Below are 57,537 nucleotides of genomic sequence, written 5' to 3'. Positions count from 1 at the left end.
TGTATTGGTAACAGAGCTGCCCGTCTTATCATAATATTTCCGGGTATCTTTTATAGGATAGCCACTTGCATTGTAAACGTAAATGGAGCTGAATATGGTCCATTCGGTTCCTGTAGAAATAGAATACTGAATCACATTTTTGTAGTCTGTGACATTATGGGCTGATCCGTTTTCATCTTCCTGATCCATCAGTTTCAAATACCCTGTTACATTTTTGAAAGGAGCATTTTTTGTATCATAAACGATAGGTTGTAAGATGCCGTTTCCTGTATCAAATCCCCCTGATGGGAGTGGGCTTGTCACAGTTTCTGTCCAGTTTTTAATTGAACCATCTGCATTTAATATTGCATTTCTGGTATATGCCTTTGTCACACTGGATCCACCTGTAGATAAAGTAACCACCATTTTTACATTATTGGGTGATGGATAAGTATATATGATTTCTGTAGTGGATGAAAGGTTAGTAGCTGTATGTACCGTTGCTTTTTTACTTAATCTGCTGCTGCCATCATAAGTGTAAGTCGTAGTATAGGTAGAATTGGACCCAGAGGTAACAGACTTGGTAATCAGATCTCCTGTATAGAAAAAGGTTGTAACAGTTCCGTCCGTGAGGTTTTTAGATTCAGATAATTTGGTTCCGTTATAGGTATAGGTAGATACATCTCCATCTGCTACCATCTTGGTGACCAGAACAGGGGTATTATTATTGTTATTGTTATTATTGCCATTATTGAGCGCTGCTTCAATATCATCATCACTGCTGGAGCATGAAGCCAAAAAGAAAATTGGCAGAAGTAAATAAGTTTTTTTCATTATCTTTTATTTAATGAGTGTAAAAATATCAAAAAAAAGAATCTGATCGTAAAAATAAAACACCAATTTGTGTGTAAAATAAAAAATAGAGAATTAAATATAAACAGGCTGAGCAGAAGACTGATTTATAATATTTTATTACATTTGGATATGAAAAATTTAATAACAATAATAACTTTGTTTCTATTTGTTTCAGTTTTCAAGGCCCAGCAAACGGAAGTGAAAGTAATGAAATATGAAGAGCTTGAAAAACGCATTAATCAGGAGGATTCCCGGTTTCTTATTGTTAATTTTTGGGCAACTACCTGTGCTCCCTGTGTAAAAGAGCTGCCTCATTTTATGGAAGTGAATAATCAGTATGCCGGTAATCCGAAATTTAAAATGATTCTGGTTTCATTAGACAGGTTGGTAGATAAAGAAAGGGTTTTAAAATTTATTAAAACTAAAAACATCACAGCCGAGGTTGTTTTGCTTGATGATATTAAAAGAATGAATACCTGGATTCCGAAATTTGAAAAAAACTGGGATGGAAATATTCCGGTTACTATTTTTTATAAAAATGGAGAAAAAGTGTATTTCAATGATGGAGAAATGGGTAAAGAAGAACTTGAAAAAATAATTACAGAAAATCTACAATAAATAATTGAGTATGAAAAATTTAAAAATTTTATTAGCAACATTCGCCATTGGTTTGGGACTGCTGAGTTTCACCACAATGAATGATAAGAATCATTCCTCTCAGCATGAAAAAGTGAACTCAAAAGGGTATGAAGTAGGAGACGAAGCCGCGGATTTTAAGCTGAAAAATATTGATGGTAAAATGGTCTCGTTAAGTGATTTTAAAAGTGCTAAAGGCTTCATTGTAGTTTTTACCTGCAACCATTGCCCCTATGCAAAGAAGTATGAAGACCGAATTGTAGAACTGGATAAAAAGTTTAAAAATCAGGGGTATCCGGTAATTGCCATTAATCCCAATGATCCTAATGTGCAGCCTGAAGACGGTTATCAGCAGATGATTGAAAGAGCCAAACAGAAAGGGTTTACCTTTCCTTATTTAGTGGATGAAGGTCAGAAAATTTATCCTCAGTACGGAGCAACAAAAACACCTCATGTTTTTGTAATGCAGAGAGAAAATGGAAAAAATATTGTAAAATATATTGGTGCCATCGACAATAATTATGATAACCCGAATGATGTATCTGAATATTATGTTCAGGATGCTGTCAACGCTTTACTCAAAGGAGAGCCGGTGAAAATGTCAAAAACTGTTGCTATCGGATGCACGATCAAAGTAAAGAAATAATATATTTGCCTAAAATTATGATCGGTGTTCATTGAATGCCGATTTTTTATGGCCTATATTTTATAATAATAAAGGCTGCATCCAGTATACATGATCCATATGAAATTTAAATTGAACCTGAAATATCTGTTTCTTAGTATTTTTATTTTCCTGACAGAAGTAGTAATTGCTACCGAACTGAAGAATGTCTTTTTTATTAGGGCCTATCTCGGTGATGTTATTGTAGTAATACTTCTTTATACCCTCGTAAAGAGTTTTATAAAGGTAAGCAATGACCGGAAGCTTATTCTCGGCATCCTGGCGTTTTCCTTTGTGATAGAATTTGCCCAATATTTCAATATTGCAGAAAAACTGGGTTTCAAACCCGGAAGCCTGATGTATATTGTGATCGGAAATTCTTTCTCATGGATTGACATTTTGTGCTACGCCGTAGGCTGTCTGTTTCTATATGTCCTTGTACAAATAAAGCCCTCAAAAAACTGAAGGCTTTCTATTGAGATTGATGCATTTATTTTACAGTCTTAAAAATCAGGGGCTGTCTCATTCTGATCCTCACTTTTTCACCGTCTTTTTCACCGGCAATCCATTTTGTATTGATTTTTTTGAGCGCTTTTAGGAACTCATCCCTTATGATTTCATTTTTGTAAGCTTCTATTTTTATATCAGACATGCTGCCATCCTTTTCTACAACAAACATTGCGGTAGCGGAGGCTTCTTTAATCCCCGATGCAAGTAATGTCTGTGTTTGAAAGTTGCTTACAAATTCCTTTCGAAAAGCTTGTAATCCGCCTGGAAACTCAGGATTTTTATCTTTTGACTGAGCATGGGGAGAAGAAACAGAATTCGCCTTTGGACGTGTGCTAATAAGTAGGTCCTGTTGTGCCTTGGCAGAAAATAAATCTAAAAACACAAGTGATAAAAGCAGATATTTTTTCATGAGTTTACTTTTATCTTCCAAAACTGTCATATTTATCTTCAGCATACTTGGTAAAGCGGTTTAATAAGGCAACATTTTCTTTTTCCATGGGAGAAAGTTCGTTATCTACATTACTGGAAACAGGGATGTACCAGTCTGTTTGTTCAAAGAAGTTTCTATAGGTTTCCTTTTTGAAAGAATAACCGTGTCTGGCAAATACAGAATTTTTGATGATCTCAAGATCCAGTTTTCTTAAGTTTTTAAGATCCTTTTCTGTTAGTTTCTGCTTGGAAGCATTAAGCTTGAATATGGCTTCAGAGGCCACTCTGTTTTTAGAGGTTTTATAGCTTTCTGTTTTTCCGGTTTCCTCATCGGTGTACTTTTCTACAAAGTCTTTCGGATTAGACCAGTCTACCAGATTGGAATCTTTATCCAGCATGAAATTCGGGTTATAAACAAATTCTTTTTTTGCTAATTTCAGGGTTTTAACAGGTGCTTTTACGGCTGTTTTATTGAAAGCGTTCCATTTTCCGGTTAAGCTGTCACCATTGAGTTTAACTTCGAATCGTCCATCGGTCTTATCATTTCCCGGCTCATCCAGGACAAATAATTTTGAAGCTTCATTAAAGACCCCTCTGAAAGGACGTTGGTTTCCACTTACAATGCTTTGCCCATAGACACTATCCTTTGTTATCTTGTTGATTTTTAGAGAAATCCTCTTATAAGATCCTCCTTCGTACTCGGAACCATCCGACTCGTCAATCATTTTCTCCATGCCGGCAAATTCACCGGTATAAATTCCATAGTATTCTTTATAGATCTCCGGGATTACCACAGAATTTTTTTTTGCGGTTAGAGAATCTTTCCCTGATTCACTGGTTTTTCCGTCCTTTTTACAGTTCATTAAAGAAACTGCCAATAAAGCGGTAAGGGTGTAATTTAAAATTTTCATATCTGTTTTTTGGTAATTAAATATTCAATCAAAAGGATATTGGGAATCCAGCCCAGCCATGCAATGATTTGATAGACATCCATAGGATTGGGATGGAATAAATATACAATAATAACTTTCCACATTCGCAGGGTAATCGCAGATAAAGTAAGGGCAAAACTCCGCCACATCCATTGCTTATGTTCTTTAAACTTTTTCTGTTTTGCAAACTGATAGGCTTTATACGTAGAAACCGACCAAAGACTCCCTAAAATAACGAAAGATATTTTGGAAAGGTAGCCTCCGTTGGCAAAAAATCCCATGTAGATTCCAGAGGGTGCAGCCAGAATCAGGATTAAAAAAATATAGACTTTTCCAATATTCCTGTGAAAGTTTCTTATTCCGAAATCCTTTCTGAGAATAGCCAGAAATCCGGTAAACAGTAAAAAAATACTGGTATACACGTGGATGTAGAAAAAAACGAGATATTCCGGTCTGTCCTGAACTTCCGTCTGTTTGATCATCAGAAAGCTTACATTTGGATTGAAAGGAATATATTCAAGAGTGATTTTCAGCATCAGCCAAAAGAAATATCCGAATCCTAAAATCAAAAGGATCTTGAAGAGTTTTGAACTGTTTTTTTTGGCAGAAAGCATATTTTTTAATCAAGACTTACTGATACTTGTGTGGTATACCAATACTCAACCGGTTTATTCTTATAAGTGGCAGGTTTCCACTTTCTGCTGATAGTACTGATGGCCCGTACCACTTCTTTATTAAGACCTTCATGATCTCCAGTTGCGTTCACAGAGCTGATCTCTCCTTTGGAATCAATTAAAAATATAGCTTCTGACTTTACTGTTCCGGTTAGTGATGATAAAGCTTTAAAATTCAATTTATTCATAACAAGACTTCTGAACGAGGCGATCCCTCCGGGAAATTCAGGTTGCGTATCTGCTTTGTTGGTGTAAGTTTTTGTAGAATTCTGTTCGTGCTGTATTTGAGAAAAACATAAACCAAATGCCAGCAATACAACTAATATTGATAACTTTTTCATAATTCTAAGGTATTTAAGTCCTGTGCAATCAGCCACCCTTCACTCCAGCATGCCTGAAAATTAAAACCTCCGGTAACCGCATCTATATTGAGAACCTCTCCGGCAATATAAAAATTGGGAAGGATTTTTGAGGACATATTTTTAAAGTTAATTTCCTTTAAATCAACACCTCCTGCGGTCACGAACTCATCTTTAAACGTAGATTTTCCTGTAACCTTCAGCTTTTTTTTGCAAAGGTTTTCAAGGATTTTCTGCATTTCTTTTCCAGAAATATTAGAGACTTGTTTATTAAGATCAACTTTTGAAACATCCAGTACTTTTTGCCAGAATCTGTTGGTAACTTCAAAGATCTTTGCCTGCCCAATCGTCTTTTTCGGATTGGATTGTTTAAAATTCTGGAAACTTTCTTCCGCTTCATCCATAGATCTTGAAATAAAATTCACTTCGATCTCAAAATGATACTTTGATTTGGCCAGACTTATGGCTTCCCACGCAGAAATTTTTAAAACGGCAGGTCCCGAAAGGCCCCAATGTGTAATAAGGAGAGGTCCGCTTTCCTCTGTTTTTAATGCAGGAATCGAAATCTCTGCATTTTCAAAACTGGTCCCGGGAATATCCTGTAAAAGCTCATCTTTACTATTGAATGTAAAAAGGGATGGAACAAGATCCACAATTTTATGACCCAGATTTTCAATGATCTTCAATGATTTCGGAGAACTTCCGGTAGCATAAACAATATAATCTGCCTCAAAATCTCCTGAACTGGTTTTTACAATATACTTTTCCTCTGTCTTCTCCATCTCTTTTACCACACATTTTGTCTTCACAGAGACATTTTTCTTTTGGGTTTCGTTCAAAAAAGTATTGATAATGGTCTGCGAAGAATTGCTTTCAGGAAAAGTTCTGTTGTCGTTTTCAATTTTCAGGGGAACGTTACGCTGCTCGAACCATTCCATGGTATCACCCGGCTGAAATTTGGTAAAAACGCTTAATAATTCTTTATTTCCACGGGGATAAAACTGTACCAGCTCTCTCGGATCAAAACAGGCGTGAGTCACATTACAGCGTCCGCCTCCGGATATTTTCACTTTCTGAAGGACATCCGAGTTCTGTTCAAGAATGGTAATATTATATTTCTTTTCGTCAAGGTTCGATGCACAGAAAAAGCCTGCGGCACCGCCTCCGATAATAATGATCTGTTTCATGTATATGCAATCCTATGCTGAAGATTATTTTTCCAAAAGTACAATTTTTATAAACCATCTTATTTGAGTATTTTTGAAGAATATAATTTTATGATCTTAAAAACGATTTTCAAATGATATTTTACCATAAATTCGAAGTACGTTGGAGTGATCTTGATGCCAACAAGCATTTAGCCAACTCATCATACGTACAATACTGTGCTCAGGCCAGAATGGCCTTTATGACCAAAGAAAAAATGGGAGTTACCCAACTGAGCAGATGGGGAATAGGCCCGGTGATCCTGCACGAAAGATATTCTTTTTTTAAAGAAATCTATGCAGATCAGACGGTTATCGTAAGTCTGGAAATAGATGGATGTTCAGAGGATTCCTCTATTTACCGCTTTGTACATAAATTCTATACTCCCGATGGTGCCCATTGTGCAACCTCTGAAGCAACAGGGGTATGGATTGATATGATGCTGAGAAAAATGACCACTCCACCGGATGACGTGATGGAGGCCATGAATAAATATAAAACCCCGGAAACAGTAGTGCTGTCAAAAGAGGATTTCAAAAAATTCCCTTTTCACCCACATAATATTGATCCGGCGGAATTTAATCAATAATCAAAGTTCAGCGTTTAATGTCGTTAAAATATGACTTCATTGAACTTGGTACAAAAAAGAAATTTTATGTTTGAAGATAAATCACAGGAGCTGACTCCCATTTCAAAATTAGGCGAGTTTGGTCTTATTAAACATCTGACAGAGTATTTTCCACTATCCAATGAATCTTCGGAACTTGGGGTAGGAGATGATGCGGCAGTTATTAATCCTGAAAATAAAAAAGTAGTTCTTACAACAGACGTTCTGGCTGAAGGAGTGCATTTTAATTTGGGATATGTTCCATTAAAGCACTTAGGATATAAAGCCGTTGTGGTAAACCTGAGCGATATTGCAGCTATGAACGCTGTTCCTACTCAGATTCTTGTATCCCTTGCTGTTTCCAACCGTTTTCCGGTGGAGGCTCTGGAAGAAATTTATGCTGGAATTCAGGCAGCTTGTGCAAGATATAAAGTCGATTTGATTGGAGGCGATACCACGAGCTCCAACTCAGGGCTGGTCATGAGTATTACTGCTGTAGGGATCGAAAATGGAGAGAATATCGTAAAAAGAAGTGGTGCAAAACCGAATGACCTTCTTGTGGTGACAGGTGATTTAGGAGGTGCTTATATGGGATTACAGATTCTGGAAAGAGAACATGCTGTTTTTCTTGCTGATCCTAATATGCAGCCGGAGATGGAAGGCTATGATTATATCCTGGAAAGACAGCTTAAGCCTGAAGCAAGAACAGACGTGAAAGCTATTTTGGAACAGCTGGATATTAAACCGACTTCCATGATTGATATTTCAGACGGTCTGGCTTCTGAGATCCTGCATCTTTCAGATCAGTCAAAAGTAGGATTCAGACTCTATGAAGAAAAAGTACCTATGGATAATCTTACTATTACTACGGCTGATGAAATGAACTTAAACCCTGTAATGACGGCATTAAGCGGAGGTGAAGATTATGAATTGCTGTTTACAATTTCTCCTAATGACTTTGATAAAATCAAAAATCACCCGGATTTTACGATTATAGGACATGCTGTGGAAAAAGAAGACGGAAACTTTATGGTAGCAAGAGGATCCAACCAATTGGTGGCCCTTACAGCTCAGGGCTGGGATGCTTTTTTAGGCAGCCAGCAGAACGGATAAAATTTATTTAATTGTAAATATTGTAGGAGACCGCAGCTTTTTCGCTGTGGTTTCCGTTTATATACTCATTGTTTTTGCTATGAACTCATCAGAAAAAAATATCCCCGTTCATGATCTGACTTCTGAAGAATTTCAGCTGAGTACCTTGCAGACAGGACATCCGGAAAATTTTAATGATGTCCACCGGCATAATTTTTTTGAAATCATATGGTTTAAAAAGGTTCCGGAAAACAGCCGTCTGGAATTGGACTTTGAAAGCCACCTTCTTTGTAACGGACAGATCTGTATCATTGCTCCGGGGCAGGTGTTTAATATGAGATTGCAAGGTGAAAAAGGATGTGTTCTTGCGGTGACAAGAGAAATATTTAAAGAAGCCTGCGCTATAGAATCCATACTGACCGGGGGAACGGCTCCTTTTTCTTTAGATCCTCAGAGCGAAAAGGCCTGTAATGCCATTATATCACTTATGGAACAGGAGTATAAAAGAGCTTTACGAATTGAACTGCTTAAAACGTATTTGAAAGCATTCTGTATTATCATTGCAGACCAGATCAATTTACAGGATCCTTTAATGAAAGACAGACAGCGGATCCAAAAGCTTATCAATCTGATAGAAGAGCATTATACCGTTCACAGGGATACCGCTTTCTATGCAGATAAAATAAAAATCAGTTCCCATCACCTTAATGATATTGTACGGTTATCGAGAGCAACTACGGTCAAGAAAATGGTTGCCCAGCGGCTTCTTCTGGAAGCAAAAAGAGAATTGAGTTTCGGAGCTTTAACGGTTAAAGAAATTGCGTTTAAGCTGGGATTCAGTGATGCTTCCTATTTCTCGCGATTTTTTAAAAAGCATACGGGTGATAATCCTGATAGCTTCAGGTCCGGAAAAGTCTAATCTTCAGAATGTTACTTTTTACTTGCTTAAAAATAGCTCTAAAACACAGTGCATTAAAAATAACCCTCAGTTTGTGCTGGTCTTTCTTCAGTTCCTGTCTTGGGTGTTTCTACTTTTTAAAGCAACTTTGCAGCCAGAAAAAACGCCTGTGAAGGCTTATACTATTTATGAAGAATTTGAATATTGTAGTGTTTATCCTGGCGCTACTGAACACCCTGGAGTCACTGAGTATAGATCTTTATCTTCCTGCTTTCCCAAGTATGGCCCAAATTTTTAACACGGATATCGGGCATATACAGATCTCAATTTCTGTTTTCTTTGCCGGATTTGCCTTTGGCCAGTTATTATGGGGACCTTTGTCTGATAAAAAGGGACGTAAACCCATGCTGTATTGTGGCCTTTTACTTTTTATTGTAGGCGCAACAGCTATATTTTTCACATCAGATATTTATGTTTTATGGACAATGCGTTTTCTGCAGGCCTTTGGAGGAAGTGCGGGCATTGTTATTGGACGTGCAATAGTTATTGACCTTTATGATAAGCAGAAATCCGTTACTATTTTCTCCCAACAGTCCCAGATCAGTGGTATTGCTCCCATTGTAGCTCCATTACTGGGGAGTGTATTTCTTAAGTTCTGGGGATGGAACAGCTCATTTGCTTTTTTAGTTATTATGGGAATCATTACCCTCTTTATGGTGTATCAGTATGTTCCTGAAACCAATGCTAAAATCAACCTTCCGGATCAGATTGAGAATGAAAAAGGGTTGAAGGATCAACTGAAAATGATCATCACCAATAAAGATTTCATCAACAGTACCATGATTGGGAGTATAGCCTTTGCTTCGCTTATTATTTACATTTCTAACGCACCATTCCTGTTTATGGAGATCCATGGATTTTCCAGCGGTGTTTTCAGCTTCATATTTGCTTTTAATTCATTAGCGCTGATTACTGCCGCCTACATTACTCCAAAGTTGATTAAAAGAATAAGCAATGCAAAGCTTTTATTGATGGCTACACTTGTGTTGTTGTGTACCTGTGCGCTTCATATCCTGATTGCTGCCGGAAACCTTTCTGTTGGGTTGGAAATTGCGATGCTGTATGTTTCATTACTGGCTATAGGAATTTTATTTCCTCTTACTTCAGCATATGCTTTATCTCCATTTAAAGAGGGACGGGGTACAGCTGCGGCTTTACTTGGATTTATGCAGCTGATGGTTACCTTTTTAATGTCAGCATTGGTAGGTTTCTTAGAGGCAGATTCCATTATGCCGATGGTGGTTGCTCGTACAGGAATCGCGGTGATTGCTGTTTGGTTCGGCTATCGTATTTTTAAAACCCAGAAAAGTGCTGTTTAAAAAATACAGCGATTATTTTTTCTCTGCCATGATAGGGGTAAAGAAAGACATAAAATCTTTTTCCTTCTCTTTACCCAAAGAAATGGCACCATAAGTATTAAGGTGGGAGTCATTATAATACATCAGCGTATCCTTGTAAAAGGGCACGCTTTTAAATATCTCCCCTTTAGACAAGTCATAGAAATAGACATTCTTATACGTGGCAGCAAGCTTTTCCAATGCCAGCTTATTTTTTTCTTTACCGATGATTTTAAATGAGGCTGAAGTTCTTTTGATGTAATCCCGGTTTACTTTTACAGGATCCCGGTTAATAGACGGAAAAGTATTGAATACAACCAGCTTTTGATCCGGCCGTAATGATCCCGCAAGTTTTTCCAGAGATTCATAAGCGGACATGGGTTCTATAAAGGAAGAACTGTTAATCAGGATAATCCTGTTTTTTTGGATATTCTGCTGGGTAAAATCTACAAGCTGCTGGGCAGCATCATAAAACTTCACTTCATTGCTGGTGTAATCCTCTCTCTTTACTCCTTTTAAAGCAAGAACTCCATCAGTAGTCACCGTGGAAAAAGAAAAATTATTTCGCTTTCCTATATAGTCTAAAAAAGGTTTAATAGTAAGTGCATGGCTGTCGCCGATAAGTAAAATGTGATTGTTTTTTGAAGTTTTATTTCCAAAAATTTCAATATTTTTCTCATTATGGGAAAGCATGCCGAATGTGGGCGAAGTATATACTTCCGGAATTTGATAAACAGCAGTTGCTTTCGGAACTAAAAAAGCCATAAAAATCAAGAGGATCCCTCCTGAAATAGAGTACCGGATGAGGGTCGTATTATTCTTTTTTCTAAAGAAATTCTCAATAAACCGATAGGAAAACCATGCTGAGGCAAAGGTTAGAATACACGTAAAAATAACTTCACCGGGGCTTAAAAAATATTCATCATGGTAATATCTTATAAATGAGATGATAGGCCAGTGCCATAAATAAAGTGAATAAGAGAGCTCTCCCAAATAAACGGGGATTTTCTTTGCAAAAAAATCAGAAATAAAATTGTTGCCGGTCACCAATAAGTTTGCTGTGGCTATCGTCGGAATTAAAGCAATTACTCCCGGGAAAAAAGAATCTTTACTGATAAAAACAGCTGATAATATCAATACCAACAGGTTCAGCGAAGCGAAGATCGTATTGCCCAATCTGCTGAAATTAATTTTGTTTTTAAAAGTAAGGCTGTAAAAACTTCCGATCAGGAACTCCGGAATTCTGGATACTAATGAAAAATAAGTTGAGGTATTGCTGTTTTCCATATACATTGAAATGCTTGTATAGGCTGTAAGAACAATAATGAGTAATACTATGGCTGCAGATAAATATTTTCTTTTAACCCAAATAAGAAGCAAAGGAAGTAACAGATAAAACTGCATCTCAATAGCCAGAGACCAGGTATGAAGAAAAGGATTTTCATTCAATGCTGCCCCGAAATAAGAGTCTCCACGGGAAAATAACAGGTTGGAAAGAAAGACCACGGAAGCCCCAGCAGATTTTTGAAGTGTCCAGATATCCCTTGCCAGATAAATAAAAGACCCTGCAAATGTAGCTGCAATAATAAGAAAAAGATAAGCAGGAAAAATCCTTTTCAGACGCTTCCAGTAAAAATCATAAAAGCTGAAAGTATCTTTATCCTTTTGATCAATAATGATGGAGGTCATTAGGTATCCTGATATGACAAAAAAAACATCTACTCCAATAAAACCACCCTGCAGCCAGGTGTGGTTTATATGAAAAATAAAGACTAAAAAGAAGGCCAGGGCCCTTATACCCTGTATATCATTTCTAAACTGCATCAGATGTTTTTATAAAGACAAATATAACAGAATATAAAGACTTCATTTCAAAGGTTTGCTGTTTTCTTAATCCTGCTATTTGATCCTGTCGTCATACTATCCCGGCACTTAATCAAGTAATTTTTGTGAAGAACAGCCAAAGGGCTCTCTTTGCGTAAAATTTAAATTATGAAGAGAAACCTTTTGACGGTTTTCTGCTGTGTATTGCCATTAGGATACTGGATCAATGCCCAATCCGGAATATCCGGTGAGCTTAAAACAGAGTATATTGCTTCCTCCAGTTATATCCGTCCGGAAGACAGCTTAAAAACAAATTCTAAAAGTGATTTTAAAAGAGTAGACCTGAATCTAAGTATCCCATTATCTGTAAAAAAAGACAGCAATGGTAAAGTAAAAGCCTGGTCTATGCTCCTCGGTGGATCCTATGCAAAGATGACCCACAAAAATTATGAAAATCAGCTATTTCCCAATCAGATGCTGAATGCCCAGATTGGAATACAGCACTTGAGACCATTAGGAAGGAAGTGGAGCATGATGATGACCGCATCAGTAGGCGTATATACCGATATGGAAAACATCAGTTTTGATGATGTACTGGGGCAGGGTGGAATTCTTTTTATCAGACATTTTAATCCTAACCTGGCACTTGGTGGAGGTCCTGTGCTTACCACAGCATTTGGAGTTCCTATGATTATGCCATGGATTTACTTCGATTGGAAGACCAATGGGAAAATTAAGTTCAATATCAATTTCCCGGAAGGAATGGAAGCCGGCTATCAGTTTACCGATAAATTTGCATTAAAAGCAGTGGTAAACCTCAGCGGGATGTCTGTAGAAAGGAATAAGGATGGAAAATCTACCTTGCTCGGCTATCAGCAGATCACGGCAGGAATAAGGCCTGAAATAAAGCTTAATGATAAACTGAGCCTTCATCTTACAGGAGGAACAGCCTTATTGAGAAGTTTTAGCGAAAGTGACAGGAAAATCAAAAGCATCTTCAGGGAGAAAAAGATAGCTGATCCCAAATTTGCAAGTACTTTTTATGTGGCTCTTGCCTTACGCTGGAACTTACCTTAATAAAGCAATTGAAGAGGGGAAGTATCTCATCATTCCCTCTTTCAATTCCAATTTTTCTATTTGCTGATAAGCTTCTTATATACCACCTGATTGAGCAGTTCCTCTTTTCGGGTACGGGAAATAGGAAGCTCTATTTTATTCATAAACAGACGGCCTCCGGAAATCATGTCAATATGGGTAATATTAATCAGAAACGATTTATGGATTCTGAAAAAATGTTCGGAAGGTAAAGATTCTTCAATGGCTTTCATGGTCTGATGGATGATCAGAGACTTATCTTTAAAATGAAGCTTGGTGTAATTCTGCATACTTTCAACATATAGAATATCCACCCAGGAAACTTTGATAAAAGAATCAGACTGCCTTACATATAGAAAGGGATCATCCAAAGGCGTGTTTTTTTTCAGTTTCTCACTGATGATAAACTGTTGCTGGGCTTTATTGACGGCCTGATAAAAACGGTTAAAAGCAATAGGTTTTAAAAGATAATCGGCTACCTGCAGCCGGAATCCTTCCAGTGCATATTCGGAATAGGCTGTTGTAAGGATGCATAACGGTGGGTTTTCAAGCTGTTCCAAAAATTCAAGACCACTTAAATAGGGCATATTGATATCCAGAAAAAGAAGATCTATTTCACATTCCTTTACTTTGGAATCTGCCTCTAATGCAGTAGCACAAGTGCCTTCAACGGATAAAAAATCTATCTGGTCTGCCAGTGCTTTAAGATGGAATCTGGCTAACGGTTCATCATCTATGATCAGACATTTCATTTTAGGGATATTATTGCTCATTCAGATAATTGTAAGGTTAAAGTGACTTTATAAACATGGCCGTCAGATTCAATTTTTAAATCATGAGAATCCGGATATTGTAATTTTAAACGCTTTTTTACATTTTGAATACCAATTCCGCCGGTTCCTTCCTTCTTTTTATACATCACCCTGTCAGAATACGAGTTTTCTACATATAATAAAAGGCTGTTGTTTTCTTCTTGACATGAAATTCTGATATATCCAATTTGTCCGGGAAGCCGGCAAACATATTTAAAGGCGTTTTCAATAAAGGATACCAATAGCAGAGGAGCAATAGAAGCTTTTTTATGGTCAATTTTCCAATGGGCATCAACCTCCAGTTCATTTCCCCATCTTAATTTCTCCACTTCAACCAGGTTTTGCAAATATTCAATCTCTTTATCCAGAGGCACCAGGTTTTGATTACAGTGATAGAGCTGATACCTTAAAATATCTGAAAACTTCATCAGTAAGAAATCAGCAAGCTGGATATCTGTTTTCATCAGAATATGAATGTGGTTCAGGATATTGAATACCACATGCGGATTGATCTGATCCTGCAGCAGCTTGAGCTGATTTTCCAGGTGAGCCTGCTGAAGAAGAATATGATCCCGCTCTATTCTTCCGTGTTCCTTATAAAATTTAATGCCACAGGCTGATCCGTTAATCAGAAAAGAAGCGGGAAGCGCCATATAAAATCCTTGCCATAAAATAGGGAGATGTCCCTTAAAAGTGGGCGGAAGATCTGTTTTGGGAGCAACTTCCAGGTAAGTGAATATGACAGAATAAATGATACTTAAAAGAAGAATAACTATAGCCGCCTGTATCAGAAATCTCCTCATTTTTTTTAAATGTAAAGCCTTGGGAAGGAGTTTGGCAGTCAAAAAATGAGTGAACATAAAAGAACAGATGGTAATGATTACCGATTGAATCACAGCCAGGTATGTTTCTGTAGCAATCTGGAAATTACACCATAATACAATCGCAAAAACAAGCCAGAAAATAAAAGTGAAAATATATTCTTTAACAATAAAAGGTTTTGTCATGAGAAGATGTAAAGTAAAGTTATAAAAAAATAGAAACTGCAGAGTAGCAGTTTCTAATGGTAAAGATAATTTAAGTTTTTTAAAATAAGAAATAGCCTATTCCTAAGCTGAAACTGTGGGGTTTGGATTTAAAATCTTTGCTGATGCTTGAAAGTCCTGTTTCATACCTAAGGTCTACGGTGAAATTCTTATAATCTACACCTACACCTCCCGTAAGCCCTATATTGGATTTGTCAAACTTTTTAAAACCCTCCTGAAGAGCTTGTGAAGTTGATATTTTATTATTAAAAGCATAACTGTACACTCCACCGGCAAATACCCTTAGGTTGATGTCGTCTGTTTTTATTACTTTATATCCCACTACTACAGGAATATCAATAGCATTCCAGCTCAGTTTTGCTGAACTTCCGTTTTTTGTTTCGTAAGATGTTTTTCTTTTGTTGAATAATGCTTCTCCTTGTACATAAAGACGGCCAATATCCATTCTTGTCATAATTCCCGCCTGATAACCAAATCCGTATTTTCCTTCCAAGGAAGATTCCGTTGAGGTTTTTGTAAAATTTGTGCCTCCCTTTACTCCAATGTGAAAAGCCGGGGTCTGCTGTGCCTGAGTTTCTATGGAGTAGGTGATGCATAATAACAGGGAGCTGATTGCTAAAAATTGATGTTTCATAAATTGATTGTTGTTAAAAACTTGATGCAAAACAACAAATCAGAAAGATGAGGTGAAACTTTATTTGATGAACGGTAGAAATGTTATGATAAGTCTCCTTTTTTGAGAGAAGTAGAAAAGGCAGGGATAAAAAAAATCGAAAGATCTTTCTTTCGATTTTAAATATTTAAAAAGGTTGCTCTTCACAAATGATTGGTGGAAAACATCCGCCTCCGCCGCCGCCTGGAGTTCCTCCTCCCACGGCAATACATTGTCCGGGGCTGCCATCCTCATACATTTCACAGGCTTTTCCATAAGCACATTGGCAGTCACTCTGGCAATTATAAGAATCTCCACCCATATGGCAGTTGTCTATTCCGTTACCAAGAATTGTTGAGAGGTCTTTTCTCAAAAGTTTTTTCATTTTTTTCATAATGCAATTTGATGTTAAAAGTTAATAGTCTTTTTTGTATGTGAAAGTAAATATAATGAAAAATCAAATGAGTTGTACTTTTAAGTGCCTGTTAATAAGTGTAATGTCTGAATTATGCTTACCCCCTAGAAGAAAAAAATAAACCCACTGTGTAGCGGGTTTATTCTGTTATTTTTTAAATGTTAGCGTCAAAGGAATAGAGACTGTAGAAGATACCGGTTTCCCGTTGTTTTCGGCAGGTTTCCATTTGTCTTTATCTTTGATACGGTAGAAGGCGGCTTCAATGAATGCATTTACATCTTCATTATTCCCCTTTACCTGTGCATCAAGAGCGTTTCCTTTAGAATCTACTACGAAGCTCATTGTTGCTTTGTAAGAATCTGAAGCAAAATTTAGAAAATCAAGATCAGCTGCCTCATGCAGAAGCTGATGAAAAGCTCTTTTTCCCTTTTCATATTCTGCTTCCTTGGTAACTTTACCTTTTGTAGGTGGGTCTAAAGCAATTATTTTCTTGTCTTCAGCGGAAAGCTGATCTAAAGCATTTTTGTATGATGTTATTTTATCCTCAGTAAGAAGCCACTCCTTCTTGGTTCTTAGATCATTAGGCTTAGGATATTTTTTATACAGAGCCGTTTTCTTTCTGTCATAGCGAGAGTCTGCTCTCTGAAATTCAGAAATTTGGGCACTGCTGAAAACAAAAACAAAAATGAATGCTAATGCTGAGAGTTTTTTCATCAGTAATTAAGCTTTTACAATATTAATGATTACTTCGGTTGCTTTTTCCATACTTTCCAAAGCTACATACTCATAAGGTCCATGGAAGTTGATTCCTCCGGCAAAGATATTGGGACATGGAAGGCCCATATAAGAAAGCTGAGCTCCATCTGTTCCTCCTCTGATCGCTTTGATCTTAGGTTCAATACCTGCTTCTGTCATTGCTTTCGCAGCAAGATCTACAATGTGCATTTTGCCTTCGAACTGCTGCTTCATATTTCTGTATTGCTCCTTGATCTCCACTTCAGCAGTTCCTTCACCATGTTTTTGGTTGAATTCAGCTACTTTTTCTTCCATGAATTTCTTTCTGGCTTCAAATTTATCAGCATTATGATCACGGATGATATACTGAAGTTTAGCCTCAGAAATGTCAGCGGTGATATCCATTAAGTGATAGAAACCGTCAAAACCTTTAGTGGTAGCAGGCGTTTCATTTGCCGGAAGGCTCTGTGCAAATTCGGCAGCTAAAAGCGCTGCATTGACCATTTTTCCGTAAGCATAACCAGGGTGTACACTTAATCCGTGGATTTTCACTACAGCTCCTGCAGCATTGAAGTTTTCATATTCAAGCTCTCCAACTTCTCCGCCATCCATTGTATAGGCCCATTCTGCCCCAAATTTTGCCACATCAAATTTGTGCGCCCCTCTTCCGATTTCTTCATCAGGGGTAAACCCTACAGCAATTCTTCCGTGTTTAATTTCAGGGTGGGCAATCAGATATTCTGCAGCCGTTACAATCTCTGCACATCCTGCTTTATCATCAGCACCCAGAAGCGTGTTTCCATCTGTTGTAATTAACGTTTGGCCGATATATTTTTTTAAACTTTCAAATTTTGAAGGAGATAAAGTGAATCCTGTGGTCTGGTTCAGCAGAAGATCATTTCCATCATAATTCTTCCAAACCTGAGGATTTACATTCTCTCCGCTGAAGTCCGGTGAAGTATCATAATGTGAAATGAATCCAATAGTAGGTCTGTCGTCATTTTCCAGGTTAGAAGGAATATATCCCATAATATAACCATTCCCATCAATGGAAACATTTTCCAAACCTATGGTCTTCAGTTCTTCAGTAATATAATTGGCAATATCCCACTGTCTTGGAGTGGAAGGTGTTGCTTCACTCTCGGCATCACTGGTTGAATATATTTTTACATAACTAAGAAAACGGTTCAGTAATTTCTCTTTCCACAAAGGGTTGAATTCTATTGTACTCATTAGATTAATCATAAATTTTAACAAAGTTAGCAAATTTGCTGCTCAGAATAGGTTATTTGCGATTGAATATCAGTTATTGAAATTTTAAATCGGATATAAATCTTTGAAAATCAAAATAATGTTAGATTTATATGTACCGTATACGAACTGGTTTAGTTTTATTATATTTGAGAAAATGAAAAGTACCAATGTTTCTAACTGAATGCCCAAGAGATGCCATGCAGGGATGGGGAGAGTTTATCCCCACTGATAAAAAAATAGATTATATCAACTCTTTAATGGATGTTGGTTTTGATGTATTGGATTGCCTGAGTTTTGTTTCACCAAAAGCAATTCCGCAGATGGCAGACTCTGATGTGGTTGCTGAAAATATTGATAAATCCCGTTCCAAAACCCAGGTTTCTGCTATTATCGGAAACTACAGAGGCGCTGAAAAAGCATTAAAACATGCTTCAGTAGATATTCTTGGATTCCCTTTCTCTATTTCTGAAACATTCCAGCATAGAAATACGAATAAAAGCCAGGAAGAAGCTTTTGAGGAAATTATCAGAATGCTTGAGCTGACCAAAAGTGAAGGAAAACAGCTGAACATTTATTTCTCTATGGCCTTTGGAAATCCATATGGAGAAATGTGGAAATGGGAAGATGTAGACCGTTGGGCACAAAGATTTTCAGAAATCGGAGTGAAAGATATTCTGCTTTCTGATACAACAGGAGTAGCCACTCCCGAAACAATTGCTCTTTTATTTGAAAAAATTCCTTCAAAATATCCTGAAATCAATTTCGGGGGACATTTCCATAACCGTTATGAAGATTCTTATTCGAAATTAAAAGCGGCTTATGATCAGGGTTGCAGAAGATTCGACAGTGCAATTAAAGGAATCGGAGGATGTCCTATGGCTAAAGACGATCTGGTGGGAAATATGCCTACTGAACAGGTTATCAATTTTATGAGTGTTGAAAAAGCAGATCACAAGCTGAACCTCCTAAACTTTGAAAGTTCTTACAATAAGGCTAAGGATATTTTTCATTTTTAGAATGAATTAATAGTCAAATATCCAGCAGATTTGAACAATTATACAGACTGTATAAACGGCGTTAGGTTTGTCATTCCGTAAGAATCTCAATTTTTACTAAATATAATGGCTTAGATTCCTGCGGAATGACAAAAATACCGTTTGAGGCTACTAAAAGCAATTTCTATTGATCTTATAAGATAGAGTTCAGACTAAAATGTATTGAAATTACCCTTACGGAATAAATGGATACCCCGCTTTACTATATTCAAATATCAATGGTTTTAACCAAAATGTAATTATAATTAACTCAAAAAATCAACAAAATGTCTCCAATAATTTCACCTTCCGAATTAAAAAGCTTCCCTACAGGCAACCTCATCATTCTTGATGCAAGAACCGGAAAAGATATTGCCGGGAATTACCTTGAGAAACATATCAAAGGAGCATTATTCATCGATTTGGATGAAGATTTGGCGGAGATAGGAGAGGATGCAGCTTTTGGGGGAAGACATCCACTTCCTTCCATAGAAAAATTTGCTGAAACGTTATCAAACCTTGGAATCTCTGAAGATTCCCACATCGTGGTATATGATGATAAAAACGCTTCCAATGCAGCAGCAAGAGCCTGGTGGATGCTCAAATCTTTTGGATTCGAAAATGTACAGGTTCTTAATGGCGGAATGCAGGCAGCGGAAAAAGAAGGCATAGAATTTTCTTCTGGAAAAGAGGAGGTTAAAAAGGTTCCATTGATGAAAAAAGATCACTGGTTTCTGCCTGTTTCAAAACTGGAAGAAGTTGAAAATGAATTGAAAAATACTTCTGCTACTGTTATTGACGTAAGGGATGCCTACCGATACAGGGGAGAATCGGAACCTATTGATCTGGTTGCCGGGCATATTCCGGGGGCAATCAATATTCCTTTTTCAGAAAATTTGGATGAAAACGGATTCTTCCTGAAACCTGAGATTTTAAAGGAAAAATATAATAAATGGTTAGAAAATAAGCCGGAGCATTTGATTATCCATTGTGGATCAGGCGTTACGGCATGTCACACGATTTTAGCGTTAGATTATGCCGGGTTTAAAATTCCCAATCTGTATGTAGGTTCATGGAGTGAGTGGAGCAGGAGAGAAGGAAAAGAAATTGCAAAAGACATTTAAAAAACATAAACCTCAGAAATTTCTGAGGTTTTATATTTTATAATGATTAAAGCATTCCCAGTTCAAACTTAGCTTCCTCGCTCATCATATCCTTGTTCCAGCTCGGTTCAAAGGTAAGCTCTAAATCAACACTTTTTACATGTTCTACTTCCCCAACTTTATCTTTTACTTCTTGTGGAAGGGTTTCAGCCACAGGGCAGTTGGGAGTAGTAAGTGTCATTACAATTTTTACGTCTACATCATCGGAGATTTGTACATCATAAATCAGCCCTAATTCGTAAATGTCCACCGGTATTTCAGGGTCATATACGGATTTCAGTACCTTGATGATTTCTTCACCAATGTCAGCAATTTGATCGTCTGTAAATTTCATTTTTTAATCTAGATTGATATTCCTTTTCAACAAATCTTCCTGACGCATGCGCCGGAAAATATTTGCCAAAGTTAAGACATCTTTTTCACAATAATCAACTATTCGCTGCAAGTCTTTTTCTATGTAGTAGATTGATGAAACCATTGACCCGTCTATATCGTCTTTTGGAGTAGGAATTCCAAAGACATGGGCAAGCAGTTCAAGGGAGACAAAACTTTTATAATCTCCAAATTTCCAAAGCTCCATGGTATCGATATGAGGAATCTCCCAGGGCTTTTTTCCGAACATTTGAAGCGGAGCCGGAGGCTGCATTCCGTTGATCAGGTATCGTCTGGCAATCCAGGGAAAATCGAATTCTTTTCCGTTGTGGGCACAGAGAATGACATCCCGGAGCCTTGGGCTGTTGAAAATCTCCCCAAACTCCTGAAGCATTTTTTTCTCATCATGTCCTGAGAAACTTTTGATTTTTAATGTTTCATTCTTTTCTACCATTCCGATGGTAATGCAGATGATTTTTCCGAACTCAGCCATAATACCGGCTCTTTCATAAAAGTCTTCTGCGGAAATATCTTCTTTTCTCTGAAACCTTGTTTTTTTGTCCCAAAGGTATTGGTCAGTTTCTGATAATTCATCCCAGGAACCAGCCTGTGGCACAGTTTCGATATCAAGAAACAATATTCTTTCTAATGGTATGTTCTGTATCATATGTGTTTTTTGTTTATTATCCTACCTGCATTCCGTTTTTGGTAGGTAAGGAAGGAGCCAGAAGAGTGACATCCTGCTTATCTTCACCATATAGCCCTAATACAAGGCATTCGCTGAAAAAGTTGGCAATTTGTTTTTTAGGGAAATTAACCACGGCGAGAATCTGTTTTCCTACCAGCTCTTCTTTCTGATAGAGAGAAGTGATCTGTGCTGAAGATTTTCTGATTCCTAAGTCGCCAAAGTCTATTTCCAGCTGATAAGAAGGGTTTCTTGCTTTTTCAAAATCATTGACGGAAAGAATGGTTCCGCATCGGATATCTATTTTTTCAAAATCTGCCCAAGTGATGTCTGGTTTTACGGTCATGGTAATACGTTAATTAAATGTTCTACTTCAGTTTTCTGTTCTTCATATTTTTGCTGTAATTCTGAACCTTCCCCCATTCTTCTGTAATATTCAAGAGCTTTTTCTCCAAAGAATTTTTTATGAAAGTCTGAAACTTCAGGTACCTGTGGAAAAGCTTTATGAAAAAGCATCTCGTAGTACGCCTGAAATTCCCGCTCATTTTTATCTTCTATTACCTGTCCCGGAGCTTTTTGTCTCACGTGAAGCATCTCGTGGGCAATCATATTCAAGACAAGGTTCAGATCAAAATCGAATAAATTTTTCGGGATCATGACCATCTGCGGACCTCCCAGTTCTCCTTCTGCCGTAAGAAGCATCGAAGTAGGGGAAAGCTCCTGCCTGAATCCAAACCCCGCAAAGTTTTCATGCTCCAGATGAAAAGAGTGGATCAGGTATTTCGCTGCATCCAGGATCTGGTCATGTTCTTTATAAGCTTCAAGATGGAGGTTGATCTGCTCAAAATTCATGCTGAATAGGTTTTATAACAAATGTATTAAAATATTGAGAATTGTGAGGGTATTCTACAATTATAATGTTGAAGGATAGTATATCGATCGAATGAAGTAGAGTTTAGTCTCGAAATCTATGAATTTTTTTACTAATAAAATTTTTTCAACATTTTTGTCCAAATTAAAAGGCTCGATTGTCATTACGTAATAAACCCATAAAATGATACATAATGAAAATTACAGTAATTGGCGGTACTGGCCTTATTGGTAGTAAACTTGTTAACAGTCTTAGAAACTTGGGACATGATGTTCTGGCAGCATCTCCCAACTCAGGAGTCAATACTATTACAGGAGAAGGTCTTGACCAGGCTTTAGAAAATGTAGATGTTGTAGTAGATGTTGCCAACTCTCCTTCTTTCGCAGATGATGATGTAATGAAATTCTTCAAAATATCAGGAACTAACCTAATTGCTGCAGAAAAAGATGCAGGAATAAAGCATCACATTGCTTTATCTGTTGTAGGCACAGAGCGTTTACAGGAAAGCGGATATTTCAGAGCGAAACAGGTTCAGGAGGATCTTATTAAAGAATCAGGAATTCCTTATACGATTGTTCACTCTACACAGTTTTTTGAATTTGTTGGTGGGATTGTTCATTCAAGTACAGCTGATCATAAAATAGTTGTTTCTCCAGCTTTGATTCAGCCTATCGCCTCAGATGACGTGGTAAAAGCAATGACGGATGTTACGATCAATTCTCCCAAAAATAGCACAGTAGAAATTGGAGGACCAGAAAAAATAAGATTGGATGATCTGGTAAGAAAATATACATCAATAATGAAGAATCAGGATGAAGTAGTGACTAGCCCAGCTGCAACTTATTTCGGAGCCCCATTGAATGACAGTACCCTTGTACCCAACAACGACGCAAAATTAGGAAGCATCCGTTATGATGAGTGGATTGCAAATCCGGAAAACCAGAGATAAAATCAAAAGTTATTATTAAATTTATAAAAGCATTATATTTAAAATTTTCAAATCATGAATGAATTTTTAATTGCCATACACAGAGATATCATTAATAAGGATGCCAGCCCCTCACCAGAACAAATGCAGGCATCTATTCAGCCTTTCCAGGATTGGCTAGGAAGTATTGCCGCACAAAATAAATTGGTTTCTCCTCCTAAAAGATGGGACCTCGATGGAAGAGTTGTAAAAAATGATTTAGTTACTAATGGACCCTATGCAGAGATTAAAGAATCAATTGGTGGAATGTTTATCATAAGAGCTGAGAATTATGACGAAGCTGTAGAAATAGCAAAAGGCTGCCCTATACTTCAGTGGGGAGCAAGTGTAGAGGTTAGAATGGCTATCCCACCGGCTCAATAAATTATGTAACCATATAATGCAGGAACAGGCATTAATACCTAATTTATTCAGAACAGAGTATAGGAAAATTGTTTCTGTGCTCTGTTCTTTATTTGGTATTGATCATATTGAAATCGCAGAGGATATAGTAAGTGATACTTTTCTTACAGCCACTGAAACCTGGAGCATTAATGGAATTCCTGAAAATCCTACAGCGTGGCTGTACACCGTAGCTAAGAATAAAACTAAAAATCACCTTAAAAGAAACTCCTTATTTCAACAAAAGATATCGAATGAAATAAAATATTCGTCTCGTAATTATGAAGAATTTGAAATAGACCTTTCTGACAAAAATATCATTGACAGCCAATTAGCCATGATGTTTACTATTTGTAATCCTTCTATTTCAAAAGATTCCCAAATTTCTTTAGCTCTAAATTTACTTTGCGGATTTGGAATACAGGAAATTGCAGATGCTTTTCTGGTTACTAAAGAAGCTGTTTATAAAAGACTGAATCGTGCAAAAGAAAAATTAAAAACAGAAGGAATAAAAATTGAACCGCCCTCAGTTTCACAGATTCTTTCTGGCTCAGAAACAGTATTCACAACACTCTATTTACTATTTTCAGAAGGATATTATTCAACATCGCAACATACAGTTCTTAGAAAAGATCTTTGTCTTGAAGCGATAAGATTAACCTTATTACTACTCGAAAACAAACTGACAAATGTCCCCGCTACTCATGCATTGTTATCTTTAATGTATTTTCATTCTTCGAGATTCAATGCCAGAATTAATGACAAAGGAGAAAACATTTTATATGAAGAACAAGATGATTCACTATGGGACGTTGAGCTGATAAAAAAAGGAATCAAACACCTTAACCAAAGTGCTACAGGAGATGCTTTAACCAAACTTCATCTCGAAGCTGCTATTGCCTATTGGCACACAAAAAAGAAAGATAATGATGAAAAATGGGAAAATATTTTGCAATTATACAATCGGCTTTTACAGATTGAATACTCTCCTATGGCTGCCCTTAACCGTACTTTTAGCTTTGCAAAAGTAAGAGGAAAATCTGCCGCAATTATTGAGGCTGAAAAACTAAAGCTTATCAACAATCCTTTCTACTATTCCCTGTTAGGTTATCTTTATACTGATATTGACAGGTCAAAAGCAATACAGCATTTTGAGTTCGCCATAAAAATGTCTAGCTCGCAGACCATCATTAATACTTTTAAAAGATATATTGATACGCTGGAAACTAAATAACTGAAGACTTTTTTCAGAAGTTACTCCTTCCTTTTACAAAAATTCAATTACTGTTTATTATGTAGTGATACACTTCAACAAGTAAACAAGATGAAAATAAAACCAGTATTTATGAGCAATTGTAACGGGCGTTCAAAAGAAATAGACCGGCTTCTGAGGGAACAGGATTATATGGTACAGCCTTTCGTAGAAGAAATCAAAAATGGAGAATGGTCATTTCTGTTTTTCAACGGAAAATACAGCCATTGTTCATTAAAAACTCCTAAGCAGGGAGACTTCAGGGTACAGCATTATCATGGAGGAAGCATCAGCTACCCAACTCCTGATCCGAAACATATAGAACAGGCTGGAATTTATGTAGAAAGCCTGCCTGAACCAACACTGTATGCAAGAGTGGATGGAGTGCTTATCAATGATTCATTTAGTTTAATGGAACTGGAACTCATAGAACCTTATTTATTCCTGAATAGTAATACTCTTTTACTGGAAAATTACTACCAGGCTTTGATCGCTTTACTGTGATAAAAACAGGACCGGAGAAAAATTTCCGGTCCTGTTAAACAAGATTAAGTGTAAAATTTAGCCTTTAAAGGCAAAAAGGATAATTCAAATGTGTGCAGATTTTTATTGATTCTTAATCTATGTTTAAGGGAATTGATAATAAAGGGACTTTGTTTTTGTAAGCCATTATTATTGTTTTGCTTCTGTGGAAAAGAGATTCCACAAGATTGTATTTATAAGGAACCATTGTCAGTAAATCCGAATTGGTAAGTTTCACTTCCTCTTCAATCGCCTTGATGATTTCTATAGACTGGATCATTTTAAAGCTGTATTTAATATCATCAAGATCATATCCGGAGTTCAGATCAATATCATGGATGACCTCTGTAAAATCTTCCAGTCTCTCACTTACATTGAACACTTCAATTTCAGATTTGAATTCATTGATGAAATTGTAAATATCGTCCATGGCAGACCAGGTCATGCTTTTGTGGGTGTCATAGGCAAAAAGAATTTTTCTGATTCCTGTATATTCTATGTGAGCCGGAATGATTAGTACAGGTTTTTTGAGCCGGTGGATGGTTTTGGTGACAATATTTCCGAGCAGTCTTTGTTCAAGTGTTTTCTCCGCCATACCCATGACCACAAAATCACCGTTATTTAGCTGGATACAGTTTTCAAGCTCCTCAATAAAGTTCCCTGAAGCCAGATAATACTGTGTTTCCAGATCATATAAGCTTCCCAGCTCAGCAGCTTTCTCCGAAATTTTCTTTTGATTTTTAAGCGTTTGCTCATGGAAAAAATCAGCAGAAACCTGGGCGTTTAAAGCATGAATAGAAACGGTCTGTAAGTGGAACAGAACAATCTTATACTTATTTTCTTTAGCCATAGAAGCTGCATAATGAGTAGCATTTTCTGCTTCTTTGGAAAAATCTGTGCAGACAATTATTGTTTTCATTGTACCAAAATTGATTCTGTAAAACTATAAGACAAAACCTTTCTATGGTAGTAAAAAGATGGTGACATTGCATAAAATGATGATGAAATGTCTTTTTAAGGTGATGAACCGTTAGCCTCCATTTTAAGTCGTCTATTTTACGCTTCAGGTACCGTTTTGTCCGTCTCGTCTGAAATGGAAGATATTCTTATAAAATCTATTTCTATATTTACAGCCGTAAAGCTCCCCATATGAACAGGATTTCTACATTCAGAAAAAATATAGTACGGAATAAAAAGATTCTTTCTGCAATGAAAAGAAGGCTGGCTATATGGGCTATAGCGGTTATTACCTTTTATGTTTTTTCCTATCTGATTGATCCGTTTGATCCGGCCTGGCAGATCTATTTGAAAGAACCGCTAAAGGTGATTGTGGAAGATATTCTGTGGATATTTCTCTTTTCCGTTGTTATCTCCGAGGTCAGTATATGTATTGACAGAATGCTCAATAGGCTGCTTCCATGGAGTAACAGAACGGTAAAACGTCTACTTCTTCAGTGTATTATACAGATTGTGGGAAGCGTGCTGATCGTTATTATCATTAACTTTATTATTGACTGTACATCAGTGAATTTACCGGAAATGGATGCCCGGAAAGAATATACGTTATTGGGACAGTGGATTGCTACCAATATTGTAATATCACTTACCATCAGCGCATTTAATACAGTGGATTATTTATTGGAAAACTGGAAGAAAACAGCCGTGGAGGCGGCTCAGCATAAACTGAGGGCTTCAAAACATAAACAGGCTGCTATGGCGGCGGAACTTCAGGCTCTTAAGCTGCAGATAGATCCCCATTTTATTTTTAACAACCTCAGCGTACTTTCTGAGCTTATTCTGGAAGATCAGCAGCTTGGCTATGAATATTCAGAGAAGTTTGCGAGGGTATACCGATACCTTCTTGTAAATTCTAAAAAAGATATTATAGCTCTGGAAGAAGAACTGAAATTTTTAGAATCCTATATTTTTCTAATTGAAAAGAGGATTGGAGAAGGAGTTGTGTTTAAAATTGACATTCAGGAAGAATACAGGTCCATGTATACTCTTCCGCTATCGCTGCAGCTATTGGTTGAAAATGCTATTAAACATAACCAGACCTCAAAAGCAAATCCTTTGGAAATACAGGTTTATACAAATTCTGATAAGGAACTCGTTGTTGCCAATACATTTCTGCCATTAATTAATAAACCGGATTCTTCAGGGGTGGGGCTTGCCAATATTGTTGCCAGATACGAGATCTTGGGATATATAAAACCCATCATAGAAAAAACCGAAAATCAATTTATTGTAAAACTCCCATTGATATGAAGCTCAATAAAATTTTAATAATAGAGGATGAAAAGCCTAATGCTGACAGGTTAAAAAGGCTATTGCTAAAGCTGAGACCTCATGCGGAAATAGTATCTGTAGAAGAGTCGATTATCTCAGCAGTAAACTGGCTTGAAAATAATCCTGCTCCAGATATGATTATGATGGATGTAAGGCTGGCAGATGGATTAAGCTTTGAGATATTCAATAAATTTGAGATAAGAAGTCCTGTAATTTTTACAACGGCATATGATGAATATGCAGTACAGGCTTTCAAATACAACAGTATAGATTATCTTCTGAAGCCTATAGAAGAAGAAGAACTTGAGCTGGCTTTAAGACGTTACGAGACTTTTATAGAAACAGTGCCATTTGTGGGAACAGCCATTGAAGGACTGCTTAATTATATCCAGCCTAAAGACTACAGGAAGCGTTTTCTTATCCCACATCGGGATGGTTATAAAACGGTTTTGTCTGAAGATGTTTTATACTTTTATACAGAATTGGGAATCAGTAAAGCCATGCTGAATACAGGGAGTATTGAAAATGTTCCCCAGACCCTGGAAGAACTTGAAAAACAGCTTGATCCGAAGTTCTTTTTCCGGGCCAACAGGCAGTTTATTATTCATATAGACGCTGTGAAACAGATTTTCAACCATTTTAACGGAAAGCTGAAGCTGGAATTGAGAAAGCAACCTGAAATAGAGGTGGTTGTGAGCCGGGAGAAAGCTTCTGCATTCAAATCCTGGCTGGATTACTAGTCTATAGATTATTGAAAAATATAAGGTTGCTTTTCAGAAAAGCAACCTTTTTATTTGGTGAAAATTGACAGGATTGAAATGAATCAAGCGCACTTACATCAATACACCTTCTCTTGACGCAAAGTTCCTTTTATTACGCTTGATTTAAGTGAGCCAAGAATGAATCGATAGAAATCGATTTTGATAAACTAACTTTTTTATATCGTTTATTCAGCGACAAAGTCGCCCTTCTTTGCTTACTTAAAATAGAACATCCGAATTATTATTCCTTTGCGTAAATAAAAGATATTTCCATCCTATTTTCAAGTCAAAATATAAGAATTACATATTTTATTTATGTGTACAGGTTTCTGGATGTCATCCAAATAAGAAGTTTTAGATTTAATCCAATTTACTTAGTTCCCCAAGTTTATAACCTGATCCGGTGAAATTCCGGAACGTTGAAGTTTTTCCACTAAAAATATTCTTTTTATGGTTTTCATTACACAAAAACGCTCTTTCTTTCATTTTTAGTATCATACACTTCACCTGCGATTAATTACGTTTCACTTGATTTCTACATGAATTCCCTGGGTATATGCATTTATTTTGCCCCTGTAAAATTTAAAATCAAATGTTATGAATTACAGAAAAGGATATCTGGTACTTTCACTTACAGCTACAGCAGTATTATATTCTTGCGGTTCAGGTAGTCAGGAAAATACCCAGCAGACGCAGGCATTACCTACGGATTTTATCCAGGTGAAGTCCGGAAATGAAGATGTTTCTATAGGATATCCCGGGAGCATAGAAGGACAGGATAATGTAGAAATTAAAGCTCAGGTGACAGGATATCTGGAAGCAGTATATGTGAAAGAAGGTCAGTATGTGAGCAAAGGGCAGACCCTATTTAGAATTAATCCTTCTGTGTACAATGAACAGGTGAATACCAATGCGGCAGCATTAAAATCAGCATTGGCAGCTCAGGAAACAGCAAGATTGGAAGTTGAAAAACTGAGATCTCTTGTAGAGGGAAAAGTGGTTTCCGATATGCAGCTGAAAACAGCTAAGGCAAACTTTAAAGCGGCCTCTGCACAGGTAGCACAAGCACAGTCTTCATTGGGTTCATCAAAGATTAATGCCAATTTTACTCATATCAAAGCACCGGTAAGCGGATATATAGGAAGAATCCCTAATCGGGTGGGTAATTTAATCAACCCTTCCGATGCTTCACCGCTGACAACGCTTTCCAATATAACGAGTGTAAATGTTTATTTCTCCATGAATGAGGCAGATTTTATAGCTCATAGCCGGGCAGCTGCTTCAGGAAAAAACACAGAGAATGTAGAACTTATTTTAGCCGATGGCTCTGCCTATTCTTACAAAGGAAAACTGGAGAATGCCAGCGGAAATTTTGATAAAAATACAGGAAGTATCCAGATGAAAGCCGTATTCCAGAACCCAGATAAATTACTGAGATCAGGAGGTACAGCAAGAGTTATGATCCACAACGATCTGGATGGTGTTATTAAGCTTCCGAAAATATCGGTAAAAGATATTCAGGATAAATTCTTTGTATATAAACTGGAGGGTAGGGATAAAGTAAAAATGTCCCAGATTGAAATTTCAGGAAGTACCTCTCAGGATTACTTTGTAAAAGAAGGCGTACAGGCAGGAGATAAAATAGCGGTTAACAGAATAGACGTCCTTACAGATGGGGCTCCCGTAGCCGCTAAAGTGGTTCCTTCAAAATAGTTTTCATAATCATTCTTAGAAAATTCGAAAATGTTAAAAAAGATAATTGACCGTCCGGTACTGGCGACGGTAATATCCCTGATCATCGTGATATTAGGGATCATCGGATTAAACCAGCTGGCGGTGACCCGGTTTCCGGATATTTCACCACCTACGATCACGGTTTCAGGATCTTATCCGGGAGGGAACAGTGAAACGGTAATCCGTTCTGTAGTTACTCCTTTGGAAGAACAGATCAATGGGGTGGAAGATATGCAGTATATGAAATCTACCGCGAGTAATGACGGGACATTTACCATCTCTATCATATTTAAACAGGGCGTTAATGCGGATCAGGCAGCGGTAAATGTTCAAAACAGGGTACAGCAGGCTACCCCGATACTTCCCCAGGAGGTCATAAGAATGGGATTGACAACTTCCAAGCAACAGAACAGTATGGTGTTGATTTTCAATATCTATACAGAAGACAATAAGCAGTATGATGAAACCTTCCTGCAGAATTATGCCAATATCAACCTTATTCCCCAGGTAAAAAGGGTAAAAGGAGTTGGGCAGGCTCAGATTTTTGGAATTAAGGATTACTCTATGAGAATATGGCTTAACCCACAAAAGATGTCTTCCTACGGACTTGAGCCCTCAGATATATCGGCAGCCATTGCAGATCACAGTTTGGAATCTGCACCAGGTAAACTGGGGGAAGAATCTAATGCAGCATTGGAATATGTAATCCGATACAAAGGAAAAAAGAATAAACCGGAGCAATATGAAAATATTATTGTCAAAAATGACGGAACCAATGTCATCAGGCTTAAAGATGTTGCCCGTGTAGAATTTGGATCCATCTCCAACAGTGGCGATAACCTTTCTAATGGGAAAAATGCGGTTACTGTAGCGATTATGCAGACTACCGGATCTAACGCCAATGAAATTGAAATAGGAGTTAATAAAGCCATTGACCAGCTGTCAAAATCATTTCCTCCAGGCATAAAATATACAAAGGTGCTGAGTACCAAGGAAAGGCTGGATGAGGCGACTGGACAGGTGAAATCTACTTTGATAGAGGCATTTATCCTTGTATTTATTGTAGTGTTTATCTTTTTACAGGACTTCAGGTCTACGATTATTCCGGCCATTGCAGTTCCTGTAGCGATTATCGGGACGTTCTTTTTTCTTTTGGTATTAGGATTTACAATCAATGTACTGACGCTTTTCGCGCTGGTTCTCGCCATCGGTATTGTGGTTGATGATGCCATTGTAGTGGTGGAAGCTGTTCACAGTAATATGGAAGGAACAGATCTCTCGGGAAGAGAAGCTACCCATAAAGCGATGAGTGAAATTACGGGGGCAGTTATCTCTATAACCCTGGTCATGTCTGCCGTATTTATTCCTATCGGGTTTATGTCCGGTTCAGCAGGAATTTTCTATAAGCAGTTCGCTTATACCCTTGCTATTGCAATTATTATTTCAGCAGTTAATGCTCTTACTTTAACTCCGGCTTTATGTGCCGTGTTCTTGAAAAATAATCATGCACACACAGGAGAAGGCGGGAAGCCAAAAGGATTCGGACAAAGATTCGCTGTAGCGTTTAATGCAGGGTTTAATAATATGACGAACCGTTATGCAAAAGGAGTAAAGTTTTTAATAGAAAGAAAATGGATTGCAGCAGGATTGATCGCTGGAATTATCGGCCTGTCGGCCTGGTTGCTGTCGAGTACTCCCAAGAGTTTTGTACCGATGGAAGATGACGGGTTCTTTATGTACTCATTAAGTATGCCTCCCGGAACAGGGCTCACCAAAACAACAGAGGTTTCCGATAAAATTAATACAATTTTAAAAAGTGTAGACGCCGTTCAGGAAAATACATCCATTACAGGATATAACCTGTTAAGTAATAGTGCCGGCCCTGCTTATGCAATGGGGTTTGTGAAATTGAAGCCTAAAAAAGAAAGAGGCGCCGTTCAGGATATCGATGAGATCATGAATGTTGTTAGTGGAAAGCTGGCTGAAATTAAGGAAGGAAGCGTAATGAGTTTCAGAATGCCTCCGGTAGAAGGATATGGAGTAACGAATGATGCAGAGATTGTACTTCAGGACCGTATGGGTAGAGATCCTCAGGTTCTGAAAGCAAAAGCAGATGATTTGATTGGCCAGCTAATGAAAACTCCTGAAGTAGCCTATGCTTATACCATGTTCCGGGCAGATTATCCACAGCTGGAACTTGAAGTTAATGAAGATAAAGCTAAACAGCTGGGAGTAAGCATCTCCAATTTATTGGGAACGGTACAAACGTATTTCTCAGGAGATCAGTCTCAGAATTTCTCAAGATTTGGAAAATTCTATAGAGTCAATATCAAGGCAGACGGAGTTTTCAGAATGGATGAGCAGGCCTTCAATGATATTTTTGTGAAGAATAATAAAGGAGAAATGGTTCCTGCCAATACCTTAATTACTTTGAAAAAAGTATATGGGCCCGAGTCTGTGAACCGATATAACCTTTATAACTCGTTAAACATTAACGTTGTGCCAAAACCGGGAGTGAGTAACGGAGAGCTGATGGGCAAAATAGAAAAAACACTGGAAAAGCTGCCTTCGGATTACAGTTATGAATGGACGGGATTAAGTTTAGAAGAAAAGTCAGCAGGAAATCAAACCGTTGTAATTCTTGGGCTGTGTTTACTTTTCGTTTACCTGCTTCTTGCCGCCCAGTATGAAAGTTATATTCTTCCTTTAGCTGTAATGCTTTCCATCCCAACAGGAGTAGTAGGAGCTTTCTTAGGAATAAAAGCGATTGGTTTTGATAATAATATCTACGTACAGGTAGGTTTGATCATGCTGATCGGTCTCCTCGCGAAGAATGCAATCCTTATCGTAGAATTTGCAATCCAGAGAAGGAAGGCAGGACTCTCTATCCTGGATTCTGCACTGGAAGGCGCTAAGGCAAGACTGCGTCCTATTATTATGACATCACTGGCTTTTATTGTGGGAATGATTCCCCTGATGATTTCCACTGGTGGAATGGCTTCAGGAAATAAATCGATCAGTGTAAGTGCTGCGATAGGAATGTTGAGCGGAGTGGTTTTAGGAGTGTTTGTAATTCCTGTACTGTATATGTTCTTTCAGTATCTCGATGAGAAGTTTTCGTCTAAAAAGAAGTATGAAACGATAAAAAATGAATTGACAAATGAGAATATGTAATATAAAGAATTTCCTTATTTCAGGCGCAATGGCATCAGTACTGGTGTCTTGTGCCGTGGGAAAACCTTATACAAGAACAGAGCTTCAGGTGCCGGAGCATTATAAAGAGACTGTACAGGTAACCGGAGATACGATAGTTCTTCCGTGGAAGACTTTCTTTAAAGACCCTAAGCTGATAGGTTTAATAGACAGGGCGCTGACGAGAAATAATGAAGTACATGTAGCTCTGAAAAATATGGAACAGCTGGATCTGATCTATAAACAGGCTAAGTTGTCCCTTATGCCAACACTGGACCTCTCTGCAGGAGCCAACAGAAGCTGGGCATCCAAAAATACACTTAATGGCTCCCTTAATGAACAGTTTGTAGGAACGAAATATATGGATGATTTCAGTGCAGCGCTAACGCTTTCCTGGGAAGTTGATATCTGGGGTAAAGCAAAAATGCAGAAGGAGTCTGCTGCAGCCGAATATTTTGCCCAAAAGGAAAACCTGAATGCCGTGAAAAGCAGAATCGTTGTCCAGGTGGCACAGGCTTACTATAATCTGATAAGTTTAGATGAACAGTTAAAAATAGCTGAACAAAATATTGAGCTAAGTAACAATACCCTGACAATGATGGATCTCCAGTTTAAAGCCGGGCAGATCAATTCATTGGCAGTTCAGCAATCGGAAGCTCAGAAGAAAACGGCAGAGCTGCTGATTCCTCTGGCAAAACAGAATATTTCTATCCAGGAAAATGCGTTGAGCATTCTTTGTGGAGGATATCCGGATAAAGTGGAAAGACAGGGAACACTAAAAACAATGATTCCTGAAAATAAACTGTCTGAAGGACTACCGGCGCAGTTATTGAGTAGAAGACCGGACTTGAAAATGGCAGAACTCAATGTAGTCAGCCTGAATTCAAAAACAGGATTAGCGAAAGCAGCCATGTATCCAAGCATCAGTTTATCTCCCCAAATAGGGGTGAACTCCAATAAGTTCAGCTCATGGTTTGATATTCCCGGTTCTATCACCAAGGCAATTGCGGCTAACCTTGCGGCCCCTGTTTTTCAGAAAAAACAGCTAAAGACAGCATATGAAACAGCCTTGATAGAGCAGGAAAAAGCTGCGATCAGTTTTAAACAGTCGGTAATGACCGCCGTTGGAGAAGTATCTGATGCCATGGCAAAATCTAAAGGATCCTCTGAAAGATTACAGCTTTTAGAGCAGAGGACAGCCATTTTAGATAAAGGAATTAATGATGCACTTAAGTTGTATAAAAGTGGTATGGCAACCTATTTAGAGGTAATAACTGCCCAGAATAATAAACTTCAGAATGATCTTGAAGCTATTAATGTTACTCTTGAAAAGTTAAATGCTGAGGTAGATCTATACAGAGCATTGGGCGGAGGAGTAGAGTAGAAGGTAAATGAGTGGTCAATACGGGAGGAAGCTATATTATATGGCTTCCTTTTGTTTTATAGAATCAGTAAGTGTAAATTTTTATCGTTGTTAATCAGTGTTTTATGAAAATAGTATTCTTTTTTTTGAAAATTCATGCAAGATTTTAAAAGAACGGGATTTATATAAGTGAGTACTCAGAATAAAAAATGTTTAATGTAAAAAATAATGTAATGAAGAAATTTACAGTACCCAGAATTTTTATGACTGTTTTAGCAGTATTAGCAGGTCTCACTTTATTTTCGTGTCTTGATAATGACAGTCCGGAGATACCTCCTGTAAAGTTGGAAGACCTTAAAGGAAACTATAAAGGAAGATTGATCACTGTACAGGGTAATTCTAAAACAGAGAAAATAGTAGATTTTAAAGTAAAGAAAGATACCATCTCGTTTGCTGAATTTCCCATCAAAGAAATTGTAAAGTCTGTAGTGAAAGACCCTGCAAAAACAGAAACGGCCCTAACGGCAATTGGAAAAGTGAAATATGACCTGCAGTATACCGCAACTGTGAATACCAATAATAATGTTGTAGAACTTGTTTTTACTCCTAAAGTATTGGAATTTAAAATTCCGGTAGATGGCGTAAATAAGAATACAACAGTTGTATTAACAGCCAAGCAGAAAGGATTTTTTGTAGGAATGGATCACTCATTAAGATATGCTTTAGCTGCTGAAAAGATTACAGTAGACGGCGTGATATTGGATCCTTTTGAGACTATTAATTATAATTTTCCACTCTGTATAAAGAACTAATTAATAAATATTACCAAAAATGGATTGTGTTTTATATGATGCAATCTATTTTTGCTTAAAAATTTTAATCAATACCCAATCGGATACGGCAGCTCTACATGGAGGAAAATAAAGAACAGATTTTGGTAAAACACCTTCTTATGAAGGAGGAAGCCGCATGGAAAGAGCTTTTTGGAGCTTACTCCGGTAGCCTTACCTATATCTGTTCCCGTTATCTGGCTGAAAAGGAGGATGTTCATGATGTGCTGCAGAACAGTTTTATCAAAATGTTTCGCTCAATAGACTCTTTTGAATACAGAGGAAACGGTTCTTTGAAAGCATGGATGACCCGGATTGTGGTCAATGAATCTTTGAAACATATTAAACAGAATACAGATACAAAATCAAAAGTTGAGATAGAGGATCTCCCGGATCTTCCGAATGATGAAGAGCCTGATTTTGAGGAAATTCCAAAGGCTGTTATTATGGAAATGATACAGTCGCTTCCGGATGGATATAGAACGGTTTTTAACCTGTATGTATTTGAAACAAAAAGCCATAAAGAAATCTCCAGGCTTTTGGGAATTGCAGAGAACTCTTCTGCCTCACAGTTTCATCGGGCAAAAGGATTGCTTGTTCAGAAAATAAAGGAGTTTAAAATGTCAAAAAAAGCACAATATGAATAATGAATGGTTAAATAACCTGCGAAGCAGAATGGACGACCATGAAGAGGATGTTCCGGAAGGATTGTGGGATGACATCAGAGATGAATTATTCTCTGAAGAAGATAAAGATAAGATGATTGCCGGCTTTATTCCTGAAGAGCAACATGAAATAGGAAAGAATAATGGCCATAAAATAATCGACAGACGTTTATTTTACCGTATTGGTGGTGCAGCGGCTGCAGCCGTATTGCTGTTTTTTGTGCTGCAGATTGACTCCCATATTGAAAGCCCTGAAAGAATTTCAAAGAATGCAGATGGCTTTAAAGAAAAGGGGAAAAAGAATATTGAGACAGGAAATGCAAAAGGTGGTGAAGATTATATTGTTGAAAATAAAGTAGATAAGGAGGTTTCGTTGGCGGAAACAACTATAGAAAGAACTTTAAAAGGAATACATGACATACAGTTCTTCAATAAGGAAGTGAAGAGCAATACAGAAGTGGCTCAGGATGCAGTAAGAGTTCCGGAAACAAAAATGTGGGCTCAGCAGGAGACTGAAATTTCTCAAAAACCTCTTTTAATTGAGAAGACGGTAGTTGGGCCAATGAAAGAGAAAGAAACTGATGAAGTACTCTTCAAGCCAGAAAAGAAACAGGAAAAATACGCGGAAAACAAAAAACACAAATCTGATCAATCATGGATGCTGAGCATGCTCACAGGAAATGCATCTTCGAATGCTGCAGAACAACAGTTTCCGGGTTATGCTTCTATGAGCGGAAAACCAATGAATATTGAACAAGTATGGACTGCCTCTACTTATGATGATAATCCGCTTACCGAAGTATTGCTGGCCAACCAAAGCCAACCCGTAGAAGCGAAGATCCGTCATAAAGTACCGGTTACTCTGGGGCTATCCCTTTATTATAATTTAGGGAAAAGATGGGGAATCGGAACAGGGCTGAATTATACAAAACTGTCCTCAGAACTTCATTCCGGAAGCAGTACCAATTATATAAAAGGAGTACAGACGGTGCATTATATAGGAGTACCCGTTCAGGTTAATTATAATGTAGTTCAGAAAGGCCGGTTTACAGGCTATGTTACCGCAGGTGCACTCGTGGAAAAACCTGTTGGGGGGAACCTTACAACAAGCTATGTGGTAGATGATGAAATAAAGGAGACTACAAAGGAAAGCATTGATAATAAATCTCTTCAGTTTTCAGTAAATACAGCGGTTGGACTTCAGCTGAAAGTTATTGACAGATTCGGAATTTATGCAGAACCGGGGATTGGATATCATTTTAAAGAAAACAATGCCCTGAATACGGTTTATAAAGAAAAACCTTTACAGTTTAATGTAAAGTTCGGGATCAGATTACTGCTCGATTGAATATAGACTATTGATCACACCTAACATCAACTTAAATGTATAAATATGAAAACAAGACTAATTTTTTTAACATTTTTAGTATTCAGTGTGCTGAGTATCAAAGCACAGTGTAACCCTACGATTACCAGCCCAAGGCTTGGCGTACAATTCCCGGACAAGATTTTATTCTGTAATGTAGAAGATGAAATACTTTCTACACAGGCATTCGGCAGCTATCAGTGGTACAAACAGGAATGGACCTGGCAGACTCCCAATAATAATCCGTGGGTGGCAATTCCAGGAGCAACCTCACAACAGCTAACGATTAATGGAAATGATCAGTTGTTTTATTTTAAAGTAGCCGTTACACAAGGGGACTGTACTGCAGAAAGCCCGGCAATTATGGCAGATGGATTTGTGTATGGTCTTCCGGCGATGATGTCTACCTATACACCGGGAACGTATGAGGAAGTGGATCTTGGAGTAGTGAACGTATGTAACGGGGCTTCTGTAAAGTTTGATGATATATTTCCTGTTGTATATGGCAATCATACCTGGTTTAAATGTGTTCCGGGCAGCAATCCTCCGGTTCCGGGAGATCCCTGTATTATCGCTGGGGCGAACGGGGATTCTTTGACCGCTACAGAAACCGGAAAATATGGATTCTATGCCTGCACAGAGTACTGTCCGGACCAATGTGAAATGTTAGATCCTTTTTCTTTCGTACAGCTGAATTTCGGAAACTGGGATTTCTGCGAAAATTTAGGAACTGGAGAAACAAAACAAAAGGATAATAATCTGAAAATATATCCGAATCCTACAGCACAGTTCCTTTATATCGGAAAAGAGTCTGATAAAGGTTATAAAGAAATTACCATTATAGATATGTCCGGAAAACTCGTGCTGCAGAAAAACGATCACAAATACAATCAGGCCATTGATGTAAGCCATCTTGTCCCTGGAAGCTATATCATTGTTTCTAAAGCTTCAAATGGCAACATTTATAAAAATAAATTCATAAAAAAGTAAAAGATTAAATAATCTTTTTTGTTAGTTTTAAAGTGGAGGATCGGTACAATTTATTTGTACCGATTTTTTTAGGGCCATGTAATCTGAGCCCATAAGAGAAGAACATTATATTTGTGACATATCGATTATTTACGGACTGTTTTCATTGCTGTCCGGGATAATAGGGAAATGACTTCTCGCATTTTTTGGCCATTCGGTATTTGGAAAGCTTGTAGGAAGAATAATTTAAAAGCTAAGTTCAATATTAAAAATAACATATAATACGTCGGGTTTTGACGCTTCTGAGTGATAGGTTTGTATTATGAAACTTAATTGAGTTTTCATGTTAACCTCTAACCAATTATTAAATTTTTAAAATGAATTGTATAGAATTAAATGATCCACTTACAGGAGAATGGACAGTTTTTTTGGAAACTACAGAAACATATAACGGTAGTCCGATCACAGATATTTTGTGTAGCGGATTCAGTGAAATGTATAAAAAAATTAATGCCAAATACCACAGGAGAGTGCTTCACGACAGTAAAATAAATGTTAAATGGTTTGGTGCTGTGGGTGATGGCATCAATGATGAGGCCGGCTATTTCAATAAGGCATTACAATTTATTTCAGATATCGGAGGAGGAATTTTATTTGTTCCTGCCGGAAAATATAAGCTAAGCCATGTGGATTGTGAAACAAAAAAATATTCAAATATTACCATATTGGCTCATGGAGCAGAGTTTATTCAGCTTGTTCCGGAAAAAAAAGACAGAATAAGTTTTCCAGCACCTATACCCGGAGACCCTAACCGGGTAATTTATACTTATGGAAGGTACCGTGCTGCAGATGGTATGTTTGTATTTGATGCTAAAGTAACCAATCAGAAGGATGATTCCAATTCCATTAAGAATATTAAATTTATTGGAGGAACATTTATTTCAAATGTTGCACAATACGGTTTTGATGAGTTATTACATTTAGTTTGCTTGCATGGAGTTTCCAATGTAACTTTTGAATATTGTTCTTTTGTAGGGTTTTTAAGTGATGGCGTCGCTGTTTGCAGAGGACTTCGTGAAGATGGTGTAAGGGATGCATATAATAAGGATGTTAATTTCTATAAATGTAATTTTGATGGAGTAAACAAGGACAACAGGCAGGGCATTTCAATTTATTATTGTGACGGATTCAGTATAGATTTCTGCAATTTTGAAAATATATGCAGGCCTAATATGATAGGTGCCATAGATATAGAATCAGACACAGAGAGCACTATTTCAAGGAGAGGAATTATTTCTAACTGTAGCTTCAAAGATATTGGTGGTAGCTGTGGAGCTGTTACAATATTTTTAAGAGATTATGAAGGAACAACAGAAAAGATTTCTCATTTAGGATATATTATTGATAATTGTGATTTTGAAACTGTTTTAACTCCACTGTCTGTAATAGGAAATAATAAGGCTATGATCAAAACTTCAAACTATGGAGTGGTATTTAAGAATAATCGTTGTTTAAATATGGATGGAATTGCAGATTTACGACAAGCATATGGTGTACTTTTCTACAACAATCTTTTCAATAATGTTACATCTGATACTTTAACTATATTGCGTAATACAAGTGGAAACAATATAACTTTTGAAAAAAATACTTTTGATAACTTCAAGCATCCCGCAGGATTAGCGTTTGATGGTGTTGCTAAGAAAATTAATTTCATTGAAAATCAATTTTATAACTTTTCAGGGACATTTATTACCATTAATGATCCAAACGGAATTGGAAGAGTTGTAGGAAATGAATTCGCTTCTTCCGCTGTAACCGTTCCCTTTCCTCTCGTTACCGGCGATTCAGCATCTCCTGAAAAAGTAATAAGAGCCATTATTAAAGACAACATTTATGGGGCTAATATTTCACATGGAAATTTATATTTTTTCCTAAATGGAAATAATCCGCCTACATTAGATACTATTACTCCTAATAAAGTAATGTACGGAGAAAGCCAATGCCTCATGGCTGGAGGAACTATGCCGGCAGGTTTTACCGGAGACCCCAGTGTTATGGTAAAGATGTCCCGCGAAAACTTAGCAAATAATTATTATCCTCATGTTTATCAGACCGTGTATCCTTCACCTAATAATAATGGTAAAATTTGGAGAAGGCAGGCAATAAACCAAACAATCTGGGGAGATTTTATTGAAATCTCATAAGTGCATAATAAAAAGGTTCCGGAGATTATCCGGAATTTTTTTTTGCATGTACTTCGTTGATATGTTTTAGTTATCCCTATTTTTTTATAGAATATTATTAATATAAAATTCAATTTCCTAAAATAGCTTATTGGTTATATTTACTTTAAAAAACACACCCATGCTGATAAAAATTTATGGAAGTGCCATTCACGGAGTTGCCGCTCAGACAATTACCATTGAAGTGAATGTAGATACCGGCGGAGTGGGATATCACCTGGTGGGACTTCCCGATAATGCAATCAAAGAGAGCAGCTACAGGATATCTGCGGCCCTTAAAAATGTAGGCTATAAAATCCCCGGAAAGAAAATTACAATTAATATGGCACCTGCGGATCTCAGGAAAGAAGGATCTGCTTATGATCTGAGTATTGCCATTGGTATTTTAGCTGCTTCTGATCAGATTCTGGCCGAAGAAGCCCAGCATTATATCATTATGGGCGAGCTTTCTTTAGACGGAAGCCTTCAGCCGATAAAAGGTGTTCTTCCTATCGCAATTCAAGCCAGGGAAGAAGGCTTTAAAGGCATTATCCTTCCGGTTCAGAATGCACGTGAGGCCGCAATTGTAAGTGACCTTGAGGTGTATGGAGTGCAAAATATCAAAGAAGTTATTGATTTTTTTAATGAGGGAAAACCCCTTGAAAAATTAACATTAGATACCAGAAAAGAATTTCAAGAGAAAATTAATGATTTCCCTTTTGATTTTTCTGAAGTGAAGGGACAGGAAGCGGCGAAAAGAGCTATGGAAGTTGCCGCAGCAGGAGGACATAATATCATTATTATCGGACCTCCGGGAAGTGGAAAAACCATGCTTGCTAAAAGAGTTCCCAGTATTTTACCTCCACTGACTCTGAAAGAAGCGCTGGAGACCACAAAGATTCATTCCGTAGCAGGAAAAATTGGAACAGAAGCTTCATTAATGACTGTCCGGCCCTTCAGATCCCCACACCATACTATCTCAGACGTTGCTTTAGTTGGGGGAGGAAGTTATCCTCAGCCGGGAGAAATTTCCCTTGCCCATAACGGTGTGTTATTTCTGGATGAAATGCCGGAATTTAAACGGACCGTGCTGGAAGTGATGAGACAGCCCCTGGAAGACCGTGAAGTCACAATCTCAAGAGCTAGATTTACCGTGAATTACCCTGCAAGTTTTATGCTGGTAGCCTCTATGAATCCCAGCCCAAGCGGGTTCTTTCCGGATGATCCCAGTAATACATCTTCCGTTTACGAAATGCAGCGGTATATGAATAAACTTTCCGGACCGCTTTTAGATAGAATTGATATTCATATAGAAGTACAGAAGGTTGAATTCGAGCAGCTTTCTGAAAAAAGGAAGGGCGAAAAAAGCAAAGATATAAGAGATCGTGTGGTAAGAGCAAGAGATATTCAGAATAAAAGGTATGGAAGCCTGAATATCAGCTGTAATGCTCAAATTGGTCCCAAAGAAATTGAAGCATTTTGTGAGCTGGATGAACCCTCATTCGGTCTCATCAAATTGGCCATGGAAAAGCTAAACCTTTCTGCCAGAGCATATGACAGAATCCTGAAAGTTGCCAGAACGATAGCCGATCTCGAAGAATCTGAGAAAATACTTTCTTACCATATTTCCGAAGCTATACAATACCGAAGTTTGGACAGAGAGTTCTGGAATGGATAATTCCAAAATGAAGCTTTCTATTTATATTGCATTATAAATTCTTTCTCAATATGATTGTTAAGGGCTTTGAGCTCCCGTTGTTTTTCTAATGTCATCTGTCTGTAATCATAAGCCTCTTCATTTCCATTCTCGTCAGTATACGATGTTATTTTGTCATTGATCATGTCTTCAAAAGGATTGTTGTATCCTGTTTGCTTCAGCTTAATGTATTTTTGCATATCAATGAGTAAAGGTTTTTCTCCAAAATGGGTTTCTACAATCCCTGAAGTATCATATTCTTTATCTAGCCTTTTATTTTTAACCAATGTAAAATGAAAATAATTATTGCTGTCATATATTTCTAGGATCATACCCGGAAGCCCCCGAAATTTATAAGGTCCCTCGGGAATTGGAATCGTGTCTGCAAACCATGCTGTCCATTGCCTGCCTCCAAAGTTGGTTGTAGCTGCCTGTACTTTTAGTTTATCCAGCATTTTTGTCTGTGGCAGAATGTTCCATTTCATGTTATCGCTGCTTTTCATTTTAGCAGTTACATTTCCTACAATAAAATAATTTGTGTTATTAAAACTATTTCTTTCTCTACTGATATAGTGATATAATTTTGTTCTTTCATATTCTGAATCTGAGCTTGGATTTTTCATTATACTATCATTTTTTTGATCAATTAATGAATAATATTTTACAGATTTAGGATTAATGTCGGTAATGAAAAATTCCTTTACTTCATAAGCAGCAATGGTGTCAGGCTTAAATTTTAATTCGTAATAGAATCTATTACTTTGAGCATTTACACTTGTGCCTAATAACAATAAAAAGAGAAAAATGAACCTGTACATGATATGCTGATTTATAATAATTCAACCAAAAATCAAACCCCTTTTTTTCTTATTGTATCTCTTTAATAGAAAGGAGCTGAATAAAATTAAATTTCTGCATTTTTAACATGTTTTAGTTTAAAAATTACCGGAACAAATGAATTTGTATGTTTTGTGTTTTCATAAGTTTCATTCTACAATAAGGTAGCTAAGTTGTAATTATATAACAATTAATAGATTTTATTATGTTAAATTTGATTACGTAATTATTAATCATAATAAATTATAGAAGCATTAATATTGTATTATTTGATTTTTTAGTGTAATATATGGAATAAATGAATGTATTTATTTTATATGTTGTTTTCGAAAGTAATAAATAACGCGAAAGCTTTATTTATAGTTCTGCACAATATGCAGATCGCTTGAATTACTGTTATATACCTTTCCATTACAAAAACTCCCAAAAGTGTTGTATGCATTTGTTTCTGTTGAGAAAACAGATGCGCAAAATTATTTTTGTATCGGTTTTGATAGGTCTCTACAGGTGATAAGAGCTGTGAATATAATAAACTTTTAACCAAATCAACTTAAAATGTTAAACACAAGATCCACAATAGCGGAGCTGTCAACAGGTTCTGCTGTATTACTATCCTCTGAACACAGAGAAAAAATTCTGTATAGATTTAATAGAACCGGCTGGGACTACCATGATGAGGAGACGCTGGTTTCTCTTTTTCTAAAACAGGTAGATCTGCACCCTGAAAATACGGCTGTTGTCTGCCAGGGAAGAGAGATTACTTATAAAGAGCTAAACAGGAGAAGCAATCAACTTGCCAATGTTCTGCTGGAAAAAGGAATAAAAGAGGGCATGTATGTTCCGGTATGGCTGGACCGATCCCTGGAATGGGCTGTCGCCATTCTCGCCATTCTCAAAACGGGAGCGGCATATGTTCCGATAGATCCTGCTTATCCGGTAAGAAGAGTAGAATATATGCTGGCAGACACCGCGGCTCAGATCATTATTACCAATCATTTATTGGGGAAACTCTTATCAGAAAATGAAAATGCTGCGGTTTTTGTACTGGATCAAATGGAAGATCTGGATCATCTATCTTCCCAACAACCGGATATTGTAATTCATCAGGATGCTCTTGCCTATACAATTTATACTTCGGGATCTACAGGGAAGCCGAAAGGGGTAATGATAAGTCACCAGGCTATCCAGCATCTTGTGACCTGGCATAATCACCATTTTCATGTGGACTATACTTCAAGACTAACCGTTGTAGCGGGGTTAGCATTTGACATCTCAGTGTGGGAAGTATGGTCCGCGCTTACCTCAGGGGCAACTGTTTTTATTGCTGATCATGAAGAAAGGACAAATGCGACTGCTTTGGTTGGCTTTTATCATAAAAACCGGATTACACACGGTTTTGTACCCACCGTTTTAGCGCCTGCAGCTTTGGAAGAAACCATGAAATATAAAGATCTGTCATTAAAATATCTTTTTACAGGAGGAGAGAAACTTAAGCCTGTTCTGACCTCTGAATTAAGTTATGAGCTGGTTGATTATTATGGCCCTACTGAATGTACTGTATTTGCTACTTTCAAAAAGGTAAAAGACACAAACGGAAAATATCGCTCTTCAATAGGTAAGCCGATAGCTAATGCAAAAGCCTATATTTTGGACGAAAAGATGGAACCCTTACCTGTGGGAGCTGTAGGGGAATTATATATAGGAGGTGATATATTGGCAAAAGGCTATCTCCATAACGAAGAACTTACCGCAGCAAAATTTATCGCCAATCCGTTCAGCGGAATGGGAACACTTTACCGTACCGGAGATTTGGCGAGATGGCATGAGGATGGCGAGATTGAGTTTTTAGGGAGGATAGACAACCAGGTAAAAATCCGGGGATTTCGGGTTGAATTAGGAGAAATAGAGAGAACGCTTACCCGGCAGGAAAATATCCGGGAAGCCGTAGTGATTACAAAAGAAACAGTGGGCAGTAATAATAAATATCTTGTTGCTTTTATCGTACCGGAAGCTTCTGTAGAAAAGGATGTTACTTTGATCAGAAGTCAGCTGAAAGAAGAATTGCCAGGGTATATGATTCCTTCACAGATTATTTTTATTGATACAATACCCATAACAGCAAATGGAAAAACTGATACCCATGTTTTAAAAGAGCTGGCGGATAAAGAAGCCCGGGAATTCGTCTCCTTTGAGCCTCCTACAAACGAAACAGAAAGAATAATTGCTGATATATGGTCTGCAGAACTGGAAAGACCGGTCATCAATGTGTCAGATGATTTTTTCGATATAGGAGGAAATTCTCTTCTGGTGGCTGTAGTAGCCGTAGCATTAGAGAAAAGGCTTAATGTAAAAGTATATTTAAGAGATATTTATCAATATCCCGTATTACAGCAGCTTTCGGAGGTCTTGATCAGCAGGTCTAAAGAGATGCAGGAATCTGCTCCTGTAGAAGATATGGAGCCTTATGTAGAACTTCAGAAAGATGTTTATCTTGCTCCCGGGACGGTATTTGCAGGAGGCTTTGACCCTAAACAGGCGGAAAATCCATCTGTACTATTTTTAACAGGTGTTACCGGATTTGTAGGGATTCATTTGCTGCAGGAGCTTCTGGATACTACAAAAGCCGATATCTACTGCCTGGTAAGAGCGCAGGATGAGTTTCATGCGATGGAAAAGATAGACCACTGCTTCAAACAGTATCATATTTCTCAGAAACATGAACAGAAATCAAGAATCATTCCTGTAATTGGTGATCTCTCCTTACCCTCATTGGGCCTTTCGGAGGATGTATTTACAATGCTGGCAAAGAAAGCTGACCTTATCTATCATTCAGGAAGCTCCGTTAACTTTATCGAGCCGTACTCTTATATGAAAGCCCCTAATGTAGAAGGCTTACGGGAGATTATAAAACTTGCAGGAGCAGAAAGAACCAAATGCCTGGCCCTATTATCTACTATTTCGGTGTACAGCTGGGGACATATATTTACCGGTAAAACAATAATGCTGGAAAGTGATGATATCACACAGAATCTAATGTCGGTAAGTAAGGATATTGGCTATGTAAGAAGTAAATGGGTGATGGAAGCTGTGGCCGACCTGGCGGCAAAAGAGGGATTACCGCTAATAACCTACCGTCTCGGGTATGCAATGTGTCATAGTGAGACCGGGGCAAGTGCTCCTTATCAGTGGTGGTCGGGATTAGTGAAAAACTGTGTGGAATTTCAATCTTATCCTGCACTAACAGAACTGAGAGAAGGCCTTATCACAGTAGATTATATGACGAAAGCTATGGCTCATATCACAAAAAATAAAGAGGCGGTAGGTAAAAAATTTAATCTGATTGCCAGCCCGGAAACCAATTTAACCCTGGAAGATTTCTTTGGCTTACTGAAAAAATATTATCCTTTTTCACTAAAGGCTCTTCCTTATAAAGAATGGCGAAAACAATGGGAAGATAACAGTAAAAACCGTCTGTATCCTCTTACCAGCCTTTTCAAAGATAATATGCATGAAGGACTGTCCACTGTAGAGCTTTATCAGAATACTTACATCTGGGATTGCTCGAATGTTATTCAGTTTCTGGAGGGATCTGGTATTAAAGAACCCGTATTTGATAAAAATATGTTGGATTCCTATTTGAAATATCTTGAAATTCCAACTCCATCATATTGATTAAAAATAAAGATCAGGCAGAGAAATGCCTGATCTTTTATTCAAATTTTGAAAAATATTAGTTCAATGTAACTTTTATCACATTTTGCACTGTAGGAACAGGATATTGGTTTCCTACTTTTGAAATAAGCATACTTTCAGCCTGTGGAGTTCCTCCAAATAATGCCTGGTGGTTTCCGGCTCCCGGATATTGATCAATGCCGGTTCCGGAGTCAAATAAAGCTGTACCAGAGGTTACATCTCCTTTTGTGCTGGCATCAATAATTTGCTCATTGGCATAAAACCAGTCATTGGAAAAGCCAAACATCGTTACATAAGCGATCCTATCACCAGGTTCTGCTTTAAAATTAGTCATCACCTTGCTGCCGGGTGCTACCGGAGCATTTCCTGCAATAAATACTCCTTTCACGTTTGGTAAAGATTGTAAACTATTCTGAAGTTTCGTTACATTTCCCATCTGTGCAATTTCTTTTAACCCCATTCCGTCATCCTTTTTTCCTGCTTCGTAAATAGGGTTTTTATCTCCACGATACACCACAACTAATGCTGGTGAAAGCCCTGTCATAATGCCTGTTTCATTATTAAGCTTGGCTTTCATTTTTGCAATGTCTCCCATTTGTGCTATATCCGTAATCTCAGGATTTGATAAAGCGTTGGGTGTAAAGAAAGGTGCTGTATTCAACAGCTGCGAGCCATTGTAGTTGGAAACGGCCCAGACTCCCGGAGAGAAAGGCGTTTCATGAGCTGTTCCGCCGGAAGTGTTGGTAATCGTTAAGGTAAATTCAGATGTCACATCATTAAAAGCAAGATTAAGCTTCATAAGCTGCGCTGCATTTACAGCAGGAACCTGCATGATAGGTTTGCTTTCTGCCTGTCCGGTCATATTGTCTTTGGTTCCGTTATCCCATAAAAGGACTTCGGAAGAAACATCACCTGTTATGGCAGTCCCATTGTTGTCAAATAATTTTATTCCGGGTTGCTTAGAAGCAAAGAACCAGTCTTTGGAAGCACCGTACATGGTTGAAAACATTAAAGATTGGGCTTTTCCAGCGCTAAATTTAATAGAAACTGATTGTCCTGGTAAGATCACCGGCTGCCCTGTTCCCTGAAAGCCGCCACTTTCTACAAAGTCCTTAGGGGTAACCACATTTTCGAAGGTAATAGTTCTCTCAAAAGACATATCCCCCATCATGTAATTGCCTGAATCGTCACATGAATAAAGAGTCAATGCAGCGATAAGACCTGCTGCTGTACATTTTAAAAAGTTCTTTTTCATAAGTTAATTTTTTATAGTTATAACTGTGCTAAAACTATAGTCGGAGACTTTTTAAAATCCTGACAAAAAAATAATTATTTTTTTTATGAGTTGGTTTTTAGTAAATAATACGTCGAGTTTTGTCGTTGGACAGGGCAATATTTGCTGCAGAATAAAAATAGATGTGACAAGACATCTCCTGACTTAAAAATTAACTTATAATCAAAGAATATTCAATGGATAATTTTATTGTTTTAACCAAAAGCTTTGCAGCCAATGAAAGTACAGTAGTAGATATTAAATCATTGGGATTTGGAACTACACTGAACTCACTGGTGTTTCAAAATAAAACAGGACAGTCTGCCACATTTGTATGGCAAAAAAATGTAATGCCCGACAATGCTGAGAAAATAGGCTACTTCAAAGAAATTATCAATGAATTAGGGGTGAGAATAGCACATTATGATGGATTTATAACCGTTACCAATGGAGGAGGAGTTCAATATCTGAAGGCTGAATTAAAAAGGTGAAAGTAAAAGAAGGCATTATATTCCCTTTTTACCATCTAAGATCATCTGTATCATTTTGATCTTTCTGTTTTCTCTTGTTTCTGGCTTCTTAGCTTCCTCAATCCAGCGGATATATTCTTTTCTGTGCGTATAGCTCATCGTGTCGAATATTGTTTTGGCTTTAGGATTTTCATTAAAAATTGAAGCAATATCTTCTGCAATATCTACAGTTCTTTCCTCTTTATCTTCAATAAGAGAAACGGAAACCTCATCTCCAAAAGTTTTCCCAAGCTTTTTTCTCACCTCCTGGGTTAATCCTAAAAGGTGGCAGTCAGTTTTCATTTTGGCAAGGCTTCCCCGGTATTCTACCTTATCATCAAAAACAGCTTTGATCCTGACCAGTCCTTTTTTTCCAAATAACTCTTCGGTAGAAAAGGGAAACTCTACATAGGCGGCATTCATTTCTCCATTTTGTTGTATGGTGGCTGTAAACTCTATTGTTTTTGAAATCATGATGAAGGATTTTATTATTCAAAAATAAAAAAACCGTGAAACTAAATTTCACGGTTTTAAAAATAGATCAAAAGAGATTATTTTTTCTTTGTTTTCTTAGGTGTTGTAGTAGTACCTGAAGTTTTAGATTTTGTATCAGCAGGAGTGTTTTCACTTCTTACAAGCTTTAACTCATCCACTAATCTTCTTGCACCAGCATATTTGTCGATAGTCCAAAGAACAAAACGAACATCTACGTTGATTGTTTTCTGCCATTCCTGTTCAAATACAATATCTCCACTTAATGCCTCGCTGTTTCCGTCGAAAGCGATACCGATAAGGTTACCGTCACCATCAATTACCGGAGAACCAGAGTTACCTCCTGTAATATCGTTGTTAGAAAGGAAGTTTACAGGCATATACCCTGCAGCATCAGCATACTGTCCGAAATCTTTAAGGTTATAAAGATCGATCACTCTTTGAGGAAGGTCAAACTCTTCATCACCTTTCTTGTATTTTCCTACAAGGCCAGTCATGTCTGTATAATAGTTATCTGTAATACCGAAATAATTTCTGTCATTTCTGATAGGAAGTTTATCTACAGTACCATAAGTTAATCTCATAGTAGAGTTAGCATCCGGGTAGAATTTTTTCTCAGGCATTGCTTTCATTAATCCAGCTAAGAACAGACGGTTGTTTTTTGCAAAATTATCATCTACCTTAACATATCTTTCAGTGCTCATTTTTTGATCTGCCATAATTCCGTTAGCTGTTTTCCAAAGTGGATCAGCATCAAGCTTTAATGCATCCGGATTCAATAAGAAGTTCGTAGCAGAAGTCTTGTTGGCAAAAATTGAAGAATAAGCAAGGTTGGAAACCGTTTTAGCATCTAATCCTAAAATAGTAGCAGAAGCAACATCTTTATTTTTAACTCTAGCTTGGTAAAGACTTGTCATAGCGGCAAGCATTTCTCCTTCTAACGCAGGATTGAAGTTTTCATAAGCTCCTTTGATAGCAGCCTCTGTTTTAGCCTTCATGGCCAATCTTCCCTGCATATCCTGAGCAGCATAAGCCTTAAGAGCAGAACCTACCTGTAGAGCAAGAGAAATATATTTTGTGTTTCTTGCAAACTGTGATGCATAGTTTCTTTCAACATTTCTGTCTGAAACCTGCGTGTAATAAGCTCCAATATCTTCCAGAATACCATCATAAGCTTCGTTTCCTGGCATTGCAGCCCATTTTTTATAAGTCTCTTCGATCTTTTGCTTGTCAGAGATGGTTCCGTTTTTATCTACAGCATCAATGGTTCCCTGTCTGTTTTTCCAGTAGTTTGCTACAGAAGCATATTGAGAAGCATAGTTAAGCTGAGTAGCCTTATCCTTATCCATATACTTTTTCATTACATCCATAGCCACTTTAGAAGCTTCCACCCAAGCCGGGTAGTCTTTGTTTACCATTTGCTGAATTCCGTAAGAAGTCAGGTAACGGTTGGTTCTTCCAGGGTATCCTAAGATCATTGAGAAATCACCAGGCTTAATTCCCTTAAGAGAAACCGGAAGGAAATGCTTAGGCTTCAAAGGAGTGTTGCTTGGAGAATATTCAGCAGGATTTCCTGCAGCATCAGCATATACTCTGAAAACCGTGAAGTCAGCAGTATGTCTTGGCCACTCCCAGTTATCAGTATCGCCACCGAATTTTCCTAATGAGGAAGGTGGAGCTCCCACTAATCTGATGTCTTTATAATCCTGGTATACGAAATAATAGAATTCGTTTCCGTTAAAGAAATCTTTTACAATTACTGTATATTTTCCGTTTTCAGAGTTTTCTGTTTGGATGGCTTTTGTTTCAGCATCAATAACAGCTTTTCTCTCTGCTCCGGTCATATTGTTGTTTAGTTTAGAATTGATTCTCTGTGTAGCATCATCCATTCTTACTAAAAATCTTACATAAAGGTCCTTTGCATTGAATTCATCTTTTTGTTTCATTGCCCAGAAACCATTCTTCAGATAGTCTTTTTCCGGTGTAGAAGCAGCAGCTACAGCGCCATAACCACAGTGGTGATTGGTAAATATCAGTCCTTTGTCAGAAACAATTTCACCAGTACAGAAACCTCCAAAGCTAACAATAGCATCTTTTAAGCTCGAATTGTTTACTGAATAAATTTCTTCAGGCGTCAGGTGTAGACCTTCTTTTTGCATATCAACACCGTTAAGTCTTTTGATGAGCATTAGCAGCCACATCCCCTCATCCGCCCTCATCTGAGCAAAGCTCAGCAAGAAAGTGAATAGTAGAAATAGTCTTTTCATTTTATAATATAATTTTTGTGTCGCTAATTTACTAATTTTTACGATATTCAGTCCCAGATTGGTATGAAAATGGAATGATAATGCGCATGAAAAAAATACTAGTATCAGTTTTCGCCGTTTTATTTCTGGGTCTTGTTTTAAATTGTTCGGCTATGCCGGATAAAAATCCTGCCCTTCAGAGACAATGGATGTTGATTTCTTTAGATGGTTTTTCTAAAGATCAGCTGATTGCCAATAAAGCGGAAATCAACCTTACAGGGAAGATGGAAGACGGAAAAATCCAGGGAAGTGCCTATATGGGATGCAACAGGATGTCTTTTGCTTTAGCATTTAAAAAGGGTGGAAAAGTAAAAATATCAAATGGGGCGAGTACCATGATGGCCTGCCAGAATATGGAGCTGGAAACTTCTTTTCAAAAGAAATTTGATACGATGACTAAATACACCGTAGAGGGGCATTTTCTGATACTTTCTGATGAGAAGGGAAATGCAATGAAGTTTGTAGCTGCTGATTGGGATTAATTAGGATAATATATCCAATATATAAAAGTCCGCCAACTTGGCGGACTTCTTTTGTTTAAAAAATCCAGATGGGTTACCTGCTTTAAGTTATCAGTTTTTGGGAATTGTTTTTTTTATTTGTTCCAGCGTTGCTGTATTGGGTAGTCCTGTCGTATTATTTGTGTTCCTAGAATTCGTTGTATTGCGGGATGCCTGTCTGTTGGGAATTGTTGTTTTTATTTCTTCAAGGCTTGCTGTGTTGGGAAGGAGCTTCCCGGAACCAGATGGAGCCTTAGGTTTGGGTTCCTGTTTCTTCACTTCCAGTCCCTGATCTGAAGCCAGCGCAGTTTGGGAAGTTTTTTTCTCTGTTTTTTCCTGGTTGTCTTTTGCTATTTTTGCTTCCTGCTCTTTTGCCTGTTTTAAAACCTGAGCCTGATCTTCTGTCGGTGCTGCTTGTTTATTTTCCTGGGCATAGATAATGGAGCTTAAAAATAATAACACTGTGATATATACTACTTTCATGACGGTTTATTTTATGTTGACTAATACCTGAATTTTTCCAATTTCTTTCTGATCATAATCCTGAAGAGATTTTCCGATCACCTGTCCTATTTTTACCTTTTTAAGATTGGCTTTCATAGCGACTCCCGGTGTTGAGGAGGTCACCAGTAGGTCGCCCCTTCTGATTTTTCCGTTTTCCAGGCATACTTTTGTGGGAATCACTCCAATTACACCCATGGGAACTTTATCTGAAATGTCTGTATCAATATGCTCTTCCGTAAGAAGTACACCAGGTTTGGTAGCATATACGCCAGCAACAAGATTGGAGTAGGGTTTGGAGGATTTTTCTACGGTTCTGTCTGAATTTATCGAGATCACTAGAATATCTCCGGTTTCATATTCAGAAATGTTTCCTTCCACATCAAATGCTTCGGCAACATCAGCACCACTGGCTTGTGTTCCTCCATTAAAAAATCCTCTTCCCGCTTTGTTGATTCGGGCTACATTGGTTGAGGCACTCTGGTAGACGGCAATATCACCCGACGGTCCCTGATGGTTGACAAGCAGGGTAGAGCCTGTACCCGTAGTGGTTACATGTACTACCGGCTGGCCGTTACTGTTATTGAAGTTGGCAAATCGACCCGCTTTACCGGTACCAAAATTGGGTACAAAACCTGAAATAGCATTACCATTTCCATCGCAAGAAGCTTCAATACCATCACCGTTTCCTCCGGCATTGGCAGTAATTCCATTTCCGTTCCCTTCTGTTAAGGCTAATAATGCGGGGCCATTTCCTGATGGGTTTGATGAGTAGAATAAACCTCCAAATCCTCCTGTTCCGGATGATAAACCATAAATACCGGCTGTTCCGAAATTGGAAAATATTGAATTGACCTCCCCTTTTACTGCCGGGGAAGTTCCCTGAGTTTTGTCCACTTTAAAGTTTCCTGCAATACCATTTCCTACAGTAGTTACGGTAATTACATCACTGGTATTGGCGTCATTGAAGATATTGAAACGCCCTGCACGGCCGGTTGCAAATGTAGGCACCCAGGCATAAAGAGCATTTCCGTTACCATCAATATTGGTTTCCACACCATTCCCGTTTTTGCTTGCGTTGGCTGTGATTGCATTTCCGTTACCATCTGTAATCGCTACCAATGCAGCGCCGTTACCTGAAGGATTAGAGGCGTGAAATAAACCAGCAAAACCTCCTGTTCCGGAAGAAATACCGAAAATACCTGCTGCCCCAAAGTTGCCGAAAATAGTTTTAACCTCTCCTCTTACTGCTGCTGCCACACTATTGGTGTTGTCCACAAGAAAAGAAGCGGCATTTCCCTGTGCATTATCAGGAATGTTTCCATTGCCATTGGTTTCTACCTCAAAAGTATTATTGGTGGTATTGGTTTGGTTCAGGTTTTCAAAACGGCCTGCACGGCCTGTGCTGCTATTTAGGCCTACCTGTCCATATACTCCTATACCCGTTCCGGAGGCATTGGTAGCAATGAATCCTCGTACGCCATATCCACCTCCGTCATTCCTTCCTACTACAGCTCCGGCAATGTCACTGGTTGTTCTCCCCACTACTGCTTCACCGGCGCCGTTATTATCACCTATGATACCTGCAGAAGTTTGGGCAGAGGTAATACCATGCACTGCAAAACCGTTTCCTGTTGAGCTCAAAATACCGGCTCCGTTTCCGGAAGAAGTAACATTGATGACGGTTCCGTTTCCTAGTGTAGAAGCATTAAGGACATTGTTGTTATTAGCATTGTTGAAGATAGCAATGTTGGCGGCAATTCCGCTATTACTGGTAGCATTGAGGCCGGTTCCTGTGTTACTGTTTGCGTATACCCCATATCCGCTTCCACTGGAGTTTCCATATACTCCTAAGCCATTAGGTGTAACCCCATACACTCCCCATCCGCTTCCGTTTTGGCTTCCCCAAACTCCTACGCCCAGTCCTCCGGTTCCGTTATTGATGCCGCGAACTCCTGAAGAAAATCCTCCGGGGGCAGTATTGGTAACAACTCCCCGCACTGCGGCAATACTTGAAGTGGTGGTATTATTAGTTCCCTCTAAAGAAGTTCCGTCTCCATCATTTGTTAATGAAAACAAAGTAGAGGCATTATTTACGGTATTGGTATAAGGAATGGCAAAGGTGCCGCCACTCGTTCCTGCAGCCTTTGCATACATAGCGTAGGGAACACTTAGCAGCTGGCTGGTTCCTGTGATGGTATAATTGGTGCCTCCCGCAGGGTCAGTTTCTGTTTTTAAATAATAGCTTCCTGATGACCAGTTGATCGAAGCAAATGTTCCTGTAAGAATGGTTCCCGTTCCTATTTCAAGGCTGATAAGACCATTGGTATTGGTGTTTCCGGTAAGCCTTTCCGAATAAACTGCTGCTCCGGCAGGAGATCCCTGCAATACACTTACTTTGACAGCAATAGCCTGGTTGCTTAGCAGCTGTCCTATACCATTTCTCATGACAGCCTGATAGCTCATTTTTTCCGGAGCCTGTGAAAGCCCCATAAAGAAGCCCCAGAGTATCCAGGACAGTAGTAATATTTTTTTCATGGCATTTATTTTTTAATGATTTTAAAAGTTTTAATATTTTCTCCATTCCTGCTAATCCGTATCATATACATGGCGGAAGGCAGAGAGGAGAAATTAAGCTCAGATTTTGATTGTAAAATCATGTCTTTTTTGATCAGTTTACCCTGAGAATCAAATAACTGATACTCTGAATCCTTGTAGCTGTTTGTGGTAAAATCCAGATACAAATATTCCTGGAAAGGATTAGGGTAAATAAGAATGTCTTTCTGATCTTTCTGGCCTGATGAGGGATCCTGAGTGGAAAGTGTAGTGATTTCGAACCCCTGTTGTACTCCTTCGAGAAGCTGAATAGGGGTGCCTTTGTTGAGGTATGCAGTCTGGCCTATACTGTAAGAAACAGAACCATTGCCTGATGACGCATCGGTTCCGGTAGCTACAAGTGCAGACTGAGCCCGAAAGATGATGAGAGAAAATACAAGCAAGGTGAGGCAATAAATAGATTTTTTTTTCATGGATAGCCGTTTTTAGGTGATTAGTAAAAGTTTTTTAAGGGCAAATTTTGGAAGACTAAATTACCACCTATCCTCATCAGATTATAGAAAAATAGACCAACGGCAGAAATAATCGACCAATGGCGTTTTGTGAATTATTGTTGAAAAAAGTCTGTGTTTTTAAGGTTCGAAAAAAGAGAGGTTGTTCTTGTATGCTCTGCCTATGGGAAGCTTAATCTGATGGGTTAATTCTATTTCATGGCAGCTTTTACCACGTATAAGATGTCTCGGTACTGCATAGCTGCGGTGTATTCTTACAAAAGAATCAAAAAAATTTTTAAGGAGCAGATTTCCTAACGAATCTAAAATACAGTGATTTTTTTCCAGCGTAATAATCCGGGTATAGTCTTTTAAAGCTTCCAGGTATAAAACATCTGTCTTTCTGATCTGAGAAATATGACCGCCTTCTTTTATTTTAATAAAATTTTCCCCGAAAAGAGCATCGTAGCAATCGCATTTTTCTTTTACTTTAAAAAACTCAGAAAGCCGTTGCATGGAATAATGGAACCGCTCTGCCGTTAATGGCTTAGTAATAAAGTCCAGTGTATTGATTTCAAAAACAGAAGCGGCCAGTTCAGGATGAGAACTGACAAAAATGCAGGTGGGTATTTTATGAGCCAGTTTTCTAAATTCAAGACCGTTCATTCCTCTTAAATTGGTTTCAATAATAAGAAGGTCAACAGGAAGTTCCAGGTAAGAAATTGCTTTCTCTGCCGAATCAAAAGAAGCGACAATTTCTATGTTTTCGTACTGTCTTATATAATGCTGAAGAACAAGCCTGTCCAGTTCATCATCATCAATAATCATACATTTGATTGGTGTCATCATGATTCTCTGGCAATTAGTTTTACTATTTTAATTTAAAGATTTAAAAATCAGAAAATTATTACCTAAAGTTATTGATTTTTATAAAACAATAATTGATTACACTTAAAATTATATTAAAAAGTGTTATTATATAAAATTTGATTTTGTTTTTTTTCTGAAAAATATTATCTTGTAAAAATCATAAACATAGATAGAACTTCATGTTAGAAAAGAAAGAACATAATTATGAGAAAGCGGTCTTGGTGGGTCTTATTACACAGCACCAGGATGAAGAAAAACTGGTGGAGTATATGGACGAACTGGAGTTTTTGGCTTTCACAGCAGGAGCAACCGTACAAAAACGCTTCACTCAAAAATTAACACAACCTGACTCCAAAACCTTTATTGGAAGTGGAAAGGCAATTGAGATAAAAGAATACGTAAAAGAAAATGAGATAGGAACCGTCATTTTTGATGATGAGCTTTCTCCTTCGCAGCTTAAAAACCTGGAAAGAGAAATGGAAGTGAAAATTTTGGACCGAACCAACCTTATTCTTGATATTTTTGCCCAGCGTGCACAAACTTCATATGCGAGAACTCAGGTGGAACTGGCACAGTATCAGTATCTTTTACCACGTCTGACAAGAATGTGGACTCACCTTGAGCGTCAAAAAGGGGGAATCGGAATGAGAGGTCCCGGTGAAACGGAAATTGAAACTGACCGTCGTATCATTCGTGACAGGATCTCCTTATTGAAAGATAAGCTGAAAACTATTGATAGACAAATGGCTACTCAGCGTAATAATCGGGGGAAAGTGGTTCGTGCAGCGTTAGTGGGCTATACCAATGTGGGAAAGTCTACACTGATGAATTCACTTTCAAAGTCTGAGGTTTTTGCTGAGAATAAATTATTTGCAACGCTGGATACCACGGTACGAAAAGTGGTCATCGGAAATCTACCGTTTTTACTTACCGATACCGTAGGGTTTATCAGAAAACTACCTACTCAGCTGGTAGAATCATTCAAATCCACTTTGGATGAGGTTCGTGAAGCCGATCTTTTGATTCATGTGGTAGATATTTCCCACGAAAGCTTCGAAGACCATATAGAATCTGTAAATA

55 protein-coding genes (2 of these 55 running past the window's edge) are annotated in these 57,537 nt (G+C 37.8%); 29 read left to right on the top strand and 26 right to left on the bottom strand.

Annotated features, from left to right (window positions below; all coding sequences use genetic code 11):
- Nucleotides 1-813, bottom strand: the 5' portion of a protein-coding gene (locus tag MP478_RS18230) for a hypothetical protein (RefSeq protein ID WP_257201255.1). It extends 33 nt beyond the left edge of the window; the window shows 813 of its 846 coding nt (coding positions 1-813); the start codon lies at nucleotides 811-813; the stop codon falls past the left edge of the window.
- Nucleotides 814-963: 150 nt separating this feature from the next.
- Between MP478_RS18230 and MP478_RS18225 the strand changes: the two genes are divergently transcribed.
- From MP478_RS18225 to MP478_RS18215, 3 genes are all read left to right on the top strand, one after another.
- A complete protein-coding gene (locus MP478_RS18225; protein ID WP_257201254.1) occupies nucleotides 964-1,452 on the top strand; it encodes a TlpA disulfide reductase family protein in 489 nt (162 codons plus the stop codon).
- A 10-nt stretch (nucleotides 1,453-1,462) separates the two neighbouring features.
- On the top strand, nucleotides 1,463-2,116 hold the full coding sequence (locus MP478_RS18220) for a thioredoxin family protein (RefSeq protein WP_257201253.1): 654 nt from the start codon (nucleotides 1,463-1,465) through the stop codon (nucleotides 2,114-2,116).
- Between the two features lie 99 nt (nucleotides 2,117-2,215).
- Entirely contained in the window at nucleotides 2,216-2,599 is a 384-nt protein-coding gene (locus MP478_RS18215) for a DUF2809 domain-containing protein (protein WP_230033318.1), read from the top strand.
- Between the two features lie 25 nt (nucleotides 2,600-2,624).
- Here MP478_RS18215 and MP478_RS18210 read toward each other — a convergent pair whose 3' ends face one another.
- The 5 genes from MP478_RS18210 to MP478_RS18190 are packed head-to-tail and all read right to left on the bottom strand — an operon-like array spanning nucleotide 2,625 to nucleotide 6,225.
- Nucleotides 2,625-3,053: a hypothetical protein gene (locus tag MP478_RS18210; protein WP_257201252.1), complete on the bottom strand. Its 429-nt coding sequence runs from the start codon at nucleotides 3,051-3,053 to the stop codon at nucleotides 2,625-2,627.
- 10 nt (nucleotides 3,054-3,063) lie between these two features.
- The gene (locus tag MP478_RS18205; RefSeq protein ID WP_257201251.1) at nucleotides 3,064-3,984 is read right to left on the bottom strand and encodes a YARHG domain-containing protein; all 921 of its coding nucleotides are present in this window, start codon (nucleotides 3,982-3,984) and stop codon (nucleotides 3,064-3,066) included.
- Nucleotides 3,981-4,619: a DUF2306 domain-containing protein gene (locus MP478_RS18200; RefSeq protein ID WP_257201250.1), complete on the bottom strand. Its 639-nt coding sequence runs from the start codon at nucleotides 4,617-4,619 to the stop codon at nucleotides 3,981-3,983. The genes MP478_RS18205 and MP478_RS18200 overlap by 4 nt, the downstream gene beginning before the upstream one ends.
- Before the next feature lie 5 nt (nucleotides 4,620-4,624).
- Entirely contained in the window at nucleotides 4,625-5,020 is a 396-nt protein-coding gene (locus MP478_RS18195; RefSeq protein WP_257190165.1) for an energy transducer TonB, read from the bottom strand.
- Nucleotides 5,017-6,225 carry an NAD(P)/FAD-dependent oxidoreductase gene (locus MP478_RS18190; RefSeq protein ID WP_257201249.1) on the bottom strand — a complete coding sequence of 403 codons (1,209 nt, stop codon included), beginning with the start codon at nucleotides 6,223-6,225 and terminating at the stop codon, nucleotides 5,017-5,019. The genes MP478_RS18195 and MP478_RS18190 overlap by 4 nt, the downstream gene beginning before the upstream one ends.
- 113 nt (nucleotides 6,226-6,338) lie before the next feature.
- On the opposite strand from MP478_RS18190, the gene MP478_RS18185 reads away from it, so the two are divergent.
- The 4 genes from MP478_RS18185 (at nucleotide 6,339) to MP478_RS18170 (ending at nucleotide 10,220) form a co-directional block, all read left to right on the top strand.
- The gene (locus MP478_RS18185; RefSeq protein ID WP_230033329.1) at nucleotides 6,339-6,833 is read left to right on the top strand and encodes a thioesterase family protein; all 495 of its coding nucleotides are present in this window, start codon (nucleotides 6,339-6,341) and stop codon (nucleotides 6,831-6,833) included.
- Between the two features lie 66 nt (nucleotides 6,834-6,899).
- Nucleotides 6,900-7,964 (top strand): thiamine-phosphate kinase, encoded by a 1,065-nt coding sequence (gene thiL, locus MP478_RS18180; protein WP_230033331.1) that lies wholly within the window; start codon nucleotides 6,900-6,902, stop codon nucleotides 7,962-7,964.
- A 79-nt stretch (nucleotides 7,965-8,043) separates the two neighbouring features.
- Complete coding sequence (locus MP478_RS18175; protein WP_257201248.1) at nucleotides 8,044-8,862, top strand: AraC family transcriptional regulator; 819 nt, start codon at nucleotides 8,044-8,046, stop codon at nucleotides 8,860-8,862.
- 167 nt (nucleotides 8,863-9,029) lie between these two features.
- Nucleotides 9,030-10,220, top strand: a complete 1,191-nt coding sequence (locus MP478_RS18170) for a multidrug effflux MFS transporter (RefSeq protein ID WP_257201247.1) — start codon at nucleotides 9,030-9,032, stop codon at nucleotides 10,218-10,220.
- A 12-nt stretch (nucleotides 10,221-10,232) separates the two neighbouring features.
- Here the strand turns inward: MP478_RS18170 and MP478_RS18165 are convergent, their stop codons facing one another.
- Nucleotides 10,233-12,062 carry an acyltransferase family protein gene (locus tag MP478_RS18165; protein WP_257201245.1) on the bottom strand — a complete coding sequence of 610 codons (1,830 nt, stop codon included), beginning with the start codon at nucleotides 12,060-12,062 and terminating at the stop codon, nucleotides 10,233-10,235.
- Between the two features lie 168 nt (nucleotides 12,063-12,230).
- Between MP478_RS18165 and MP478_RS18160 the strand changes: the two genes are divergently transcribed.
- Nucleotides 12,231-13,139, top strand: a complete 909-nt coding sequence (locus MP478_RS18160) for a DUF6268 family outer membrane beta-barrel protein (protein WP_230033339.1) — start codon at nucleotides 12,231-12,233, stop codon at nucleotides 13,137-13,139.
- Between the two features lie 56 nt (nucleotides 13,140-13,195).
- On the opposite strand, the gene MP478_RS18155 is transcribed toward MP478_RS18160, so the two are convergent.
- The 6 genes from MP478_RS18155 to pepT all read right to left on the bottom strand — a co-directional run bounded on the left by MP478_RS18155 (nucleotide 13,196) and on the right by pepT (nucleotide 18,050).
- Nucleotides 13,196-13,930: a LytTR family DNA-binding domain-containing protein gene (locus MP478_RS18155; RefSeq protein WP_257201244.1), complete on the bottom strand. Its 735-nt coding sequence runs from the start codon at nucleotides 13,928-13,930 to the stop codon at nucleotides 13,196-13,198.
- Nucleotides 13,927-14,976 carry a sensor histidine kinase gene (locus MP478_RS18150; RefSeq protein WP_257201243.1) on the bottom strand — a complete coding sequence of 350 codons (1,050 nt, stop codon included), beginning with the start codon at nucleotides 14,974-14,976 and terminating at the stop codon, nucleotides 13,927-13,929. The genes MP478_RS18155 and MP478_RS18150 overlap by 4 nt, the downstream gene beginning before the upstream one ends.
- Before the next feature lie 79 nt (nucleotides 14,977-15,055).
- Nucleotides 15,056-15,649, bottom strand: a complete 594-nt coding sequence (locus MP478_RS18145; RefSeq protein ID WP_257201241.1) for a porin family protein — start codon at nucleotides 15,647-15,649, stop codon at nucleotides 15,056-15,058.
- 166 nt (nucleotides 15,650-15,815) lie between these two features.
- Nucleotides 15,816-16,052, bottom strand: coding sequence for a hypothetical protein (locus MP478_RS18140; protein WP_230033347.1), 237 nt, complete (start codon nucleotides 16,050-16,052; stop codon nucleotides 15,816-15,818).
- A 177-nt stretch (nucleotides 16,053-16,229) separates the two neighbouring features.
- Nucleotides 16,230-16,796, bottom strand: coding sequence for an energy transducer TonB (locus MP478_RS18135; protein WP_257201240.1), 567 nt, complete (start codon nucleotides 16,794-16,796; stop codon nucleotides 16,230-16,232).
- Nucleotides 16,797-16,802: 6 nt separating this feature from the next.
- Nucleotides 16,803-18,050, bottom strand: a complete 1,248-nt coding sequence (gene pepT, locus MP478_RS18130; protein ID WP_230033351.1) for a peptidase T — start codon at nucleotides 18,048-18,050, stop codon at nucleotides 16,803-16,805.
- 188 nt (nucleotides 18,051-18,238) lie between these two features.
- Here pepT and MP478_RS18125 point away from each other — a divergent pair, with 188 nt between their 5' ends.
- The gene (locus MP478_RS18125; RefSeq protein WP_230033352.1) at nucleotides 18,239-19,087 is read left to right on the top strand and encodes a hydroxymethylglutaryl-CoA lyase; all 849 of its coding nucleotides are present in this window, start codon (nucleotides 18,239-18,241) and stop codon (nucleotides 19,085-19,087) included.
- A gap of 305 nt (nucleotides 19,088-19,392) precedes the next feature.
- Nucleotides 19,393-20,229, top strand: a complete 837-nt coding sequence (locus tag MP478_RS18120) for a sulfurtransferase (RefSeq protein WP_257201239.1) — start codon at nucleotides 19,393-19,395, stop codon at nucleotides 20,227-20,229.
- A 46-nt stretch (nucleotides 20,230-20,275) separates the two neighbouring features.
- On the opposite strand, the gene MP478_RS18115 is transcribed toward MP478_RS18120, so the two are convergent.
- Genes MP478_RS18115 through MP478_RS18100 form a run of 4 tightly spaced genes read right to left on the bottom strand, consistent with a single transcriptional unit; the run spans nucleotide 20,276 to nucleotide 22,177 of the window.
- The gene (locus MP478_RS18115) at nucleotides 20,276-20,602 is read right to left on the bottom strand and encodes an SUF system Fe-S cluster assembly protein (protein ID WP_047484523.1); all 327 of its coding nucleotides are present in this window, start codon (nucleotides 20,600-20,602) and stop codon (nucleotides 20,276-20,278) included.
- 3 nt (nucleotides 20,603-20,605) lie between these two features.
- Nucleotides 20,606-21,307 (bottom strand): 3'-5' exonuclease, encoded by a 702-nt coding sequence (locus tag MP478_RS18110; RefSeq protein WP_257201238.1) that lies wholly within the window; start codon nucleotides 21,305-21,307, stop codon nucleotides 20,606-20,608.
- 16 nt (nucleotides 21,308-21,323) lie between these two features.
- Nucleotides 21,324-21,671 carry a tRNA-binding protein gene (locus MP478_RS18105; RefSeq protein WP_047484527.1) on the bottom strand — a complete coding sequence of 116 codons (348 nt, stop codon included), beginning with the start codon at nucleotides 21,669-21,671 and terminating at the stop codon, nucleotides 21,324-21,326.
- A complete protein-coding gene (locus MP478_RS18100) occupies nucleotides 21,668-22,177 on the bottom strand; it encodes a hypothetical protein (RefSeq protein WP_230033355.1) in 510 nt (169 codons plus the stop codon). Before MP478_RS18100 ends, MP478_RS18105 begins: the two co-directional genes overlap by 4 nt.
- Nucleotides 22,178-22,389: 212 nt before the next feature.
- On the opposite strand from MP478_RS18100, the gene MP478_RS18095 reads away from it, so the two are divergent.
- The 4 genes from MP478_RS18095 to MP478_RS18080 all read left to right on the top strand — a co-directional run bounded on the left by MP478_RS18095 (nucleotide 22,390) and on the right by MP478_RS18080 (nucleotide 25,321).
- Nucleotides 22,390-23,145, top strand: coding sequence for an SDR family oxidoreductase (locus MP478_RS18095; RefSeq protein ID WP_257201237.1), 756 nt, complete (start codon nucleotides 22,390-22,392; stop codon nucleotides 23,143-23,145).
- 54 nt (nucleotides 23,146-23,199) lie between these two features.
- Nucleotides 23,200-23,547, top strand: a complete 348-nt coding sequence (locus MP478_RS18090; RefSeq protein ID WP_230033357.1) for a YciI family protein — start codon at nucleotides 23,200-23,202, stop codon at nucleotides 23,545-23,547.
- A gap of 16 nt (nucleotides 23,548-23,563) precedes the next feature.
- Nucleotides 23,564-24,799 carry an RNA polymerase sigma factor gene (locus tag MP478_RS18085; RefSeq protein ID WP_257201236.1) on the top strand — a complete coding sequence of 412 codons (1,236 nt, stop codon included), beginning with the start codon at nucleotides 23,564-23,566 and terminating at the stop codon, nucleotides 24,797-24,799.
- 111 nt (nucleotides 24,800-24,910) lie between these two features.
- Nucleotides 24,911-25,321 (top strand): hypothetical protein, encoded by a 411-nt coding sequence (locus tag MP478_RS18080; protein WP_257201235.1) that lies wholly within the window; start codon nucleotides 24,911-24,913, stop codon nucleotides 25,319-25,321.
- Between the two features lie 112 nt (nucleotides 25,322-25,433).
- Here MP478_RS18080 and MP478_RS18075 read toward each other — a convergent pair whose 3' ends face one another.
- Nucleotides 25,434-26,258, bottom strand: coding sequence for a universal stress protein (locus MP478_RS18075; protein WP_257201234.1), 825 nt, complete (start codon nucleotides 26,256-26,258; stop codon nucleotides 25,434-25,436).
- 230 nt (nucleotides 26,259-26,488) lie between these two features.
- On the opposite strand from MP478_RS18075, the gene MP478_RS18070 reads away from it, so the two are divergent.
- The 11 genes from MP478_RS18070 to MP478_RS18020 all read left to right on the top strand — a co-directional run bounded on the left by MP478_RS18070 (nucleotide 26,489) and on the right by MP478_RS18020 (nucleotide 42,411).
- A complete protein-coding gene (locus MP478_RS18070; protein WP_257190187.1) occupies nucleotides 26,489-27,607 on the top strand; it encodes a sensor histidine kinase in 1,119 nt (372 codons plus the stop codon).
- Complete coding sequence (locus tag MP478_RS18065; RefSeq protein ID WP_230033369.1) at nucleotides 27,604-28,368, top strand: LytTR family DNA-binding domain-containing protein; 765 nt, start codon at nucleotides 27,604-27,606, stop codon at nucleotides 28,366-28,368. The genes MP478_RS18070 and MP478_RS18065 overlap by 4 nt, the downstream gene beginning before the upstream one ends.
- Nucleotides 28,369-28,986: 618 nt before the next feature.
- Nucleotides 28,987-30,102 carry an efflux RND transporter periplasmic adaptor subunit gene (locus MP478_RS18060; protein ID WP_257201233.1) on the top strand — a complete coding sequence of 372 codons (1,116 nt, stop codon included), beginning with the start codon at nucleotides 28,987-28,989 and terminating at the stop codon, nucleotides 30,100-30,102.
- Between the two features lie 30 nt (nucleotides 30,103-30,132).
- Nucleotides 30,133-33,297, top strand: a complete 3,165-nt coding sequence (locus MP478_RS18055; protein ID WP_230033373.1) for an efflux RND transporter permease subunit — start codon at nucleotides 30,133-30,135, stop codon at nucleotides 33,295-33,297.
- Nucleotides 33,284-34,699, top strand: coding sequence for an efflux transporter outer membrane subunit (locus MP478_RS18050; protein WP_257201231.1), 1,416 nt, complete (start codon nucleotides 33,284-33,286; stop codon nucleotides 34,697-34,699). The genes MP478_RS18055 and MP478_RS18050 overlap by 14 nt, the downstream gene beginning before the upstream one ends.
- 212 nt (nucleotides 34,700-34,911) lie before the next feature.
- Nucleotides 34,912-35,490, top strand: coding sequence for a DUF4840 domain-containing protein (locus MP478_RS18045; RefSeq protein ID WP_230033377.1), 579 nt, complete (start codon nucleotides 34,912-34,914; stop codon nucleotides 35,488-35,490).
- A gap of 140 nt (nucleotides 35,491-35,630) precedes the next feature.
- The gene (locus MP478_RS18040) at nucleotides 35,631-36,155 is read left to right on the top strand and encodes an RNA polymerase sigma factor (protein ID WP_230033379.1); all 525 of its coding nucleotides are present in this window, start codon (nucleotides 35,631-35,633) and stop codon (nucleotides 36,153-36,155) included.
- Nucleotides 36,148-37,521, top strand: coding sequence for a PorT family protein (locus tag MP478_RS18035; protein WP_257201230.1), 1,374 nt, complete (start codon nucleotides 36,148-36,150; stop codon nucleotides 37,519-37,521). Before MP478_RS18040 ends, MP478_RS18035 begins: the two co-directional genes overlap by 8 nt.
- Before the next feature lie 45 nt (nucleotides 37,522-37,566).
- The gene (locus MP478_RS18030) at nucleotides 37,567-38,529 is read left to right on the top strand and encodes a T9SS type A sorting domain-containing protein (RefSeq protein ID WP_257201229.1); all 963 of its coding nucleotides are present in this window, start codon (nucleotides 37,567-37,569) and stop codon (nucleotides 38,527-38,529) included.
- A gap of 356 nt (nucleotides 38,530-38,885) precedes the next feature.
- Entirely contained in the window at nucleotides 38,886-40,715 is a 1,830-nt protein-coding gene (locus MP478_RS18025) for a glycoside hydrolase family 55 protein (RefSeq protein WP_257201228.1), read from the top strand.
- A 160-nt stretch (nucleotides 40,716-40,875) separates the two neighbouring features.
- Nucleotides 40,876-42,411, top strand: a complete 1,536-nt coding sequence (locus MP478_RS18020) for a YifB family Mg chelatase-like AAA ATPase (protein ID WP_257201227.1) — start codon at nucleotides 40,876-40,878, stop codon at nucleotides 42,409-42,411.
- Nucleotides 42,412-42,428: 17 nt separating this feature from the next.
- Here the strand turns inward: MP478_RS18020 and MP478_RS18015 are convergent, their stop codons facing one another.
- Nucleotides 42,429-43,247, bottom strand: coding sequence for a GLPGLI family protein (locus MP478_RS18015; protein ID WP_257190227.1), 819 nt, complete (start codon nucleotides 43,245-43,247; stop codon nucleotides 42,429-42,431).
- A 574-nt stretch (nucleotides 43,248-43,821) separates the two neighbouring features.
- Here MP478_RS18015 and MP478_RS18010 point away from each other — a divergent pair.
- The gene (locus tag MP478_RS18010) at nucleotides 43,822-46,938 is read left to right on the top strand and encodes a non-ribosomal peptide synthetase (protein ID WP_257201226.1); all 3,117 of its coding nucleotides are present in this window, start codon (nucleotides 43,822-43,824) and stop codon (nucleotides 46,936-46,938) included.
- A gap of 58 nt (nucleotides 46,939-46,996) precedes the next feature.
- Here the strand turns inward: MP478_RS18010 and MP478_RS18005 are convergent, their stop codons facing one another.
- Nucleotides 46,997-48,214 (bottom strand): spondin domain-containing protein, encoded by a 1,218-nt coding sequence (locus MP478_RS18005; protein ID WP_257201225.1) that lies wholly within the window; start codon nucleotides 48,212-48,214, stop codon nucleotides 46,997-46,999.
- Nucleotides 48,215-48,429: 215 nt separating this feature from the next.
- Between MP478_RS18005 and MP478_RS18000 the strand changes: the two genes are divergently transcribed.
- A complete protein-coding gene (locus MP478_RS18000) occupies nucleotides 48,430-48,723 on the top strand; it encodes a hypothetical protein (RefSeq protein WP_257201224.1) in 294 nt (97 codons plus the stop codon).
- Between the two features lie 15 nt (nucleotides 48,724-48,738).
- On the opposite strand, the gene MP478_RS17995 is transcribed toward MP478_RS18000, so the two are convergent.
- Nucleotides 48,739-49,215 (bottom strand): YdeI/OmpD-associated family protein, encoded by a 477-nt coding sequence (locus MP478_RS17995; protein ID WP_257201223.1) that lies wholly within the window; start codon nucleotides 49,213-49,215, stop codon nucleotides 48,739-48,741.
- Nucleotides 49,216-49,292: 77 nt separating this feature from the next.
- A complete protein-coding gene (locus MP478_RS17990; RefSeq protein WP_257190231.1) occupies nucleotides 49,293-51,500 on the bottom strand; it encodes a S46 family peptidase in 2,208 nt (735 codons plus the stop codon).
- 86 nt (nucleotides 51,501-51,586) lie between these two features.
- Between MP478_RS17990 and MP478_RS17985 the strand changes: the two genes are divergently transcribed.
- Nucleotides 51,587-52,021, top strand: coding sequence for an META domain-containing protein (locus MP478_RS17985; protein WP_230033400.1), 435 nt, complete (start codon nucleotides 51,587-51,589; stop codon nucleotides 52,019-52,021).
- Nucleotides 52,022-52,111: 90 nt separating this feature from the next.
- On the opposite strand, the gene MP478_RS17980 is transcribed toward MP478_RS17985, so the two are convergent.
- The 4 genes from MP478_RS17980 to MP478_RS17965 all read right to left on the bottom strand — a co-directional run bounded on the left by MP478_RS17980 (nucleotide 52,112) and on the right by MP478_RS17965 (nucleotide 56,436).
- Nucleotides 52,112-52,522 carry a hypothetical protein gene (locus tag MP478_RS17980; protein WP_257201222.1) on the bottom strand — a complete coding sequence of 137 codons (411 nt, stop codon included), beginning with the start codon at nucleotides 52,520-52,522 and terminating at the stop codon, nucleotides 52,112-52,114.
- Between the two features lie 6 nt (nucleotides 52,523-52,528).
- Nucleotides 52,529-55,078 (bottom strand): collagen-like protein, encoded by a 2,550-nt coding sequence (locus MP478_RS17975; RefSeq protein ID WP_257201221.1) that lies wholly within the window; start codon nucleotides 55,076-55,078, stop codon nucleotides 52,529-52,531.
- Between the two features lie 5 nt (nucleotides 55,079-55,083).
- Entirely contained in the window at nucleotides 55,084-55,569 is a 486-nt protein-coding gene (locus tag MP478_RS17970; RefSeq protein ID WP_257190235.1) for a T9SS type A sorting domain-containing protein, read from the bottom strand.
- A gap of 159 nt (nucleotides 55,570-55,728) precedes the next feature.
- Nucleotides 55,729-56,436, bottom strand: coding sequence for a LytTR family DNA-binding domain-containing protein (locus MP478_RS17965; protein ID WP_257190236.1), 708 nt, complete (start codon nucleotides 56,434-56,436; stop codon nucleotides 55,729-55,731).
- Nucleotides 56,437-56,636: 200 nt separating this feature from the next.
- Between MP478_RS17965 and hflX the strand changes: the two genes are divergently transcribed.
- A protein-coding gene (gene hflX, locus MP478_RS17960) for a GTPase HflX (RefSeq protein ID WP_230033417.1) crosses the window boundary here: on the top strand, nucleotides 56,637-57,537 show its 5' portion. Its footprint extends 323 nt past the window's final position; only the first 901 of its 1,224 coding nucleotides appear in the window; it begins with the start codon at nucleotides 56,637-56,639; its stop codon lies off the right edge, out of view.

The sequence above is a fragment of the Chryseobacterium sp. WG14 genome (assembly GCF_024586945.1).
Classification (GTDB): Bacteria; Bacteroidota; Bacteroidia; order Flavobacteriales; family Weeksellaceae; genus Chryseobacterium.
Note: the sequence above shows the minus strand (reverse complement) of the source record. Positions and strands in the feature narration are given on the sequence as shown.

What these genes read in the sequence shown, in the direction of transcription:
- MP478_RS18160 (WP_230033339.1), top strand. Translation starts at nt 12,231, where the DNA reads ATGAAGAGAAACCTTTTGACGGTTTTCTGCTGTGTATTGCCATTAGGA.
- MP478_RS18200 (WP_257201250.1), bottom strand. Translation starts at nt 4,619, where the DNA reads ATGCTTTCTGCCAAAAAAAACAGTTCAAAACTCTTCAAGATCCTTTTG.
- thiL (WP_230033331.1), top strand. Translation starts at nt 6,900, where the DNA reads ATGTTTGAAGATAAATCACAGGAGCTGACTCCCATTTCAAAATTAGGC.
- MP478_RS18185 (WP_230033329.1), top strand. Translation starts at nt 6,339, where the DNA reads ATGATATTTTACCATAAATTCGAAGTACGTTGGAGTGATCTTGATGCC.
- MP478_RS18105 (WP_047484527.1), bottom strand. Translation starts at nt 21,671, where the DNA reads ATGACCGTAAAACCAGACATCACTTGGGCAGATTTTGAAAAAATAGAT.
- MP478_RS18065 (WP_230033369.1), top strand. Translation starts at nt 27,604, where the DNA reads ATGAAGCTCAATAAAATTTTAATAATAGAGGATGAAAAGCCTAATGCT.
- MP478_RS18095 (WP_257201237.1), top strand. Translation starts at nt 22,390, where the DNA reads ATGAAAATTACAGTAATTGGCGGTACTGGCCTTATTGGTAGTAAACTT.
- MP478_RS18045 (WP_230033377.1), top strand. Translation starts at nt 34,912, where the DNA reads ATGAAGAAATTTACAGTACCCAGAATTTTTATGACTGTTTTAGCAGTA.
- MP478_RS17995 (WP_257201223.1), bottom strand. Translation starts at nt 49,215, where the DNA reads ATGATTTCAAAAACAATAGAGTTTACAGCCACCATACAACAAAATGGA.
- MP478_RS17965 (WP_257190236.1), bottom strand. Translation starts at nt 56,436, where the DNA reads ATGATGACACCAATCAAATGTATGATTATTGATGATGATGAACTGGAC.
- MP478_RS18005 (WP_257201225.1), bottom strand. Translation starts at nt 48,214, where the DNA reads ATGAAAAAGAACTTTTTAAAATGTACAGCAGCAGGTCTTATCGCTGCA.
- MP478_RS18030 (WP_257201229.1), top strand. Translation starts at nt 37,567, where the DNA reads ATGAAAACAAGACTAATTTTTTTAACATTTTTAGTATTCAGTGTGCTG.
- MP478_RS18175 (WP_257201248.1), top strand. Translation starts at nt 8,044, where the DNA reads ATGAACTCATCAGAAAAAAATATCCCCGTTCATGATCTGACTTCTGAA.
- MP478_RS18035 (WP_257201230.1), top strand. Translation starts at nt 36,148, where the DNA reads ATGAATAATGAATGGTTAAATAACCTGCGAAGCAGAATGGACGACCAT.
- MP478_RS18215 (WP_230033318.1), top strand. Translation starts at nt 2,216, where the DNA reads ATGAAATTTAAATTGAACCTGAAATATCTGTTTCTTAGTATTTTTATT.
- MP478_RS18075 (WP_257201234.1), bottom strand. Translation starts at nt 26,258, where the DNA reads ATGAAAACAATAATTGTCTGCACAGATTTTTCCAAAGAAGCAGAAAAT.
- MP478_RS18085 (WP_257201236.1), top strand. Translation starts at nt 23,564, where the DNA reads ATGCAGGAACAGGCATTAATACCTAATTTATTCAGAACAGAGTATAGG.
- MP478_RS18210 (WP_257201252.1), bottom strand. Translation starts at nt 3,053, where the DNA reads ATGAAAAAATATCTGCTTTTATCACTTGTGTTTTTAGATTTATTTTCT.
- MP478_RS18055 (WP_230033373.1), top strand. Translation starts at nt 30,133, where the DNA reads ATGTTAAAAAAGATAATTGACCGTCCGGTACTGGCGACGGTAATATCC.
- MP478_RS18150 (WP_257201243.1), bottom strand. Translation starts at nt 14,976, where the DNA reads ATGACAAAACCTTTTATTGTTAAAGAATATATTTTCACTTTTATTTTC.
- MP478_RS18050 (WP_257201231.1), top strand. Translation starts at nt 33,284, where the DNA reads ATGAGAATATGTAATATAAAGAATTTCCTTATTTCAGGCGCAATGGCA.
- MP478_RS18125 (WP_230033352.1), top strand. Translation starts at nt 18,239, where the DNA reads ATGTTTCTAACTGAATGCCCAAGAGATGCCATGCAGGGATGGGGAGAG.
- MP478_RS17990 (WP_257190231.1), bottom strand. Translation starts at nt 51,500, where the DNA reads ATGAAAAGACTATTTCTACTATTCACTTTCTTGCTGAGCTTTGCTCAG.
- MP478_RS18120 (WP_257201239.1), top strand. Translation starts at nt 19,393, where the DNA reads ATGTCTCCAATAATTTCACCTTCCGAATTAAAAAGCTTCCCTACAGGC.
- MP478_RS18190 (WP_257201249.1), bottom strand. Translation starts at nt 6,225, where the DNA reads ATGAAACAGATCATTATTATCGGAGGCGGTGCCGCAGGCTTTTTCTGT.
- MP478_RS18020 (WP_257201227.1), top strand. Translation starts at nt 40,876, where the DNA reads ATGCTGATAAAAATTTATGGAAGTGCCATTCACGGAGTTGCCGCTCAG.
- MP478_RS18110 (WP_257201238.1), bottom strand. Translation starts at nt 21,307, where the DNA reads ATGATACAGAACATACCATTAGAAAGAATATTGTTTCTTGATATCGAA.
- MP478_RS18000 (WP_257201224.1), top strand. Translation starts at nt 48,430, where the DNA reads ATGGATAATTTTATTGTTTTAACCAAAAGCTTTGCAGCCAATGAAAGT.
- MP478_RS18060 (WP_257201233.1), top strand. Translation starts at nt 28,987, where the DNA reads ATGAATTACAGAAAAGGATATCTGGTACTTTCACTTACAGCTACAGCA.
- MP478_RS18205 (WP_257201251.1), bottom strand. Translation starts at nt 3,984, where the DNA reads ATGAAAATTTTAAATTACACCCTTACCGCTTTATTGGCAGTTTCTTTA.
- MP478_RS17970 (WP_257190235.1), bottom strand. Translation starts at nt 55,569, where the DNA reads ATGAAAAAAAAATCTATTTATTGCCTCACCTTGCTTGTATTTTCTCTC.
- pepT (WP_230033351.1), bottom strand. Translation starts at nt 18,050, where the DNA reads ATGAGTACAATAGAATTCAACCCTTTGTGGAAAGAGAAATTACTGAAC.
- MP478_RS17975 (WP_257201221.1), bottom strand. Translation starts at nt 55,078, where the DNA reads ATGAAAAAAATATTACTACTGTCCTGGATACTCTGGGGCTTCTTTATG.
- MP478_RS18010 (WP_257201226.1), top strand. Translation starts at nt 43,822, where the DNA reads ATGTTAAACACAAGATCCACAATAGCGGAGCTGTCAACAGGTTCTGCT.
- MP478_RS18170 (WP_257201247.1), top strand. Translation starts at nt 9,030, where the DNA reads ATGAAGAATTTGAATATTGTAGTGTTTATCCTGGCGCTACTGAACACC.
- MP478_RS18195 (WP_257190165.1), bottom strand. Translation starts at nt 5,020, where the DNA reads ATGAAAAAGTTATCAATATTAGTTGTATTGCTGGCATTTGGTTTATGT.
- MP478_RS18135 (WP_257201240.1), bottom strand. Translation starts at nt 16,796, where the DNA reads ATGAAAAAACTCTCAGCATTAGCATTCATTTTTGTTTTTGTTTTCAGC.
- MP478_RS18165 (WP_257201245.1), bottom strand. Translation starts at nt 12,062, where the DNA reads ATGCAGTTTAGAAATGATATACAGGGTATAAGGGCCCTGGCCTTCTTT.
- MP478_RS18015 (WP_257190227.1), bottom strand. Translation starts at nt 43,247, where the DNA reads ATGTACAGGTTCATTTTTCTCTTTTTATTGTTATTAGGCACAAGTGTA.
- MP478_RS18080 (WP_257201235.1), top strand. Translation starts at nt 24,911, where the DNA reads ATGAGCAATTGTAACGGGCGTTCAAAAGAAATAGACCGGCTTCTGAGG.
- MP478_RS18225 (WP_257201254.1), top strand. Translation starts at nt 964, where the DNA reads ATGAAAAATTTAATAACAATAATAACTTTGTTTCTATTTGTTTCAGTT.
- MP478_RS18100 (WP_230033355.1), bottom strand. Translation starts at nt 22,177, where the DNA reads ATGAATTTTGAGCAGATCAACCTCCATCTTGAAGCTTATAAAGAACAT.
- MP478_RS18040 (WP_230033379.1), top strand. Translation starts at nt 35,631, where the DNA reads ATGAAGGAGGAAGCCGCATGGAAAGAGCTTTTTGGAGCTTACTCCGGT.
- MP478_RS18155 (WP_257201244.1), bottom strand. Translation starts at nt 13,930, where the DNA reads ATGAGCAATAATATCCCTAAAATGAAATGTCTGATCATAGATGATGAA.
- MP478_RS18070 (WP_257190187.1), top strand. Translation starts at nt 26,489, where the DNA reads ATGAACAGGATTTCTACATTCAGAAAAAATATAGTACGGAATAAAAAG.
- MP478_RS18115 (WP_047484523.1), bottom strand. Translation starts at nt 20,602, where the DNA reads ATGAAATTTACAGACGATCAAATTGCTGACATTGGTGAAGAAATCATC.
- MP478_RS18025 (WP_257201228.1), top strand. Translation starts at nt 38,886, where the DNA reads ATGAATTGTATAGAATTAAATGATCCACTTACAGGAGAATGGACAGTT.
- MP478_RS18145 (WP_257201241.1), bottom strand. Translation starts at nt 15,649, where the DNA reads ATGAAACATCAATTTTTAGCAATCAGCTCCCTGTTATTATGCATCACC.
- MP478_RS17980 (WP_257201222.1), bottom strand. Translation starts at nt 52,522, where the DNA reads ATGAAAGTAGTATATATCACAGTGTTATTATTTTTAAGCTCCATTATC.
- MP478_RS17985 (WP_230033400.1), top strand. Translation starts at nt 51,587, where the DNA reads ATGAAAAAAATACTAGTATCAGTTTTCGCCGTTTTATTTCTGGGTCTT.
- MP478_RS18220 (WP_257201253.1), top strand. Translation starts at nt 1,463, where the DNA reads ATGAAAAATTTAAAAATTTTATTAGCAACATTCGCCATTGGTTTGGGA.
- MP478_RS18090 (WP_230033357.1), top strand. Translation starts at nt 23,200, where the DNA reads ATGAATGAATTTTTAATTGCCATACACAGAGATATCATTAATAAGGAT.
- MP478_RS18140 (WP_230033347.1), bottom strand. Translation starts at nt 16,052, where the DNA reads ATGAAAAAACTTTTGAGAAAAGACCTCTCAACAATTCTTGGTAACGGA.